This window comes from Pseudomonas sp. 91RF (assembly GCF_003576265.1).
Taxonomy (GTDB): Bacteria; Pseudomonadota; Gammaproteobacteria; order Pseudomonadales; family Pseudomonadaceae; genus Aquipseudomonas; species Aquipseudomonas kribbensis.
The window spans coordinates 1-43,262 of sequence record NZ_QWFC01000006.1 but is presented as its reverse complement, the minus strand read 5'-3'; the positions used below and the strand labels follow the sequence as shown (position 1 = coordinate 43,262).

Sequence of the window (43,262 nt, the reverse complement as noted above, 5' to 3'; positions counted from 1 at the left end):
AAGGCGCCGGCAGTGATCAGGCCTTGTTTTTCGCCGGTAACCGACATGTACGCTGGTGTTGCCATGGGAGGTGCTCCTTGCGGATAAAGTTAGGGTGCCCGGGAGGCGAAATCGCCCGGTGGGTGCCTGACTGTTATCAAAGAGCGTGCCAGTTTTTCAGAAGCCTTGTAGATCAAGGGCCTGGTGCAGAGGGAGCTGTTTTCTGGGCGAAAAAACCTGCATTTCAGGCAAAAAGTGCGCAAGAAGTTGCGCAGTACTGCGCAACTTCTTGCGCACTTGGCTGCAGCCCTTGATGTGCAAGGGCTGCAGCGATTCTGATGGGGTTTTTATTATGGGGAACTGCGCAACTTCTTGCGCAGTATGGCCAAGCGCCGCTTCGTCGCGTTATCGGGCAAGCGCCTTCAAACATTCCTCGATCGAACGCCGTTGAGTCTCGGCATACAAGCCCAGTTCATCGATGGTCGAACGTCCCAGGGACAGTTCGAATGACTGCCGGTTGGAGTGCTCGCCATAGTGCGTCTGCGCGGCGTCCCCCAGGTTCGACTGAAAAATCCCCGCCGCACTCACCGGCAGGAAATCTTCGTACACCAGCGGTTCGGCTTTCACATAGCCGTCGCGCAACAAAGCTTGCAGCGAAACCTCAGCGGGACGACCCGCCGCAAGCCCTTTGTCTGTCAGGAAATAACGGAAGTAGGCCAATTCCTGCTCGCGCATGCCTTCGAGGCTGTCAGGAAATTCGCTGAAGTGCTGGGTCATCAGCGCGTTGTAGCGTGAGGCGTTGCCTTCGTTGGGGAAATCGCCCAATTCATCTCGCGCCGCATTCAGCAGACGGTCGTACAACGCCCGGCCCTTGGGTGTCAGCGCTGCACCTCGTTGTTCGATCTCGCCGAAGCGAGCGCTGTGGCTGCCGCGGGTTTGCGTCTGGTCGGTGAAGGCGATCGGCTCGTCCAGTGCCTTGAAACTGGTCTGGCGCAGGAGGATCGGATGCTGCCGGCGCGGCGGCCCTTCGATCACCGCTTTGGGCGTGATGCCATGCAGCGGCATCTGCGCCTGAACAATGTCGATGTCCAGCGTACGCGGTGTCAGGTGGTTGATGTGCGGGCCTTTGAACGCAACCACATCGGCAATCAGACGATGCTGGGCGCTAAGGGTCTGGTATTGCGCGGCGGTGACGGTGGCGCTGTGGTGCCAGCGAAAAGTCTCCAACGCTTGCAGGACAAATTCCCCGGCTTCGGACTCAGTCAGTCCACCAACGGCTTCAGCCTGTTCAATCAGGCGCAATGCCTCTGACGTAAAGATCGAACGCTGATCCAGCACTGATTGGGCGAAGGCCCGCAACTCGGGATCTTCAATCAATTCCAGTCGCAACAACGAAGTGAACACCCGGAACGGGCTGACCTGCAGCGCATCTTCATGCACTGCTCGAAACGCCGTGGAATGCACCGGCACCCCGGCGGGGGTCAGGTCGTAATAACCCACGGGCTGCATGCCCATCACCGCAAACAGGCGGGCGAGGGTGGCCAGTTCGGCGGCGGTGCCGACGCGGATTGCGCCGTGGCGCTCCATGTCCAGCCGTTCGATTTCGCCGGTGCTGTGCAGTTGGCGGGCGATCTGCGGCTCGCGGGCCAGCACTTCACGGTTGGTCTGCTCCACCAGTTCCATCAGTGCACCGTACAGCGGCACTTCTTCGCGGTACATGTCGGACATCGCTTTGGAGAAGCGTTGGCGGATCAGGTCGGGACTGACGAACGGCTGCACGGTCATGAAAAAAATTCCTGGCACGGTCACGTAAAGGATGGGGGAAAAGATCGCAGCCTTCGCCGACGCGGGCAAACGAAGAATCCTACGAACTTCATTCTGCCAACGACTGACCGGTTACCTCTCCACGCGTGAGTTTTCCCCCAGAAACTCCCGATACAAACGCGCCGTGTTCGACGGCTGCTCGACCATCGGCATGTGCCCGACGCCATCCCACACATCGACCCGCAGATTGGCGATGCCCTTGCTCCACACCGGCACACTGCTGACATCGATCAACCGGTCCTTGCGACCCCAGAGCAACAGCGCCGGACATTTGATGTCCGGCAACTTCGGTTCCATCGGCGGACTTGCGCGAAAATCCCGGAAGATCTCTTCCAGTTCGTCCCGTTGTTGCTCGTAGCGCTGGGCAATCGCGTCGAGCACCAGACCGGGCACCCACGGCGGCGAGGCCATGGTCATCGCATAGAAGTGTCGGAATTCTTCCCGGGAGTTGATCAGGAACGGATTGTGCCCACGAGCGAGGTGACGCTCCATGTCGCTGGCCTCGGGCGCGGTGACGCCGGCCGGGTCGATCAGCGCTACCGAAGCGATGCGATCCGGGTAGGTCGCCGCCAGCCACGCGGCGATGTAACCGCCCATGGAGTTGCCGATCACGTGGACTTTTTCGACGCCGCAGACGTCGAGCAGCTGGATCATGCGTTTGGCCTGAACCGGAATGTCGTAGCCTCCACCGGCCTTGAAGCCGGTTTCGCCGTGACCGGCCAGGTCCGGGATAATTACCCGGTACTGCCCGACAAAGTGCCGGGCGAAGCGCAGCCACAGGTTCTTTTCGGCGCTGTAGCCGTGCAGCATCAGAATGCTGCTCGACGCTTCATACGGCCCGCCTTGCCAGGTCGACACCGTCATTTCGGCGATCGGCACTTCAATCTTGTGCAGCCGATACAGCCTGGCCTCCAAAGCTGCGCTCAGGTCGTAGAGCCAGTGACCGACCGCCGGGTAGCTCAACCAGCTCCAGGCCACGAAAACTGCGAGGGCGACAAACAGCAAAAGCATCGTGGGTCTTCCTTGTTCAAGACAGAATGTGGTCGGTCGGTTTCAGCACCCGGGTCAAGCGGTGGTAGCTGAAACTGAAGCCGGGGAACATCGCGATCACATGACCGCTCCTGCTTTGGTACCAACTGTGGCAGCCGCCGGTTTTCCAGACCGTGCGTTCCATTTCCCGATGAATCATCTGAGTGTAGGTACGTTCTGCTTCGGGGCGAACTTCGATGCTGCGCAGACCTTTGGCCTGTACGGTGCGGATGCAGTCGAGGATGTAGTTCATCTGCGATTCGATGATGAACAGCGCCGAGGTATGCCCGATGCCGGTGTTCGGCCCGGTGACGATAAACAAGTTGGGAAAGTCCGGCAGACTGGTACCGAGGTAGGCTCGTGGGTATTGCGCCCAGACATCGCGCAGTTTTACGCCGTTTTTCCCGCTGACCGGGTAGGAAATCACGCCATCGGTGGCGTCGTAACCGGTCGACCAGACAATCAGATCGACGTCGATGTGCTGGCCATCCGTGGTGAGGATGCCGGTTTCATCGAGGCCGGCGATACCTTGTTCGCGGCTGTGCAGCGAAACGTTGGGCCGGGTCAGCGCCGGGTAATAAGTGTTGGAGAGCAATACCCGTTTGCAGCCGATGGTGAAGTCCGGCGTCAGTTTTCGCTGCAGTTCAGGATCGGTCACCTGGCGTTTGAGAAACTTCAGCGCCTGGTTCTGCACCATGTGAATCGCCGGTTTCGAATATTTGAAGGCGATGATCCGGGTTTCGAACTGCCAGTAGATCAGCCAGCGCAACAGCTTCCAGGCCGGTTTCAGCCCCAGCAGCCAGCGCTGGAAGCGTCCGAACTTTCGGTCGGGGCGCGGCAGCACCCAATGGGGGGTGCGCTGAAAGACGTGCAAGTGCGCGACATCCGGTGCAATTGTCGGGATCACCTGCACCGCACTGGCACCGCTGCCGACGATCGCCACGCGTTTACCGCGATAGTCGTAGCTGTGATCCCAATTGTTTGTATGAAAGGTCTTGCCTTGAAAGCGATCCCGACCGGGGAAGGGCGGCACGACCGGTTGACTCAGCGGTCCGGTGGCATTGATCACGAACTGCGCGTAATAGGTGCCCTTGGCGCCGGTGTGTACGGCCCAGCGTTTTTCGTTTTCATCCCATTCGATGCGCTCGACATTGGCTTGCAGCTCCACCCGCTCGCGCAGGCCGAAACGCTCGATGACGTGTTCGGTGTAGCGATGCAATTCGGCTTGCCCGGCGAACATCTGCGTCCACGGGTAGGACGCGAACGACAATGAATACAGGGGTGACGGCACGTCCACCGCCGCGCCGGGGTAGGTGTTCTGGCACCAGGTGCCGCCGAAAAAGTCCCGCCGCTCCAGCAAACGAAAATCGTCGATGCCGGCCTTGAGCAAATTGACCGCCGCGCACTGGCCGCCAAACCCGCTGCCGATGATCAACACTTGATAGGTCTGCATGGGCCTCCTTCTTAGAGTCTTTTTTCCATTTTCCACCTTTCATGTATAGCCAATCATTTGCCTGCCGTGTGCCGGAAATGGCGGGCCGCGGGGGGGAGACTGCCGGCCGCTGGCCGGTGATGGCTATTTAACGTTGCCCTGTTAGACTCCGAGCACATCCTTTTGCGGTGTACTCGAGGCCCTTATGGGAAGAACGGGAGGAAAAGGACTTTCACTGGCCAGGAGGCTTTACACATCGCGAACCCTGGGGCTGGTCCTGGGGCTTTTGTGCGTGAGCGTCGCGATGTATCCGCTCGATCCCCCGGCCTGGGTCTGGGCGCTGATGGTGTTCAACGGCCTGGTCTGGCCACATCTGGCGTATCAGTGGGCGCGACGTTCGAGAGTCCCTTATCACGCCGAACACCGCAATTTGCTGATCGATGCCTTCCTTGGCGGCCTCTGGGTCGCGGCCATGCAATTCAATCCGCTCCCCAGTGCCACGACCATTTCGATGATGGCGATGAATAACGTTGCCATCGGCGGTCTGCGCTTTCTGTTGGCAGGGTCGGCGGCGCAGTTGCTTGGCGTCTGTGTCGGGCTGGTGGTGTTCGCCCCTGCCTTCATCCCTTCGACCACACCGGCGCAGATGTATGCCTGCTTGCCGTTATTGATGCTGTACCCGTTGGCGCTGGGCTGGATCTGCTTTCGTCAGGCCTACACCCTGGGGGTGCAGAAACGTGAATTGCTGGCCCTGAGCCGTACCGACAGCCTCACCGGTCTGCTCAATCACGGCGCCTGGAAGGATCAACTGGAAATCGAATTCCTGCGCTGCAAAGGCCAGCAAAAAGGCGCGGCGATTGCGCTGATCGACATCGACCACTTCAAGGCGATCAACGACACCTACGGCCATGTGGCCGGCGATATCGTCCTGCGTCAGCTGAGCAAGATGCTCAAGCAGAACCTGCGCATGGCGGACGTGGCCGGGCGCTACGGCGGCGACGAGTTCTGCGTGATCCTGCCGGACTTGCCGCTGTTCAATGCGGCGCAGGCGATGGAAGCCTTGCGTGAGCGTTTTTCCTTTCTGGTGTACGAGCAGAACCCGGCGCTGAAAGTCAGCCTGAGCATCGGCCTGGCCGCACTCGATCCGGCTCACGGCGATGCGACGCGCTGGCTCAATGACGCCGACCAGGCGCTGTACGAAGCCAAGGCGACCGGGCGCAACCGAGTGATCTGTTGCAATGACGATCCGCCACGGCGCGAGGTGTTGGGTTCGGTTTGAACGGATGGGGTGTCGCATCCGGGATAGAGCCTTGGGGCGATGTCAGGTACGGTTCAGTACCCGACACGAAACAAGGATTGATTCATGACGTTCAAATTCCCTCGTTCCCTGCTGGCCGCCGGTCTCGGCCTGACCCTCTCTTTCGCAGCCGCTGACGCCTTCGCCGAACCGCACAAACAAGTGCTGGCCGACGCCGAGCAATACAAACCCGAAGCCCTGAAATTGCTGGAGCGCCTGGTCAATATCGACTCCGGTTCCGGCGATGAAAAAGGCCTCAAACAAGTCAGCGAAATCGCTATTGATGAGCTGAAAAAGCTTGGCGCGACTATTGAACTGGTGCCCAACACCCCGGAAAAAACCAATCACGTGCTCGCCACGCTCAAAGGCACCGGCAAGGCGAAAATCCTCCTGATGGCGCACATGGACACGGTGTTCAAGGAAGGTTCCGCCGCCGAGCGTCCGTTCCACATCAAGGACGGCCGCGCCTATGGGCCGGGGGTGATGGACGACAAGGGCGGGATCGTCGCCGGCATCTACGCGCTGAAAATTCTGAAGAACCTCGACTTCAAGGACTACGCACAAATCACTTTCCTGCTCGATGCCAGCGAAGAAACCGGCTCGGACGTCGCCATCGACCTGATCAAGAAAACTGCCAAACTTCACGACGTGACGCTCAACCTCGAACCGGGCCGTCCGGCGGATGGTCTGGTGGTGTGGCGCAAGGGCAGTGCCACCGCGCTGGTCGAGGTCAAGGGCAAGGCCGCTCACGCCGGCGTCGCGCCGGAACTGGGGCGCAACGCGGCGATGGAAGCGGCACACCAGATCCTGCAACTGGGCAAGCTCGGCGACGAAGCCAAGAAAACCACCATCAACTTCACCGTGCTCAAGGCGGGCGACCGCACCAACGTGATCCCGGATCAGGCCACGGCCAAGGCTGACGTGCGGGCGGCGGTGCCGGAAGAGTTCGACCGGATCGAGAAGGATCTGGCGCGGGTGTCGCAGGACAAATTGATCCCCGATACTGAAGTGAAGACCTCACTGCAACGCGGTTTGCCGCCGATGCCGCAGACGGCGGAGTCGGATCGTTTGATGGCGATGGCCAAGGGGATTTACGGTGAGATTGGCCGCAAGCTGACTGAAGAAGGTAGTGGCGGGGCGGCGGATGCCAGTTTGTCGGCCGGGGTAGGGACGCCGACGCTGGATGGGTTCGGGATTGTTGGCGGCAATATTCATACGCCGGAGGAATATGCCGAGGTGGAGAGTGTGGCGCCGCGGATTTATCTGTTGTCACGGATGATTATGGAGTTGGCGAAGCAGTAACGGCAGCTAGCGGTTTCGCGGCGGGCGCCATGCGAGTGGACTCGTAATGGCGTCGGGCCGCGCTGCCTCTTTGTCGCGTGGTGCAGGGTTACTCTTTGACGCTCATGTATTCCTTGGCCCAGAGGATGTATTCCTCAGGCTGGGTGTAGGTGTGGGTCAGTTCGGTGGCGCTCAGGTCCGAGGCCTGGGTGAAGATCTGGCGCTGTTCGCGCAGGCTGTCGTAAGTCGCCTTGATCGCCGCGAAATAAGCACCGTGGCCGTCGATGGTCACGCGCACACCCAGTTCGGCCAGGCGTTTGTCGTCGCGCAGTGCCGGGTTGCCGTAGGTCACCAGCATCAGCGGGACGGTCAGGTGTTCGGCGATCTGCTCGAGCTGATCGAAGTCCTGGATGCCGACCATGCAGATACCGTCAGCGCCTGCAGCCTGGTAATGCTTGGTGCGGCTGATGATTTCCTGGTTCGGCAGGATGCCGGCGTTGGTCCTGGCGATGATCGCCATTTCCGAGTCGACCCGGGCTTCCAGTGCCGCGCGGATCTTGCCGACGCCTTCGGCGACAGTGATCAGGTCGGTGGATTTGCGGCCGAACTGGGCCGGCAGCAGGGTGTCCTCGATGGTCAGCGCGGCGACGCCGGCGCGTTCCAGTTCGACGATGGTGCGCATCACGTTGAGCGCGTTGCCGTAGCCGTGGTCGGCGTCGGCGATCACCGGCAACTGGGCGACGCGGCCGATACGGGTGGCCTGCTCGGCGAATTCACTGAGGGTGATCAGGGCAAAGTCCGGCGCACCCAGCACCTGCAACGAGGCGACCGAACCGCCGAGAATCCCTACTTCAAAACCCAGGTCAGCGGCGATGCGGGCGGACATCGGATCGAACACCGAGGCGGTGTGATAGCAGGTGTCGGAAGCCAGCAGCTGACGGAAGTTACGGCGCAAATCTTGATGAGAAAGCCTGGTCATACGAGTTCCACCAATACAAAGGAATGGAAAGGCTTGAGCAAAGGTGTCAACGCCGAAGGTGAAAAGGCTATCACGCCAATGGGTCAAGGATCATGACGAATTAACGAGGAAGTTAACCAGGAAAAACCTGTTCAGGCTTTCTTGCTGCAGGCAGAGGCGCTCAGGCCGCCACTGCCTGCTGCTGTTGATTGGGCAGCGGCACAGCCCGTACCGAGTTGCCCGGCTGCAATTGCAGGCGTTTGGCGGTGAGACGGTCGATCACCAGACTGCTGCCGACCCGACGGCCCGCAGCGACGGTGATGCGGCAGTTTTCCAGACGGCGGTTGTGGATCAGCCACAACGGCGCCTGTTCGTCCGGCGTGCCGATGCTCAGGGTCAGTTCCAGGCTGTCGCGCACGGTACGGATACTGCGGATCGGCGCCTCGATCACCGGGCCACCGTCAAAGATGTCGATATAGCCTTTGTGGGCGAAACCCTCGGACTGAAGGATCTTCAGCGCCGGTTCGGTGTTGGGATGAGCCTGGCCGATCACGGCCTGGGCCTGTTCGGTGAGCAGGCAGGTGTACAGCGGCTGGCGTGGCATCAGTTCGGCGATGAACGCCTTGTTGCCCAGCCCGGACAGGTGGTCGGCGTGACTGAAGTCCATCTGGAAGAAGTGCCGGCCCAGACTGTCCCAGAACGGCGAGCAGCCTTGTTCATCTGCACTGCCACGCAGTTCGGCGATCATTTTCTCGCCGAACAGGTGCGGGAATTCGGCGACAAACAGCAAACGCCCCAATGACAGCAGACGTCCATTGCTGCCGTGGCGTTGGTCGTGGCGCAGGAACAGCGAGCACAGTTCCGATTGGCCGGTCAGTTCATTATTGAGGAACAGGGTCGGAATCTGCCGCTGGATGCCCAGATCCGGTGCCGAACTGACGGTCAGCCCGACCCGGTAGTTGTACCAGGGCTCGCGCAGGCCGACGGCGCCGGCAAGGGCGCTGACGCCGACCACTCGTTGTTCGTCGTCTTCAAGCACGAACAGATAATCGGCATCGGCCCGCTCGACCTGCTCGGCGAACGCCCGTTGCGCCCAACGTACCCGGTGGGCCAGGCGATCTTCGTTGGCGGGCAGGGTGGTGAACCCCGGCCCGGCCTGTTGCACTAGCGTCATCAATGCTGGCAGGTCACTGACTTGGACCGGACGGACAATCATGCTGCAACTCCTTTTGCGCGCCTGCTCGGGCACCGTCGTTGGGTGAGGGCGCGATTCACAGGGCAACCACCCGGATCGTGTCGCCAGCGCCGACATTCAGCGCTGCGCATATCGCCGGCGTAAGTGCCAGGGGCTGACCGGGCTGGTAATCCAGCTCGGCGACCACCGCCCGAAAGCCATGCAGTGCATCGTTGCTCACCAGATAGCGACCGCGGGCGTCGATCAGAGGTTCCTCTTGAACCGTTGCGATCTGGCTCTGCACGATCGAGCGGATGTTGGCGGTGCGCGCATACAAGGTCGGGCCGGCATCGAACAGGTCGATGTAGCTGTTGGTTTCAAAGCCTTCGCGCTCGAGGATGTCGAACGCTTCCTGACCGTCCGGGTGGATGCGGCCGATGCACTCCTGCGCCGCCAGCGGCAGCATTGGCACGTAGATCGGGTATTGCGGCATCAGTTCGGCGAGAAACGTACGGCTCTGCAAGCCGCACAGGCGCTCGGCCTCGACGTAGGGCAGGTCGAAGAAATGTTTGCCCAGTGCATCCCAGAAAGGTGAGTGCCCCTGTTCATCGCTGTAGCCGACGATTTCGGTGATGACCGCTTCGGCAAATCGTTGCGCGTGAGCTGCGATGAACAGCAGGCGCGCCCGTGACAGCAACTCGGAAAACGGCGTGCGCACCAGCGCTGCGTCGATGTGAAATCCGCGCAGCAGCGTGTGGCCGCTAAGGTCGTGACACAGCGACAGTGCCGGAACGCCGTGTTCGATGTTCAGTTCCCGCGAAGCACTGGTGAAATGGCGATTGCGCAGGCTGTAGAACGGTTCGTTGAATCCGGCAGTGGCGAGAATTTCCGAGCAGCCGACGAGGCGACGGCTTTCCAGGTCTTCCAGCACGAAAAAGTAATTCTCCGGGCCCTGGGCCGCAGCATCCGTGTCGAACGAGGCGCAGGACGCGGCGATTTTTTCGCCCAGGTGCTGGCTGTCATCCGGCAGGGACGTGACGCCCACCAGGCTGTCGCGAGCCAGTCGTTGCAATTGAGGCAGGTCGTTTGGCTCGACTGGACGTAAGACCAGCATGGATGCACTCCTGTATCAAAAGGTTCGGCCCATTCGCCGAACCTGACTATCACTGTCGGTTTCCACGCGTTAAAGCGGCGGTCGCCTGATTTGTTGTCAGACGCCGCTCTTTTTCTTGTCAGCCATTGCTCGGGTCAGGCAGCGCGGTACTGGCGCCGAGCTTGTTCAGGAAGAACAGGTACACCAGACCCAGGGCGATCCAGATCAGGCCGAGTTTCTGGGCATCGACGCCCATGTTGTACATGATGGCCGCGACGATGCCGAAGCCGATCACCGGGCAGATCAGGTGACGGATCACCTGGCTGGACTTCTGCCGGCGCCAGTAGTAATTGATCACGGTCAGGTGCAGCAGCATGAAGCCGCTCAGGGCGCCGAAGTTGACCAGCGAGGTCAGGGTGTCGACCGAGTTGATGAACAGGTAGCAGATCACCAGCGACAGCACGGCCACCAGATAAATGCTCAGGTACGGCGTGTTGTGTTTCGGATGGACCTTGGCCAGCACTTTCGGCAGCTTGCCATCGCGGGCCATGCCGAACAGCAGGCGCGAGACCGCCGCTTGCGAAGTGATCGCCACCGCCACGCCCCAGGCCAGAGCCGTGGCCACGCCGGTCAGGGTCGCGAGCCAGCTGCCGGCGGCGATTTCGGCGATTTCATAGAACGCAGTGTCGGCGGACTTGAAGCCCATGCCGGCGGCCAGATCGGTGGCGATCCAGGTCTGTACGACGAAGATCGCGCCCATCACCACCAGGGTGATCAGCGCCGCTTTGCCGACGCTGCGGCCCGGATCGCCCTTGATCTCTTCGGCAAGCGTGGAGATCGCATCGAAGCCGAGGAACGACAGCACCGCAATCGACACGGCTTGCATCAGCAGGGCGAAATTGAAGGTTTCCGGGTGATACAGCGGCGCCAGGGTCAACTGGCCGTTGCCGCCACCGTTGTGCAGGGCGTTCCAGGCGTAGAACAGGAAAATCCCCAGTACAACGAGCTGCGCCAGCAGGAACAGGATGTTCATGCGGGCGGTGAAAGTAATACCGCGCAGGTTGACGAAGGTCGCGCTGACGAGGAATGCCAGGATGAAGCCGACTTTCGGGATGTCCGGGTACAAATGGTTGAGCGCCATCGCCGCATAGACGTAAAGCAGCGGCGGAATCAGCAGGTAGTCGAGCAGCATCAGCCAGCCGGCGAGGAAGCCGACGTGTTGATTCAGGCCCCGTTGAGCGTAGGAATAAACCGAGCCGGCAATCGGAAAGGCCCGGGCCATGCTGCCGTAGCTCAGCGCGGTGAAAACCATTGCCACCATGCCGATGATGTACGCCAAGGGCACCATCCCCGGTGCCTCGGCGTTGACGTAGCCATACACGCCGAAGGGGGCGATGGGGATCATGAAGATCATCCCGTACACCACCAGGTCGGTCAGTGTCAGGCTACGTTTCAACTCCTGTTTGTAGCCGAACTCTTCTATTTCCATGAAGCGCAACTCCTTGTCAGCCAATCGTTCGTTTTAGTTGTTATGTCGGTCCGTCGTTTACAGCGTCAGCAGCGTTTACAGCAATGTTCAAAGCAGTGGAGCCAGATAGTTTGCCCAGCGGGTCACCGCTTCCGGGCTGCGCAGCAGGTCGTTGCGCACCTCGATCAATACCGATTCGAGGCCTCGGGCATCGCCGTGCACCGGCACGGTCATGTCGCCCAGTGGGTCGATTTTGTACGGCTGGTTGCCGACGACTTTCAGCGGATGCTGACCGAGACCGTCGAGCAGACGCTGGGCGTATGCCTTGGCCTGACCGAACAGCACGCCGGCTTCCAGCTCACGCGGCTGGCCGTAATAGATCGGGGTGAAACTGTGAATCCCCACCACCCGCACCGGCCGGCCTTCGGCCAGACGCTCGTCGATCAGTTGTTGCAGCCGTGTGTGAAACGGCTTGAACAGGCACTGGCGACGGTATTCGCGGGTGGCCTCATCGAGCTCGCGATTGCCCGGCACCTGATAGATCTCGCTCTGCGCCGGAATGCTGTCCGGGGCGTGGCGGGGCCGGTTGAGGTCGATCAACAGTCGCGAATAATTGGCGCTCAGCAGTGTGGCGCCGATCTTTTCCGAGAGTTGCTCGGCCAATTCCAGCGCACCGATGTCCCAGGCGATGTGTTCACGCGCAGCCGTGTCATCCAGGCCCAGATTGTTGAGGGCATCGGGGATGTAGCGGCTGGCGTGTTCGCACACCAGAATCAGCGGGTGCGTCGAATCTTCACGGATCAGGTTGTAGACCGGTCGGGTGTACAACCCAAGCTCGGCGGATTCAGTACAGGCGTGCATAGTGCTCACACAGGTCAGCGGGCGAGAGCTGTTCCGTCAGCGCCAGTTCCTCGGTTTTAAGGGCGAAATACGTGTCGAGCAACGGTGCCGGCAGCGCTGCCATCAGCGCTTCGCTGCGACGCAGGCAATCCAGTGCCTGAGCCAGTGAGGCAGGCAGGGCAACGATGCCCCGCGCCTCGCGTTGTTCGTCGTTGAGTGCATCGGGGATTTCATCGGTGATCGCGTTCAGCGCCAGACGCTGTTCGATGCCCAGGCGTCCGGCGATCAGCAGCGCGGCCATCGCCAGGTGCGGTGAGGCGGTGGCGTCCATGGCGCGGAATTCCAGGTTGTACTGCTTCGCCACGGGTTTGTTGCCCAGGCTTACGGTCGGGCAGATGCGCAGCGCCGCTTCGCGGTTCTGCTGGCCCAGGCAAGCGTAGGACGCGCTCCAGTGGTGCGGCTGCAAACGCTCGTACGACACCGGCGTCGGTGCAGTGAACGCACACAGCGCGGGCAGGTAATGCAGCACGCCCGCCGCCCAGTGCTGGCCGAGGGTCGACAAGCCATTGCTGGTGCCGGCGTCGTAGAGCATCGGTTGGCCGACCAGATCCAGCAGACTGACGTGCAGATGCACGCCGTTACACACCGCATCGGCGGCGGTCTTCGGCGCAAAGCTCAGATCCAGGCCCATCTGCCGGGCGATTTCGCGGGTGATCTCGCGCACGTTTACGGCGCGATCTGCCGCCGCCACGCCGAGGGTCGGTCGGCAGGTGATTTCGTATTGATGCTTGCCGTATTCGGGCAGGAACATTTCCGGCTCGACACCTCCGGCGCGCAAGGCGCTGAGCAGCCAGCCACCGAATTCCGCGCCCTGGCGCTGGGATTCGAGAGAGAACGCCAGGTGTTCGGCAAATCCGGCGTGCAGGTTGAATTCGTGTTCGAACGCGGCGTTGACCTGCAACCCGAGCTGATCGCGATAACGCTCGATTTCATCGCTCAGCAGTGTGCGCGGGCAGGCGCCCCAGGGGCGGCCGTCGGTCTCGCGGATGTCGCCGTGGATGAAGTCCAGCGCCGGGGCAGCGGCGTCCGGGCCGTTGCCCACCATGACGCGGCTGGCCAGATCGGGAATCAGCCGCAGATCGCCATAAGCGCCCCACGGGTTGGTCGAGGCGATGATGTCCTGTGGCGTCAACGCACTGTTGGCCGGCACCCAGCCGCAACCGGCGGCTTGATAGTGTTCCAGTTCATCGCTGGGAAACGAGCGGCCACGGGTGATACCGATCAGGTCGGTGGTGACGATGGTGGTCATCGGCAACGGCGACAGGCGTTCGCTCATGGCTGCATCTCCCGCAGACGACCGAGGACGGTGTCGGTGTCGGTGATCCAGCAATAGCCCTTGATCGCGTTCAGGCAGGCGTCGTGGCGTGCCTCGGTGTAGGTCGCGCAGGCGTCCGCCACCAGAGTCACCAGATAGCCACGGTCGGCGGCGTCGCGCACGGCCATGTCCACGCACTGGTCGGTGACGATGCCGGCGATGATCAGATGACGGGTTTCAAGGTTGCGCAGCACGTAGTCGATATTGGTCGAGTTGAAGACCCCGGAGGAGGTTTTGGGTAGCACGATTTCGTTTTCTGCCGGGGTCAGTTCGGCGATGACCTGTGCCTGCGGGCTGCCCTTGGGCAGGTGCATGTCCGACAGTTTGTGATCCAGCGAACGGTCGCGGCCGTCGGCGGTCAGGCTTTCGATCAGGGTGTGCAGCACGTTCTGCCGTGCCTCGCGGAAGGCGTTGAGCAGACGGACCTGATTGGGCACCACTTGCGAGCGTGTGCGATTGAGGAAGTACGCAGCGTCCGGGCCTTCGAGGTGCGGGTCGAACTGCGGTTCGAGCCAGGCACGCTGCATGTCCACCAGCAACAGCGCGGTGTGGTCGGTGACAAACGGCAGGTCCCGCGGCGAGCGGTGGGGAAGGCTGAACATCCTTATTTATCCTCCAGCAAGTGGGTGTCGAAGTCGTTGCGCAGGGCATCGATGCCTTCCAGGCGATCGGCCAGATCCGGGCTGCGCAGGGTCAGGCAAGCGATCAGCGCTTCGACCTGGGCCAGCGCCGGGACCATGGTGTCGAACGGCGAAGCCGATTCCACCGGGGCGCTGATGATCATGTCCGCCAGTTCGCGCAGCGGCGAGGCGTAGATGTCGGTGAACAGCACGACGCGAGCATTGTTGTTCTTCGCTGCAGTGGCCACGCGCAGGGCCTGGGTCTGGTAGCGGCGATAGTCGAACACCAGCACCACGTCCTGGCGTTGCAGGTCGAACAGGCGATCCGGCAGTTGCGCGTTGTCCTCCAGTGCGAAACAACCGGGGCGCAGCAGACGCAAATGATTGAGCAGGTAAGTCGCCATCAGACTGCTGAAACGCCCGCCGAAGCAGTAGACCTGATGGCGCGTATCAAGCAGCCATTGCGCGAGAATCCGCACGTCTTCGGGTTGGGTCAGGGCCTGGGTTTCCGCCAGCAGATTGTGGCTGTGGGCCAGATAGTGGCTCCAGGCATCGTCCTGATTCAGGTTCGAACGGGGTTGCAACAGCGTGCGCGGCGAGCTCAGGCGATGGTCCATGTCGCTGAGCAGGGCGTCCTGGAATTCGGCGTAACCGCCAAAACCGAGTTTTTTTACCAGACGCACGATGGTCGGATCGCTGACGCCGGCGTGTTCGGCCAGCCGCGCCATGGGCCCGAGGCCGTTGCGCGGGTACTGATCGAGCAAGGCCCGGACGACTTTGCGCTCTGACGGCGTAAGGTCCAGGCCGGGATCAGTAATCAGGTCTCTGAGAGGGGGCATCCGGGCTCCTGCTGGATGGGTGTGTTGAATTCGCTTCACAATCCGTTAAAACAGTATTTATGTAACTGACGTTACATGTCTAGTGAATTTTCCGCGGCGTCCGTGAAGCCCCAAAATGGGGCGAGATGCCCGTGTAGCAAGGGCTACACGTCTGTCGATCGTTCGTGTAGTCCATCGCCCATACCCGTGTCAGACATTGCCGCTATTTTGAGGGTGGTCAATTGAATGGTGTTGCCCTGAGCCCTCCGGTTTACGGCACAATTGCCGTCCTGTCGGCACTTCGCCGGGTGTTTTTTACCTTCTGACCGAGTGACTCATTGTGCAAGCCACCCGTTTGACCTTGATTTGCCACGCCAGAACCTTCTCACAAAAATTGGCGCGTTTTCCTACGAACGAAGCTGTTGAAGAAAGCGCTGTAGTGTCTGACTCGTTGGCCGCTCGGTTCGAGATGTCACGCCGTTTGATTTGTGGCCCGGAATTGCGCACGCGTCAGACGGCTCAATGGTTCGGTGATGACGCTCAGGTTGATGAGGCCTTGCGCGATTGCGACTGGGGGCGTTGGCACGGGCAGTCGATCAAGGACCTGCAGCGCAATGAGCCCGAAGCGCTGCAAGCCTGGCTGGAAGATCCCGGCGCCGTGCCCCACGGCGGGGAATCGGTGGCGCAACTCGGTGAGCGAGTGGCCGCATGGCTGGCAACCCTGCAAACCACGCCGGGTCATGTCGTGGCCGTCACGCACCCGTTCATCATTCGTGCAGCGTTGATGCAGGTTCTGCAGGGCCAGGCCTTCCACAGCATCGATGTCGAGCCGTTGGCGGTGGTCGAGTTGAGTTTTTTCGGGCGCTGGCGGCTACGCTTGCCCGGAATCGATTTTGAAGGAAACCGCACATGAAGCGATTGCTGGTCATCGGCATTGGCGCTGGCAACCCCGACTACATCACGATGCAGGCGGTGAAGGGGCTCAATCAGGTGGACGTGTTTTTCCTGATGGACAAAGGCCAGAGCAAAGACAAGTTGATCGACCTGCGGCGAGAAATCTGCGAGCGCTACATCACTGATCGTACCTACCGTTTCGCCGAAGCCCAGAGCCCGGAGCGCGAGCGCGGCGATGTGGACTACAGCACCAGTGTCGATGATCTGAACCGCGCCAGGCAGCAAACCTTCGAACGCCTGATCAATGACGAATTGGCTGACGGGCAGTGCGGCGGTTTTCTGGTGTGGGGCGATCCGGCGCTGTACGACAGCACTATTCGCATCCTCCAGGCGATTCTGGCTTCGGGGCGATGTGCGTTTGAATTCGAAGTCATTCCGGGGATTACCAGCGTTCAAGCTTTGGCGGCGCAGCACAAAGTGCCGTTGAACACCATCGGCCGCTCGATTGAAATCACCACCGGCCGGCGCCTGGCGGCGGGGCAGGTGAGTGATACCGACAGCCTGGTGGTGATGCTCGACGCGGAAGATTCCTACCATCGGGTGGCAGATCAGGAGACAGTGATTTACTGGGGTGCCTACCTCGGCACGCCGGATGAGATCTTGATCAGCGGCAAGCTCAGTGATGTCGCCGATGAAATCGAGCGGGTGCGCAAGGCTGCCCGCGCAAGGCATGGCTGGATCATGGACACTTATCTGTTGCGCAAGCCCTGAGTCACATGTTGCCTGAAGTGACCCTATCGCGAGCAGGCTCGCTCCCACGGGGAAGGTGATTCACTGTGGGAGCGAGCCTGCTCGCGATGGCGTCTGCCAGCTCGCCTCAAGATTCGATCTTGACCTCACGACCAAAGCGCTCGCGATACACCGATGGTGGCACCCCGACCACGCTGCGAAACGCCACGCGAAAGCTTTCCACCGAGCGATAACCGCAGCGCTGGGCGATCTGCTCGGTGTTCTGCGGTGTGCTTTCCAGCAACTCCCGGGCCCGGGCCAGGCGTTCGTGTTGCAGCCAGGCCTTGGGTGACTGGCCGCTGGCTTCGGTAAATTTGCGCAGGAAGGTGCGTTCGCTCATCGCCGCTTCGCTGGCCAGGTCGCGCACTTCCAGTGGTTCGTGCAGGCGCTCGCGGGCCCACTGCATGACGCGCGACAAGTCGCTGCGCGGGGTCGGGCTGACCGGTGTCGGAATGAATTGCGCCTGACCACCGGTGCGCTGCGGCGACATCACCAGCCGTCGTGCCACCGAGTTGGCCACCTGAGTGCCGAAGTCCCGCGCCACCAGATGCAGGCAGGCGTCTATCCCCGCCGCGCTGCCAGCCGAAGTGATCAACTGACCGGAATCGACGTAAAGCACGTCCGGGTCGACATCGATGGCCGGGAAGCGCTCGGCCAGCTCCGAGGTGTAGCGCCAGTGCGTGGTGGCGCCATGCCCGTCGAGCAGCCCGCTGGCGGCCAAAACAAAGACCCCCGAGCAGATCGACAGCAACCGGGCGCCGCGCGAGTGTGCATCACGCAATGCCGTGAGCAATGCCTCGGGCACCGGCGCATTTCGGTCGCGCCAACCGGGAATGATGATGGTGCGCGCCTGCGCCAGCAGCTCCAGACCGCCGTCGGCCAGCACCTGAATCCCGCCCATGGCGCGCATCGGACCTTGATCGACGGCGGCGATACAGTGTTCGTACCACGGGAATTCGAACTCCGGCCGGGCGAGGCCGAAGATCTCCACGGCGATGCCGAACTCGAAGGTACAGAGGCCGTCGTAGGCCAGAATCGCGACCAGTCCAGGTGAATCAGGCATTTGGCGGAAAGTTCCCGGTGAGTGTCTTGTGCGCCACTGTAGCGGCAAGCGGCGGCTCGATAAAGTCTATTCATCCCTTCACAGACGTAGGAGCAACACAACATGCCCAGCCTGGTTCGCGAAATTCCTGCCGCCCCTTCGGCCATTGCCCTGATGCACTTCAGCAACCGTCTGACCTTTGAAACCGATTGTTCCGACGTCTTCAATAGCCAGGAGGCCGGCGAGGTCGATTTCGTGCTGGTGGACGTGCGCGGACCGCTGGCCTTCGAGCGCGGCCATGTGCCAGGGGCAATAAACATTCCCGGGCGTTTGCTGACGGCGGACGGGCTGGTGGACTACTCGAAAAACACCCTTTTCGTGGTGTATTGCGCGGGGCCTCACTGCAACGGCGCCAACAAGGCTGCGGTGAAGCTGGCGGCGCTGGGTTATCCGGTCAAGGAAATGATCGGCGGTGTGACCGGCTGGCTCGATGAAGGCTTCGAATTGAGTGTTGCGGCACCGCAAGCCGCGCCCCACCCGATTGCCTGCGATTGCTGATAATCAGAGAGTTGCCGCCCTCGGCGGCATCTTTCAATGGCTTTGTCCTACAAGGTTTGCACCGCTCTGGCGCACACTTTTCCTACATGATGGCACTCGCCGATTTTCTGTAAGTATTTGTCGCTTAAACACAATTTGCCCCGTGCGCGCCGCCATAGACTGCCGGCCACTTCGGTTTCTTTGCGCTCCATAGCCCAAGGCCGAACCTGACAATCGAAAGCTGCCAATAAAAGCCTCCGCACACGGGAGTAATAAATGAAAAAGCTGGTTATGTTCGGTGCCCTGGCACTGTCGATGTTGTCCCTGACCGCCGTGGCCGAAGACGCCAAGCCGATCCGTATCGGTATCGAAGCCGGTTACCCGCCATTCTCGATGAAAACCCCTGACGGCAAACTGGCCGGTTTCGATGTGGACATCGGCGATGCGCTGTGTGAGCAGATGAAAGTCAAATGCACCTGGGTCGAGCAGGAATTCGACGGTCTGATCCCGGCGCTGAAAGTGAAGAAGATCGACGCGATCCTGTCCTCGATGACCATCACTGACGACCGCAAGAAAAACGTCGATTTCACCATCAAGTACTACCACACCCCGGCGCGCTTCGTGATGAAGGCAGGCTCCGGCGTGAAAGACCCGCTGGTCGAACTCAAAGGCAAGAAAGTCGGCGTGCTGCGTGCCAGTACCCACGACCGTTACGCCACCGAAGTGCTGGTGCCGGCCGGGATCGAACTGGTGCGTTACGGCTCGCAGCAGGAAGCCAACCTGGACATGGTCTCCGGTCGTATCGACGCGATGCTGGCCGACTCGGTCAACCTGAGCGACGGCTTCCTGAAAACCGACGCCGGCAAAGGCTTCGAATTCGTTGGCCCGACCTACGAAGACGCCAAATACTTCGGCGGTGGCGCCGGTATTGCCGTGCGTAAAGGCGATACCGAGCTGGCAGAGAAATTCAACACTGCCATCAACGAAATCCGCGCCAACGGAAAGTACAAGCAAGTGCAGGACAAGTACTTCGACTTTGACGTGTACGGCCATTAATACGCCGTAGAAAAAGTGGCCCCGTTGACGCGGTGGCCACTTTTTTTTCGCCTGTGATTTATCCTGTCAGCACATTTTCAATGCAGTCGCTGTCTGGCAGCGACTACAGAATTTCCGGAGTTCCCCATGCAACGCATCGATCATGTTCTGCCCTGGAGCCACCTGGGCAGCGAACGCTCCCTCAGCGTCTTCCGTTACGGCGCCGGCCCGCGCAAGGTCTACATCCAGGCCAGCCTGCACGCCGATGAGCTGCCGGGGATGCGCACCGCGTGGGAACTGAAAAAACGCCTGGCCGAGCTGGAAAGCAACGGTCAGTTGCAAGGCGTGATCGAACTGGTGCCGGTGGCCAACCCGATCGGTCTCGATCAGCACGTGCAAGGCAGTCACATGGGCCGTTTCGAGCTGGCGAGCGGCAAGAACTTCAACCGCTCCTTCGTCGAACTCAGCGCCCCGGTGGCCGCGCGTGTCGGCGATCAGTTGGGCAGCGATGCCGAGGCCAACATCCGCCTGATCCGTCAGACCATGGGCCAGGTACTCGACGAACTGCCGGCCCCGGCTTCGCAACTGGAAGCGCTGCATCGCCTGTTGCTGCGCCACGCCTGCGAGGCAGACGTCACGCTGGATCTGCATTGCGATTTCGACGCGGCGATTCACATCTATGCGTTGCCGCAACACTGGCCGCGGTGGCAATCCCTGGCCGCGCGCCTGAAGGCCGGTGTGGCGCTGTTGTGTGAAGACTCCGGCGGCAGTTCGTTCGACGAGTCGTGCTCCACGCCGTGGCTGCGCTTGGCGCGGATGTTCCCTGAGGCGGCAATTCCACCGGCCAACCTCGCCACCACCCTGGAGCTGGGCAGCATGGGCGACACCCGGGTCGATCAGGCCCAGGCCAATTGCGAAGCGATTCTGGGTTTCCTCGCCGAGCAGGGCTTCATCAGCGGCGAATGGCCGAAGGCGCCGGGCGAATGCTGCGAAGGCATGCCGTTCGAAGGCACCGAATACCTGTTCGCCCCACACCATGGCGTGGTGAGTTTCCTGCGCGATGCCGGTGAATGGGTCGAGCGCGGTGATGCGCTGTTCGAAGTGGTCGATCCATTGAAGGACCGCGTGACCACCGTACGCGCCGGCACCAGCGGCGTGCTGTTTGCCATCGACCGTGGACGCTACACCCAGCCGGGCACCTGGCAGGCTAAAGTGGCGGGGCGTGTGCCGATTCGGGCGGGCAAACTGATCAACGACTGATGACCCCATCTTCCGGATCGCAGTGTTAGGCTCTGCCCCGACCCCTGCACTGTGTGAAGGAAGGCTTATGTTGAAGGTGTTTGCTCTATTGACCCTCCTGGCGTCCAGCGCCGTCCATGCTCAAACCTCGCTGCAAACCGATCTGCCGCTCAACTACCTGGCCCAGGTTCACCCGGACGCGGAACAGCGTCCGCTGGTGGTGTTTCTGCACGGCTACGGCAGTAACGAAGCCGATCTGATCGGCATGAAATTTCAGCTGCCCAAGCAGTACAACTACCTGTCGGTGCAGGCGCCGATGGCGTTGGGGGAAGGGCGTTTCCAGTGGTTTCGCAAGAAGGGCGACGGTGCCTACAACGGCGAGACCGATGATCTGAAGGTTGCCAGCCAGAAACTGCGGGCCTTTATCGCTGCGGCGGCGCAGAAATATCACGCGCAACCGGACAAGGTTTACCTGATCGGTTTCAGTCAAGGCGCGATGATGACGTATGAGGTGGGGCTGCGGCAGCCGGCGGCGGTCGGTGGCATCGCCGCGTTGAGCGGGCGGGTGTTGCCGGTGCTCAAGGGTGAGCTGAAGTCAGAGCAACAGCACCCGCCGCTGGCGATCTTTATCGGCCATGGCACGGCGGATGACCGCGTGCCTTACAGTGGTGGCACAGCGGCCAAAGAACTGCTGGAGACGCTGGATTACAAACCGCAATTTCATGCCTATCCCGGCGTCGGCCACAGCATCAGCGCGGCCGAGCTTCGGGATTTGAACGACTGGTTGCAGCGACTCAATCCCTGAGCATCATTTTTCCTTGAGGATGGTTTTCACCAACGCATCGTGACCGCTCTTGTCGCTGGCCCGGGAAATCACTTGGACCAGCGCCATGTGCGTGCCGGAGCCTGCGATCAGCGTGGTGTTGAGGGTCTTGCCGCCGCCCTGGGTCGCGGTGCTGTCCACCTGGCGCAGGCCGAGGCCGTTGCCTTTTTGGGTCAGGCTTTTCTCGCTGAGTTTGTTGAAGTCCGGCAGCCCCTTGCGCTGGGCGTCGATGAAGTCGGCCACGGTGCCGTCGAGAAACGCACTGTCGTTGTCCTTGACGTTGTTGCCTTCGGGAATCTGGTTTTCGGCGGTGATGACCACCGTCTTGGTGGCGTCATTGGTGAACATCGTGCCCTTGGCACCGGTCGGGCCGGTCGGCAGCGGGTCGCCGACAAAGCCTTTGGGCAGGACAAAACTGAACTTGCCGTCGAGCATCGAGACTTTCTCGGTGACAGCCTTCTCTTTGGCCTTGGCTGCCTGAGCATTGAGGGCGCCGAAACCGGCCACTGCCGCCAGCAACAGGACGACGGCTTTCTTGCTAAGCAATGACATTCGAATCTCCGAGGGATGGTCGCGCTTGGGCGGCGATCATCCCATGCGAAGTCAATGCACTCCAGTACGGACCATCTGATATCCGGACTTTTGGATGACAGCAATTCAACCGTCTGTCTGAACTGTCATTTCTGACAGGTGCTCGACATGGAGTGGTTATCGTAAAAGATCTTGCGGGACCCAAGTCGCGAGACATTCAGGAGCAATCGGAAATGGCCAGTGAAAAAATTACAAATGTGGAAGTAAAGTACAAACGAGGCAACGAGTATGAACCCGAGTTATTAAAAGTTACGGGACTCGGCCCCGAAGATGGTCGGGGAGATTTTGGGCCGGGGAAAGTTTATTACCAGGCTGGCACCAACTGGATTGCGTTTGCCAAGTGCTATGTTGGCGCTTATGACCATGGAGCTCCGGCCATGATCGAGAATGTCCAGAAAACCAGCGATATTCCTCAAGGGGTTCACAACGTTACGGTTGCGCTGGATAAAGACGGGCCGACCGGTATATCTGCTTCAGATCCGTTGCCAGTCGATTTTCAATAAGTTTGAGAACGCCTCAAACAAGGTACCTGGATCAATGGTTTCAGGTACCTTTTACTTCCGGGCGCATCGCGAGCTGTTTGGTAAAGACCAGCATGGCCAACGAGGTCGCTACTCCCATTGCAAACCCCGCCCAGCCAAACTTCGGCAGCGCAATCGCCAACACCAGACAAAACGCCGAAAACGAATACATCCCCGTCGCCGTCGCCCGCAACAACGCAGCGGTAAACGCCGGGCCACGGGTCTGCTGGGAAAACACCGCCATCACGCTGCCCAGCACCGGGAACACCGCGAGCAATCCGCTCCAGCGCTCGCCGACGGTGCTGGCCAGCATCGTCACCACCAGCGTCAACGCCGCGCCGGCAATCATCCGCCAGATCAGTTTGTCCGACTTCGGCGCCGGCCCACTGACCACAGGTTGCACCTTGGGGAACAGGTAGGGCGCGGCAAGGAGGGCGGTCGCGGCAGCGGCGATGGAGAAGGGCAGCGACGCCGGAATCAGCGACAGGATCAACGCCAATACTGCCCAGACCGATAAAGAAACAATCAACGCCAACGGCCAGTTCGCTCGCTGCGCCACCTGCGCGTACGTGACGCAAAACGCGATCATCGCAAACATGGCCGACAGCGCCGCGACCGCCGATTGCGCGGCAAACGCCGACCCTTGCTCGATGGCGAGGAAAAACAGAATCGGCCCGACCACCACCGGCAACCCCGACAGCCACCCGGCGACGCTGGGACCCCAACGCTTGCCGGCCAGAGAAATCAGCAGCAGGAAACCGGGAATCAGCAGCAGTTTGAGGATCAGCACGCAGGTGTCTCCATCGGGTCAATGTGGGCCACGTTAGCATTGTCGTTAATGGATTACTGCATATGTATGCAAAACATGTATACAAAATGCTGGGCGTGAGAGCCGACTATGCTCTGACTATCAGGGTTTACCGGAGTCGATGCCGCGATGAGCAGAACACCGAAGGTGTTGCGTGGATGCTGCGGAATCGGCTTGTGGGCGCTGTTGCTGACGCCGACCTGGGCCAGTTGGCAGGACGCGGTGCCCGGCGCGCAGATCATCGGCACCGGGGATTTCAGCGTGTTCGGTTTCGACATTTATAACGCCCGGTTGTGGAGTGCCGCGCGTCCATTGGCCGATGGTCAGCCTTTCGCCCTGGAGTTGATCTACCGGCGAAATGTGTCCCGCGATGATTTGGTGAAGGCCAGTGTCAATGAGATCAAACGCCTGGCCGGTTCTTCCATCAGCCCGGCGCAATTGGCGGTGTGGCAAGCGCAGATGCAGCAATCGTTTGTCGATGTGCAGGCCGGCACGCGGATTACCGGGGTGTATCTGCCGGGGCAGGGCGCGCGGTTCTTTGTCGGCCAACAGTTGCAGCACGAGATCGACGACCCGCTGTTCGCCCGGGCGTTTTTCGACATCTGGCTCGACCCGCGCACGCGCAGCCCAGAGTTGCGTCAGCAATTGCTCGGCACTGCCAAACCCTGAGCGCAGCACATCTGCTCTTGGGCGCGTCGACTGAAACGTCTAAGCTGCGCCTTTCGACTTGTTTCTGGATGTGTGCGTGAAATTCAGCTTGCCCAAAATCGCCACCGCGCCGTTCTGCCCGCCGGAAGTGGCCGGCAGCGTCCCGGTTGATCCGAATGCCTCGTTCTTCAAACGCGTGCTGCGTTTTGCCGGCCCGGGTTTGCTGGTGTCGATCGGCTACATGGACCCGGGCAACTGGGCCACCGCCATCGAGGCCGGTTCGCGTTTCGGTTACAGCCTGTTGTTCGTGGTGTTGCTGGCGAGTCTGGCGGGCATGGTTGTGCAATGCCTGTGTTCTCGGTTGGGCATCGCCACCGGGCGTGATCTGGCGCAGCTGTCCCGTGAACGCTACAGCACCCCGATGGCACGGCTGCAATGGGTGCTGGCGGAAATCTCGATCATCGCCACCGACCTTGCGGAAGTGCTCGGCTGCGCACTGGCGTTTCACTTGTTGCTGGGGTGTTCGTTGACCTTCGGCATCGCCCTCACGGCGTTCGATACATTGCTGGTGCTGGCTCTGCAAAACCGTGGTTTCCGCAGGCTGGAAGCGATCATGCTGGTACTGGTGGGCACCATCGGCGTGTGCTTCTTCGTCGAGCTGCTGCTGATCAAACCGTACTGGCCGGACGTTGCCCAAGGTTTCAAACCGTCACTGTCGGCGATCAGCGATGCGGCGCCGCTGTACCTGGCCATCGGCATCCTTGGCGCCACGGTGATGCCGCATAACCTGTACCTGCACACCTCAATCGTACAAACGCGGCTGATCGGCCAGAATCTGGCGAGCAAGCAGGATGCAGTGAACCTGGCGCGCATCGACACCATCGGCTCGCTGGCGCTGGCGTTGCTGGTCAACGCGGCGATTCTGATTCTCGCGGCGGCAGCCTTTCATCAATCCGGACACTCCGACGTGGTGGACATCCAGGACGCCTACCACTTGCTCGATCCGCTGGTGGGCGGCGCGCTGGCCAGTGTGCTGTTCGGCGTGGCGCTGCTGGCGTCGGGGCAGAGTTCGACGTTCACCGGCACCATTGCCGGACAAGTGATCATGGAAGGTTATCTGAACCTGCGAATTCCTTGCTGGCAGCGACGCCTGATCACCCGTGGGCTGGCGCTGATTCCGGCGTTCATCGGCGTGTGGCTGATGGGTGACGGCGCGGTGGGCAAGTTGCTGGTGCTGAGCCAGGTGGTGTTGAGCCTGCAGTTGCCGTTTGCGTTGTATCCGCTGATTCGCATGACCAACGACAAACAGCTGATGGGGCCGTTTGTGAACCGGATGCCGACCCGGATTCTGGCTTGGGGACTGTTTGTGGTGATCAGCGGCGCCAATGCCTGGCTGATTCTGCAGCTGGCCGCCTAACGGCCGAAGGCATCCACCACAAAATCAATGAACACCCGGGTCTTGGCCGGCATCAAGGTGCGACTCGGGTAGTACAGCGATATCGCCCCGGCATCGCAATGCCAGTCGGGCAACAGCCGCACCAGTTCACCACACTCGATCTGCACGCTGACATCGGGCAACACCAGCATCGTCACGCCGAGGCCCAGCAGCGCAGCCTTGCGCATGGCCATCGGATCGTTCAGCACAATATTCGGATTGAGCAGGGCGCTGGCCTGTTCGCCAGCGTCGTTGTGCATCTGCCATTGGCGGATGCGTCCTGTGCGCAGGCCGCGCATGACAATGCCCTGATGATCGGCGAGGTCTGTCGGATGCCGGGGCAGGGTGCGTCCGGCCAAATACGTCGGTGACGCCACTGCCAGTATTTCAGCCGATGCCAGTCGCCGGGAAACCACGCCGGGCGTCAGCTCGAACCCGCCGCCAATCGCCACGTCATAGCCCTCGGCGATCAAATCCACCTGACGATTTTCGAAGTGCCATTCCGGGCGGATCAACGGATAGCGCGCCAGAAATTCCGGCAGCAGCGGCAGCATGTGATCGATGCCGAACGTCGGCGGCAGGCTGATCTTGAGCACACCCGCCGGCTCGCCGCGCTCGGTTGTCACCGCTGCAATCGCAGCCTGTAAGGCGTCGAGATTGCCTCCGATGCTCGCCAGAAAACCTTCACCGGCCTCGGTCAGCGACAGCTTGCGGGTCGAGCGCTGAAACAGCCGCACGCCAAGGTTGCGCTCCAGGATCGCCACGTTGCGGCTGACCGCAGCCGGGGTCAGCGCCAGCAACCGGGCGGCAGCGGAGAAGCTGCCGGTTTCGGCGCTGCGGACGAAGGATTCGAGATTGGCGAGGGTTTCCATGATTTCGACCTGATAGCAATGCTTGAAGATCATTCAAGGCATTACCGGCTAATCAAGTTGGAATGGCAAGCGCAAGATTGGTTTCGAGTCTTACCCCACTTTGAGGAACACACCATGAGCACTATCGGAATCATCGGCGCTGGCGCCATCGGTTCAGCGTTTGCCAAAGCCTTGTCGCGTCAGGGCATCCCGTTGGTCATCGCCAACAGTCGCGGGCCGGAGACCTTGGCTGATCTGGTCGCAGAACTCGGCCCGACCGCCCGCGCCGTCACCCGTGAAGAAGCCGCCGCCCAGGACATCGTGCTGGTCGCGGTGAACTGGTCGAAACTGCCGACCGCACTGGCCGGGCTGCCGGATTTCGGCGGGCGGATCGTCATCGACGCCAACAACTCGATTGAAGCGCCTTCGTTCAAACCGGTGAATTTGCAGGGGCGGCCGTCCAGCGAAGTGTTCGCTGAATGGGTGCCGGGTGCGCGGGTGGTCAAGGCGTTCAACCATCTGCTGGCGCGTTTGCTGGAAGCGGATCCGGCGTCGGAGGGCGGCAAGCGTGTGCTGTTCCTGTCCGGAGATGATGCGCAGGCCAAGGCTGAAGTAGGTGCGTTGATCGATCAGCTCGGCTTTTTCGGGATCGACCTGGGCGAGTTGAGCGTGGGTGCGCGACTGGTGCAGTTCCCGGGCGGGCCGTTGCCGGTGCTGAATCTGGTCAAGTTCGCCTGATTCAATTGCTGCACCCAAAACCAAAGTGGGAGCGAGCCTGCTCGCGATGACGCCGGTTCAGTCAACATTATTGTTGAAGGTAAGGCCGCTATCGCGAGCAGGCTCGCTCCCACAGGTTTTGTGGCAGACAGCGAGCGGATGTCGTGGATCCACCCGCTGTCTGTTATTGCTCTTTGCGTTTAAGCGCGTTCCAGCGCCAGGGCCACGCCTTGACCGCCGCCGATGCACAGGGTCGCCAGACCCTTTTTCGCATCACGCTTGATCATTTCGTGCAGCAGGGTCACCAGCACGCGGCAACCCGATGCACCGATCGGGTGACCGAGGGCGATGGCGCCGCCGTTGACGTTGACCTTGTCCAGATCCCATTGCAGATCCTTGGCCACCGCCAGGGATTGCGCGGCGAAGGCTTCGTTGGCTTCGATCAGGTCGAGTTGGCCGATGCTCCAGCCCGCCTTGTCCAGGCAGCGGCGGGTGGCCGACACCGGGCCGATGCCCATGATCGCCGGGTCGACGCCGGCGTTGGCGTAGGCGGCGATTTTCGCCAGTACCGGCAGGCCCAGGGCCTTGGCTTTTTCGGCGCTCATCAGAATGACCGCGGCGGCGCCGTCGTTCAGCGAAGAAGCGTTGCCGGCGGTGACGCTGCCGTCCTTCTTGAAGGCCGGACGCAGTTTGGCCAGGGATTCGGCGGTGGTGTCGCCCCGTGGCTGCTCGTCGACCTTGAACGCTACCGGATCGCCTTTGCGCTGCGGGATCAGGATCGGGGTGATCTCATCGACAAAACGCCCGGCCTCGATGGCAGCGGCGGCTTTCTGTTGCGACGCGGCAGCGAAGGCGTCCTGCTGCTCGCGGCTGATCTCGTACTTCTCGACCAGATTCTCGGCGGTGATGCCCATGTGGTAGTCGTTGAACGCATCCCACAGGCCATCGCTGATCATGGTGTCGACGATTTGTGCGTGCCCCATGCGCAGACCGGTGCGTGCGCCCGGCATCACATAGTTGGCCAGGCTCATGTTTTCCTGGCCGCCGGCGATGATCACGTCCGCGTCGCCGCAACGGATCGCCTGGGCGCCGAGGTGCAGGGCCTTGAGGCCCGAGCCGCAGACCTTGTTCAGGGTCATGGCCGGCACGGCGTGGGGCAGGCCGGCCTTGATCGCCGACTGGCGCGCCGGGTTCTGGCCGGCGCCGGCGGTCAGCACCTGGCCCATGATCACTTCATCGACCTGAGCACCGTCCAGACCGGTCTGATCAAGCAACTGGCGGATGACCGCTGCGCCCAGATCCACGGCGGAGACGGTGGCCAGTGAACCCTGGAAACTGCCGATCGCGGTACGCGTGGCGGCAACAATGACGACGTCTTGCATTTTCGAATTCCTCACTCGGCAGCGAACTGCATTTCCGGCACGTGATCCGGGATGATCAGTTTACCAGCGGTTTTGGCGACGATTTCCTCGACGCTGACGCCAGGTGCGCGTTCCTTGAGGACAAAAGCGCCATTTTCGATTTCCAGGTAGGCGAGGTCGGTCAGGACGCGCTTGATGCAACCGGCGCCGGTCAGCGGCAGGCTGCACTGGCTCAGCAACTTGGACTCACCGTCCTTGGACGCGTGGGTCATGATGACGATGATGTTGTCGGCACCGGCCACCAGGTCCATCGCACCGCCCATGCCCTTGACCAGTTTGCCGGGGATCATCCACGAGGCGATGTTGCCTTGCACGTCGACTTCGAAGGCGCCGAGCACGGTCAGGTCGACGTGACCGCCACGGATCATCGCGAAGGACTCTGCGGAGTTGAAAATCGAAGCGCCGATGCGCGCGGTCACGGTCTGTTTGCCGGCGTTGATCATGTCGGCGTCGATGGTGTCTTCCGTCGGGAAAGGGCCCATGCCGAGCAGGCCGTTTTCCGATTGCAGCATGACTTCCATGCCTTCGGGGATGTAGTTGGCGACCAGGGTCGGGATGCCGATGCCGAGGTTCACGTAGAAGCCGTCCTGCATTTCGCGGGCGACGCGTTGAGCCATTTGTTCGCGGGAAAGTGCCATGTTCTTGTTCTCCGTCAGCCTGGATTATTTGCGGATGGTGCGTTGTTCGATGCGTTTTTCGAACGTGCCGCAAATGACCCGGTCGACGTAGATGCCGGGGGTGTGGATCTGCGACGGATCCAGCTCGCCGGGTTCGACGATTTCTTCGACTTCGACCACGGTGATCTTGCCGGCGGTGGCGGCCAGCGGGTTGAAGTTCTGGGCGGTGTGGCGGTAGATGACGTTGCCGAAATGGTCGGCCTTCCAGCCTTTGACGATGGCGAAGTCGCCGGTGATGGATTCTTCCATCAGGTACTTGCGACCGTGGAATTCACGCACTTCCTTGCCTTCGGCAACCGGGGTGCCGACGCCGGTAGCGGTGAAGAAGGCCGGAATGCCGGCTCCGCCTGCGCGCATTTTTTCGGCGAGGGTGCCTTGGGGGGTCAGGACGACTTCGATGTCGCCCTTGAGCAGTTGCTCTTCGAACAGTTTGTTTTCGCCAACGTAGGAGGCGACCACCTTGCGGATCTGGCGGTCGGTCAGCAGCACGCCGAGGCCGAAGCCATCCACGCCGCAGTTGTTGGAGACGACGGTGAGGTCGCGGGTGCCCTTGCGCTTGATCTCGGCGATCAGGTTTTCCGGAATGCCGCACAGACCGAAGCCGCCGGCGATCACGGTCATGCCGTTTTCAAGGCCCGCCATGGCTTCCTCGTAGGAATACACGCGCTTGTCGAAACCTGCCATATGCACCTCTTTTATTGTTTGTCGGGCGGCTGGCTAGCCGAATGACTGGAGTGTCTCGCTGGTGGATATATTTGTTAAGTTGATTTTTAAGGTTGATTGATTGATAAAGCTCAACAGTTGGCTTGGTTCTCTGTTCCCACGCGGGAGCGTGGGCAGGATCAAGAAGTGCTCGCCGTCGTCGGCGGGTGGATGTCAGCTTAGCCGTTGGAGCGACACGATCATGACCATCAAGCAGATCCGCGCCTTTCTCGCCGTGGCCCAGAGCCTGAGTTTCGCCGTGGCCTGCGAGCGCCTGCACCTGTCGCAGTCTGCGCTGAGCCTGACCATCAAGGCGCTGGAGGAGGGACTGGGCGGGCGCCTGTTCAGCCGTAACACGCGCAACGTGGCGCTGACCCCGGAAGGGGAATCGCTGCTGCCGCTGGCCCGGCGTCTGATCGCTGACTGGGACAACGCCGAAGACGAAATGCGCCAGCGCTTCAGTCTGCAACGCGGCCGAGTGACATTGGCGGCGATGCCTTCGTTTGCCGGCAACCTGCTGCCGCCGATCCTCAAGACCTTCCGCGCGCGTTATCCGAACGTCAACGTCACGGTCAACGACGTGATCAACGAGCAAGTACTGGAGATGGTCCGCGATCGTCAGGTCGAACTCGGCGTGGCGTTCGAGCCGTTGCAGAACACGTCGCTGACCTTCACACCTCTTTATAAGGACCGCTTCGTCGCGGTAGTGCCACAGGATTCACCGCTGGCCCGGCGCACCGACATCGACTGGCAGACCTTGCTGCAGGAACCGTTCATCACCCTGCAACGCCCCTCGACGGTGCGGGTGATGCTTGAGGAACACCTGCAGGCCCGGGGCATGAAATTGCCCGTGGAATTCGAAAGCCATCAACTGGCGACGGTCGGGCGGATGGTCGCCAGCGGGCTGGGCGTCAGCGCGGTGCCGGCGTTGTGCGCCGAGCAGATGCGCGAACTGGGGGCGCGCTGTCTGACGTTACGTGAGCCGGTAGTGGAGCGGGCGATTGGCGTGTTGACTGATTCCGGGAATGAATTGTCGGCGGCGGCGCAGGCGTTGTTCGACATCCTCAAGGCTGAGCATTGAGGCGTTGTGTCAGTAACGGCAATAGCTGTTCGCAAGACGCCTCGATCTTCACATCCAGCAACTCATCCGCCCGGGTCTTCCCCAGATTGATCGCAATCAGCGGCTTGCCCCGATCCGCCATCACCCGGCACAGGCGAAACGCCGAATACGCCATCAACGACGACCCGACCACCAGCATCCCGGCGGCATTCTCTGCTGCCGCCATGGCTCGCGCCGCCGTCGGTTGCGCCACGTTCTCGCCGAAAAACACCACATCCGGCTTCATCCGTTCGCCTTCGCAATGCGGACAATGCGGCACTTGAAAACGCGCTTCAAAAGCCGGGTCGAGCAGGGTATCGCCGTCCGGCGCCTGCACCGCATCGACACCCGCCAGATACGGGTTCTGCGTCTCCATCAATTGCTGAATCGAATCCCGCTCGCTGCGCCGGCCACAATCCAGGCACAACACCCGATGCAGGCTGCCGTGCAGTTCGATGACATCGTGACTGCCAGCCTGATCGTGCAAGGTGTCGACATTCTGGGTGATCAACCCGCCTATCCGCCCGTGGCTTTGCAGGCTGGCCAGTGCCTCGTGAGCTGCATTCGGCTGCGCCTGGCGTACGCGTGGCCAGCCGAGCATCGCCCGGGCCCAGTAGCGACGGCGTGACTCGGGTGCCGACAGAAATTCCTGATACATCATCGGTTGCCGGCCCCGGCGCACGCCGTTGGTGTCGCGGTAATCGGGGATGCCGGACGGCGTACTGATGCCGGCGCCGGTCAGCACCACGAAATCGCCGTCGGCCATGGCCTGTTGCAGGTAATCGAGATGTTCGTGTAGGGGGCGGTCGAGCATGGTCAGCGCTCCGCAGGCTGTGAGTGCCTTGCAGGTTAGCACTGCCGGGCGCCTCTTATGGAGGCGCCCGGTACCGACTTTTATTTGCGTGCTTCCAGAATCAGGTTGAACGGCGTCTGCGTCGCCCGCCGGAACTGCTTGAACCCGGCTTCGCTGAACACTTTGCGCAAACGCATCTCGCCAGCTTGCGCACCGAGCCCCAGGCCCACTTCCTGGGACAGCGAGTTCGGCGTGCAGATGAACGTCGACGCTGCATAGAACAGCCGCCCGACCGGGTTGATGTTGTCGTCCAGCGTGTCGTTGGCGAAGGGTTCCACCAACAACACCGTGCCGTCGTCCATCAGGCAATCGTAGGCATGCCGCGCCGCACCGACCGGGTCGCCCATGTCGTGCAGGCAGTCGAAGTAGCAGATCAGGTCGTAATCATCGCCGGGAAAGCTTTTCGCCGTGCCCTGGAAAAACCGCGCCCGGCTGCTCACTCCGCCTTCTTCGGCCCGCTGGGTGGCGACACTCACTGATGGCGCGTGATAGTCGAATCCGACGAAACGCGAGTTGGGATAGGCCTGGGCCATGATCACCGTGGAGGCGCCATGACCGCAGCCGACATCGGCAACCTTGGCTCCTTCTTCGAGTTTGGCCACCACGCCGTCCAGCGCCGGCAGCCATTCGGCGATCAGATGCCCTTTGTAGCCAGGGCGGAAGAACCGCTCGGTGCCGGTGAACATGCACGGATGGTGATCGCCCCAAGGCAGGGCGCCGTTGCCGCGCATGGCTTTGACCAGTTTGTCCTTGTCGTGGAAAAACGACGCCACAACGCCGAGGCCGCCGGCCACATAGACCGGCGAATCTTCCTTGGCCAGGGCCATGGCTTGTTCTTCCGGCAGGCGGAATTTGCCATCCAGGTGTTCCATGTAGCCGGACGCCACGTGGGCGCTGAGCCACTCGCGAACCAGTCGGGTGTTGCAGGCGGTTTTTTCGGCGAGGGTTTCCGGGGAGATCGGCTGGCTGTCGGCCATGGCCTTATACAAGCCAAGTTCTTCGCCGACGATGACATTGGCCAGCATCGCCGCGCCGCCCATGTCGTTGACCAGTTTGCCCATGAATTCGTTGAGTCTGGCCTCGTCCATGTCATGTGCTCCTGTCAAGGATCACAGTCCGGTGGTGATGGGGGTCGAGGCATTCACCACCGGGCGGTGGTCGTGGAAACGGGCAGGGCGACACTGCTGTCCTGCGTCCCCCTCGACTGGGTACTGATTGAGTCTAGTCGGTGTTGGTGCCGGTGAAAGCGGGCTGTGTGGATTTCGAGCTTTGTATCGCTGTGTATTGCGACGATGCGCTCTCCCACTTTAGCGTGGGCTCCCGAATTTTCCGCCGATGGTTCCTGTCCGGTGCGGAACGGTGCAACTCAGGTCGATTTTGCTTTTTGAGCCAGGACAGAGCACCTGCCCATGCCCGCCAGGAGCAAACGACGAGCGAAAAAAAACCGCCTTGCGGGCGGTTTTTTAGCAAGCCTCAGATTGCGGCTGAGGCTTAGTGCGTCTCACCGGAAGCACTGGCGTGGGGGCATGTTATTGAGCTTTTCCTATCCTTGCAATGTAATTTTTACCCGCCATGAATAGGTGTATTAGAGATCCTCGGCAGTGATTTCAGTACCTGAAGTCTGAGAGCAATGCTGACAGAAATAACGGTTTACAAAAGATGCGCTTTTTTCATTTGAGAATCACTGGGCCGAGACTTGCGACCTGCGATTACAGGTTAACATGCTCGCGCTCACACCCTGGTGCAGCGGTAGGGGTTGGCTGGTGGCCTAACGGTTTCACGCCCTCTGACACGGTTTTGCATCCGTGCCGGAATGATGGTTCGGAGGGATTTCAACCGGCCGCCTCACCGGAAGTACTGGCGTGTTCTTCCAAAAGCACGCGTGGTCCGGTAAGTGCGCTGGAGGTTTGGCCCCCAACCTTGGAGGCCAAAACGTATGAAGCTTTTGTTGCGTACGTTGAGCCTCGTATGGAGATTGTTGAAAGCGTTTCGCTTTTACGAGTTCCTACGAGATCACTTTGACGACCTGAAGTAGCGGTCGTTGATGTGGGGAAAAACCCGTGGCAGTTTCGGCTGGTACGGGTTTTTTTTTGGTTTCTTTAATCTGTCAAAAATAATAATTCAATTAGCTGATTCTCTTGCGAAGGTAGGCCATTTCGTCGGCATCTGTAGGTGTCATCCGGAAGCTCTTCGGCCTGTCAGGTACCGGGGCGGGCTTCAAACGTCGCCTGTTTGGTAGAAGGCATGCCGTTTACAAAGAGGGTAGCGGCTCTGTATCCCATTGTGTACAGACCTGCCGCCGATACAAAACCCGCCATTTCCTGCGCATCGCCCACACAGCCGCGATACACCCTCCGGTTTAACTGGGCCTCTCGGTCGCCACTGTCGGCGGCTCTTTTGCAGAGGTCTTGCCCATGCAGATTCCCCACCCCACCTTGCAGGCCAGCGTCGGGCTCGGCCTGCGTCGCGGCTTGATGAAAGATCTTCAAGCCGCCCGCACCGGCGATTTCGACTTTCTCGAAGTCGCCCCGGAAAATTGGATCGGCGTCGGTGGTGCCCACGGTGCCGCGCTGCGTGAACTGGCCGAGCGTTATCCGTTGTCCTGTCACGGCTTGTCGTTGTCGCTCGGCGGGTCGGCGCCGCTGGACGCCGATTTCCTTCGGGAAGTCCGGGTGTTTCTCGATCATTACAACGTGCCGCTGTACAGCGAGCACCTGAGTTATTGCAGCGACGACGGTCACCTCTATGACCTGCTGCCGCTGCCGTTCACCGAAGAGGCGGTGCACCACGTTGCCGCGCGGATCCGTCAGGCCCAGGACATTCTCGGCCGGCGCCTGGCAGTGGAAAACGTTTCCTATTACGCCGCCCCCCGGCAGGACATGGACGAGGTGACCTTCACCAATGCCGTGCTGCGCGAGGCCGATTGCGACCTGCTGCTGGACGTCAACAACGTCTACGTCAACTCGATCAACCACAGCTTCGACCCGCAGACGTTTCTGGCCGGGATCGAGCCGGGCCGGGTGGTCGGGATGCATGTCGCCGGGCATTTCGACGAGTCCGACACGCTGAAGATCGACACCCACGGCGCCTCGGTGAAACCGGTGGTCTGGTCGCTGCTGGCTGATGCCTACGCACGCTTTGGCGCCCAGCCGACCTTGCTCGAACGCGACTTCAACTTCCCGGCCTTCGCTGAGCTGGTGGCCGAATTGCAGATCATTCGCCGCTTGCAGAATGAGGGAGGTCAGCGTGGATAAGCTTGAGCAGCAACAACAGGCCCTGACGCGCTATCTGCGCGACCCCGAGAACCAGACGCCCCCGGCCAACATGAATGCGGCAAGGGTCAATGTCTATCGCGACCTGGTGTTCAACAATGTCTCGCAACTGTTGGGCGGGACCTTTCCGGTGCTGATCCGGATCATCGGCCAGGCGCGCTGGCGCGCCCTGATTCGCGGCTTCCTGCGGGACTACCGCGCGCAGACGCCGAAATTCGGTGAGATCGCCGAGGAGTTTGTCGGTTACCTCGCCTCGGAGCCCGCCGTGTTGAACGCGGGTGAGTGGCCGGCGTTTCTGGTGGAGCTGGCGCATTACGAGTGGGTGGAGATGGTGTTGCAGCAGTCCGACGCCGAACCGCTGCCGGCCAGTGATCCTGCATTGTTGCTGGAACGGCCATTGCAGGTTTCGGCGCTGGCCTGGCCATTGGCGTATGCGTGGCCGGTGCAGATCCTCAGCCCTGAATATCAGCCGTCAACGCCACCCGCCCAAGCAACCCTGTTGCTGGTGCGGCGCGCGGCGGATTTCAGTGTGAAGTTTTCCGAGCTGAGTCCGTTGGCGTGGCGGTTGTTGCAGCGGATTGGGGAGTTTCCTGCGCTGAATGGGCGTGAGCATCTGGAAGGGCTGGCGATGGAGGCTGGATTGCCGGGAACCGCGTCGTTCATGGACAGTGGTTTGGCGCTGTTGCAACAGATGCATGAAGACGGTGTGATCGGAATCAACTGATCCCACCAACAAAAAAGACCCGGGGAGCACGATGGCTCCCCGGGTCTTTTAGTTTGTCTCAGGTCTGAAGCGGCAGCTTCAACTCCGCGCACAATCCGCCACCTTCACGGTTGCTCAGATTCAGCGAACCACCCAGCGCCATCGCCAGTTGCTGGGCAATCGCCAGACCCAGGCCGGTGCCGCCGGTGCTGCGGTTGCGTGAGTTTTCCACGCGATAGAACGGCTCCATTACCTGGGCCAGTTCTTCTTCGGCGATGCCCGGTCCGCGATCCATGACCTTGATCGACAGGCCGGTCTTGTCCCGTTGAATCAACAGCTCGGCAGCGCCGGCAAACTTCAGCGCGTTGTCGGTCAGGTTGACCAGCACCCGGCGCAGGGCGTGGGGACGGGTGTCGATCACCGCTTCGCTCTTGCCGCTCATCTGCACTTCTTTGCCCATGTCCTGGTAGTCAAAGACCAGGCTGTCGAGGAACGAATCGAGGTTGGTGCGCCGGCTTTCTTCGGTCGAACCGTGGATGCTGCGCGCATAGGCCACGCCTTCACGCACCAGATGTTCCATCTCGCCGAGGTCGTTCCACAGTTTGTCCTTTTCCGCCGAATCGTCCATGAACTCCGCCCGCAGTTTCATCCGGGTGATCGGGGTCTGCAGGTCGTGGGAAATCGCTGCCAGCAACTGCATGCGTTCTTTCAGGTACGCGGCGATCCGCGCCTGCATGGTGTTGAACGCACGGGCGGCGTAGGCCACTTCGTTCGGACCCTGTTCATCCAGATTGATCGGATGGGCGTTGGGATCAAGGGTTTCCACCGCATTGGCCAGACGGGTGAGCGGGCGGATGGCGATGCGTACCGCCAGCCAGGTGCAGGCAATCATCAACGCCAGTTGCCCCAGCAGCACCACCGGCAGCCATGGCGACAGCGGCACCATTGAAGGTCGCACGTCGATGGTCACCGGGCTGCCGTCGCTCAGGCGCAGGTGGCCCTGAAAGTGTTTTTTCGGCCCCGGAATGTCGGTGAAGGTCAGCGGGTAGGCTTCGCCGATGGCGTCGGTGATCGAGGTGACCGCGATCGGCACTTCGCCGGCACCGATCGGTGTACCCGGCTCGCCCTCGCTGAGCAGGTAACCGTAGTTGGGCCGGGCCAGACGTTCGAGCCACATCGGACGCTCGTCGGCCGGCAGGCGGTCGAGGATCGCAATCGAGGTCGAAACGTCGGTTTCCAGGTTGCCGAGCATGGTGTTCTTCGCGCTTTCGTAGCGCTCGTAATACTGCGCGCCGAACGACAGGGCTTGAGCCAGGATCAAGCCGATCAGAAAAATCAGCGACAACCGCGAGGCGAGGGTGCGCGGCCAGTGCAGAGCCACCTTCATGCCGGGGCTCCGAGGATTTCCACCGGCAGCGAGAACACGTAACCCTCGCTGCGCACGGTCTTGATGTAGGCCGGTTCCCTGGCGTCGTCGAGCAGACGCTGGCGCAGACGACTGACCAGCAGGTCGATGGAGCGGTCGAACAAATCGGCGTCACGGCCCTGGGTCAGGTTGAGCAACTGATCGCGGCTCAGTACCCGTTGCGGATGATCGAGGAACACTCGCAGCAAGCGATATTCCGCGCCGCTCAAGGCAACCATGGTGCCGTCGGTGTCCAGCAGATGCCGGGCCGAGGTATCGAGCTGCCAGCGACCGAAAGCCAGCAAGCGACCGCTCTCGGTGACCACCAGATTGGGCGGCAGCATGCGCGTACGGCGCAGCACCGCGTTGATCCGCGCCAGCAGTTCGCGGGCGGCGAAGGGTTTGGTCAGGTAATCGTCCGCGCCCATTTCCAGGCCGATGATGCGGTCGGTCTCATCGTTGCGCGCGGTGAGCATCAAGACCGGCGTGGCCTTGTGTTTGCCGGCGCGCAGTTCGCGGCACAGCAGCAGGCCGTCATCGCCGGGCATCATGATGTCGAGCACGATCAGGTCGACGGTGTTGGCTTCCAGAAAACTGCGCATCTGCCGGCCATCGGCGACCACGGTGGTACGCAGGCCGTTCTTTTTCAGGTAATTGCCAACCAGTTCGCGAATCTCGCGGTCGTCATCGACGATGAGAATGTGATCGACATGATCCATGGAGCCAAACCTCTATCAAGTGGGGGAATGTCTCGCAGTCTATAGAGCCCGCGCGGGCTCGCCTGCCTGCCTTTGTATTGCAGTGTATCTGCCGCAACGACGGATACATGTGGACGCAAAATCAGGATTTTTTCAGGGTTTTGTATCGCTGTGTATCCCCCGGCGGGCGAGATACGTAGCGATTTATACCGGCCGTTTTCCGACACAGACGGGATACCTCGCGAGCTTTAAATGAGCTCCATCGAGGCACACCACAGCGCCTCGGCTCAATCAACCGATCTACCCATTGAAGCCCTGAGGAAAACGCCATGACCAACAAATCCGTAATCGCCGCTTGCCTGTTCGCTGCCCTGAATATCTGCACCCTGTCGGCCCGCGCCGAAGCCGTTGCCCCGCAAACCTACACCTACGGCACACATCTGGATATCCAGAAAGTGATCTCGATGAAAGAAGACAAATCGATGACCTGCGGCATCGTCGACGCCCGCATGACCTACCTCGATTCGGCCGGTCAGACCCGCGTGCTCGACTACAGCAAATTCGCCGACGGCTGCGACAACCAGAACTGATCCGCCACCCACTGACTGAAAGGAAGATTGCCATGAACAACGTATCGCGTTTCTTGACCGCCATTGCCTTCTCTTTTGCCGGTGTCGCGGCTCACGCCAACAGCGCCGTCGAGCAGAGCAGCTGCGCCGGCAGCACCTGCTTTCAGCTGAGCCCGGTAGCGAAACAGGGCAGCGATGCCTTGATCGCCGCCGACGGCGCCAGCCACACGCCACAAGGGCAGATGGTCGCGGCAGACGGCTCCAGCCACACACCACAAGGCCAGATGGTTGCCGAAAACGGCGCCAGCCGGACCCCGCAAAGCCAGTGGCTGGACAGCCAGAACGCCTGAGCCTCCGTGTGTGTCTGCCGGTGAACGGCAGACACCTCTTTTATCGGCAGACCGCCCATCCTTCAAGAGGTGAACCTCATGTTCCTTATCGCTTTCCTGGGCGGTCTGTTGACTGTCCTCAGCCCCTGCATCCTGCCGGTGGTGCCGTTTCTGTTTGCCGGCGCCGACCGCACACGCTCTTCGATCCTGCTGACCCTCGGCGGCATGGCCCTGACTTTCGCCCTGATCTCCAGCCTTGCGGTGGTCAGCAGCGAGTGGGTGATCCAGGCCAACAACACCGGCCGACACATCGCGCTGATCGTGATGGTGCTGTTTGCGCTGTCGCTGATTTCCGCACGCATCGGTGACTGGCTGGCGCGGCCGTTCGTGTTGCTCGGCAATCGCCTGGATCCGGACACTCGCAAGAAGGCCGGCCCCATGGGGTCGGTGATGATCGGTGTGGCCACCGGTCTGTTGTGGGCGCCGTGCGCCGGCCCGATCCTCGGCGTGATCCTCACTGGTGCCATGCTGCAAGGCGCCAGTGCCCAGACCAGCCTGTTGCTGCTGGCCTACGGTGCGGGCAGTGCGCTGTCGCTGGGGACGCTGATTTTCGCCGGTCGTGGCCTGGTCAACCGATTGAAACCGTCGATCCCGTTCACTGGCTGGTTCCGTCGTGGCGCGGGTGTCGCCGTGCTGGCGGCGGCGGTGGTGATTTCCACCGGTGCCGATCGAACCCTGCTGGCCGGTACATCGTCCGAGGGCGTCGCCAGTGTCGAGAAAAACGTGTTGGAAAACGCGCCGAAAGTGATCGATTACTTCATCAGCAAAGTGCGCGCGGATTCGACTTCGGACGAGCAGAGTAAAGGCGCGATGCCGTCGCTGGCCGGTGCGGTGCAATGGCTGAACTCACCGGAGCTGAACGCCGAGTCCCTGCGCGGCAAAGTGGTGCTGGTGGACTTCTGGACCTACGACTGCATCAACTGCCAGCACACGCTGCCGTATGTGAAGGATTGGGAGAAAAAGTACGGCAAGGACGGCCTGGTGGTGATCGGCGTACACACCCCGGAATACGGTTACGAGCGGATCATCGACAACGTCAAGGATCAGGTGAAAAAACTCGGCATCACCTACCCGGTGGCCATCGACAACAACTACGCGATCTGGCGCAACTTCGACAACCAGTACTGGCCGGCGCACTACCTGATCGATGCCAAGGGGCAGGTGCGTTACACCCACTTTGGCGAAGGTCGTTATGAGGCGCAGGAGCAGATGATTCAGCAATTGCTGAAAGAGGCCAAGGCACCGGCAGCCTGAAGCCTGAACCGCGGACATCAATGGCTCACAGGTCGCGCACCATGAGCCATTGTTCGTTGTCCCAGGCTTGAAAACGCTCCAGCACGGTCCAGCCGCGTTTGGCGTAATAATCCTGCTTGTTCTGCGTGTGCAGGTAGAAGCGCGGCAGGCCTTGTTTCCTGGCTTCCCCGGCAATGCCTTCTGTCAGTTTTTCTGCCAGACCCTGCCCGCGAGATTCCGGACTGACCAGTACACACGCCAGCCAGGGCCCCAGATCCGGTCGTTGCGCAAGATCTGCACGCGCCAGTGCCGCGCCACCGAGCAGACGCTCGCCGTCCAGTGCGATCAGGCAGCGCCAGTCACCATTGGTTTGTCCTTCGGCAAACTCCCGTTGCCATTCGGTCAGCGGCTGATCGGCGTATTCGTAGTGAAACTGGCGGTGGATCCACTCGGCGTAGGTGTTGCTGTGTTGCATGTGTTCGGCGAGCCATACGAGGCGCAATGACATGTTCGGATTCCATTCACGGGGCAGGTCTGCATGAAAGCCGATCCGCCTGCGTATTGGCAATCCCGGGCAGTGTTTCGAGCGCTTTACAAAATCCCGCCACTCATCGGCGAAGTCCCGGTTTACGGGGCTCTCCAGACGATTGGCAAGGACGGCGCACAGTCTCGGGACGATAGTGAAAGAGCAGGGCTGTATCCGCTCTGTCACTGATAAAAAGAAAGCGAGGTTGCCATGCCGAAATTCGTGATTGAACGCGAGATTCCAGGGGCCGGAAACCTGTCGGAGCAAGAACTCAAGGCGGTATCGCAAACGTCCTGTCAGGTGTTGCGTGAACTCGGGCCGCAGGTGCAGTGGCTGCAGAGTTACGTCACCGCCGACAAGATCTACTGCGTGTACATCGCCCCTGATGAGGAGCTGGTGCGCGAGCATGCGCGGCTGGGTGGATTCCCGGCCAACAGTGTGTCCCGGGTAATGAGTGTCATCGACCCGACCACCGCCGAGTGACGCCCGGTCCAGCCTGTCTTGGAGCGCCTGTTGATGAGCACCCCCATCGATCTCAATGCCCTCAAGGAACGCCAGAAAGTCGCCTGGGCCAGCGGCGACTATGCCGTGATCGGCACCACCTTGCAGATCGTCGGGGAAAACCTCGCCGAAGCCTGTGATTTACGCTGCGATGAAGAAGTGCTGGACGTCGCCGCCGGCAATGGCAATGCCACGCTGGCGGCGGCGCGTCGGGGCTGTCGGGTGTTGTCCACCGATTATGTCGCGGCGTTGCTGGAGCGTGGCCAGGATCGGGCGCGAGCCGAACATCTGGATGTGACCTTCCAGGTGGCCGATGCCGAAGCGCTGCCGTTTGCCGACGCCAGTTTTGATGCCGTGCTGTCGACCTTCGGGGTGATGTTCGCCCCGGATCAGGCCAAGGCTGCGCAGGAACTGGCCCGGGTCTGTCGTCGTGGCGGGCGGATCGGTCTGGCCAACTGGACGCCGGAAGGCTTCGTCGGCCAGATGTTCAAGACCCTCGGTCGCCATCTGCCACCGCCGACCGGTGCGCAACCGCCGTCGAACTGGGGCGCGGAAGCCTGGCTGCATTCGCAGTTCGATGAGCGCCGGTTCCTGATGCAAGTGACTCGCCGCCACTTCAATTTCCGTTATCGCTCGGCGGCACACTTCATCGACATCTTCCGCCACTGGTACGGGCCGGTGCACAAGGCGTTCGCGGCGCTGCCTCCAGAGAGCGGGCAGGCGCTGGAAGGAGATCTGACGCAATTGATCGACGGGCTGAACCGGGCAGGGCCGGAGTCGATGGTGGTGCCGAGCGAGTATCTGGAGGTGGTCATAACCAAACGTTGAACACAAACCCATGTGGGAGCGAGCCTGCTCGCGAATGCAGACTGACATTCAACATGTTTGTGGACTGACATACAGCATTCGCGAGCAGGCTCGCTCCCACAGGTTCTTCTACTTCAGATGGGCACTGTCAAACCACTCCAGCGCCGTGCGCCAGATGCAGATGCCGAGGAAATAAGCCGATGCCAGCAGCCACAAACCCATCACCAGCGGGTTGATGACCGGGTGGTTGAGCACCAGCGACAGGCTGCACAACAGCCAGATCGCCGTCACCGCGATGTTGATGGGCATGAAGCGGCGCACACGGAACGGGTGCAGGAATTTCATCCGGGTGATGGTCAGCAGCGCCAGACCGATCACGGTCAGGAAGGTGATCCACGGCCCCGGCGCGATGATATACAGACACAGCGCAACCACGTTCCACGCGGCGGGGAAACCGACGAAGTAGTTGTCCTTGCTCTTCATGTTGACGTTGCAGAAGCAGAACAGCGACGACACCAGAATCAGCGACACCGTCAGCAGCAGGGTGTAGTCGGGCAGGGGAATGTAGCGGTAGATGAACAGTGCCGGAATGAACACGTAGGTCAGGTAATCGATCACCAGATCGAGGATCGATCCGTCGAAACTCGGCAGCACCGACTGCACGTTGACCTTGCGCGCCAGCGCTCCGTCGAGGCCGTCGACGATCAGCGCCACGCCCAGCCACATCAGGCAGTGGGTCGGCTGGTTTTCCAGCAGGGCGAGGGTGGCGAGGAAGGCGGTGACCACGCCGGTCGCGGTGAAACCATGGGCGCCCCAGGCCTTGAGCCTGGCGATGTGGACGGTCGATATCACAGGGGCGTTCTCCAGAAAGTGAAGCAAGCCGGGAATCACACTTGAGCAACAAGGGTGGCGGCCAACCGGGTCGGGTTTGCAGCTATCGACCGGTCGGGCCGGGATAAGGTTCATCCTTCATGAATCTTAGCTGGCCGGGAAAATTTTTCGACGCTGAAATCGCTTCCCCGCAGCAGCGTCAGCCCAACGGTGCTGGCGCAACTCGTGCGCAGGTCTATCGTTGCCTGACGCCGTTACGCTTTTGCCTGAGGATGACACGTCATGAACACCAGTGATTTGCTCGAACAACTGCTGCGAGGCCAGGCCTCGGCGGGACAACAAAGTGGCGCCTCGGCCGGCGATGGCCTGGCCTCGCAGCAGTTGTTCGAGCAAATCACTGGTGTTCATGACGTGTCATCCTCAGGCAAAAGCGTAACGGCGTCAGGCAACGATAGACC

At 61.1% G+C, this 43,262-nt stretch carries 44 protein-coding genes and 2 pseudogenes; 21 read left to right on the top strand and 25 right to left on the bottom strand.

Features of this window, described 5'->3' with window-relative positions:
- From DXT77_RS00275 to DXT77_RS00260, 4 genes and pseudogenes are all read right to left on the bottom strand, one after another.
- Window positions 1-65, bottom strand: a pseudogene (locus DXT77_RS00275) (type VI secretion system tube protein Hcp); the annotation flags it as partial.
- A 319-nt stretch (window positions 66-384) separates the two neighbouring features.
- Entirely contained in the window at window positions 385-1,764 is a 1,380-nt protein-coding gene (locus DXT77_RS00270) for a VOC family protein (protein WP_119426153.1), read from the bottom strand.
- A 111-nt stretch (window positions 1,765-1,875) separates the two neighbouring features.
- Window positions 1,876-2,814 (bottom strand): alpha/beta fold hydrolase, encoded by a 939-nt coding sequence (locus DXT77_RS00265; RefSeq protein ID WP_119426152.1) that lies wholly within the window; start codon window positions 2,812-2,814, stop codon window positions 1,876-1,878.
- Window positions 2,815-2,830: 16 nt separating this feature from the next.
- The gene (locus DXT77_RS00260; RefSeq protein WP_119426151.1) at window positions 2,831-4,285 is read right to left on the bottom strand and encodes an NAD(P)/FAD-dependent oxidoreductase; all 1,455 of its coding nucleotides are present in this window, start codon (window positions 4,283-4,285) and stop codon (window positions 2,831-2,833) included.
- Between the two features lie 184 nt (window positions 4,286-4,469).
- On the opposite strand from DXT77_RS00260, the gene DXT77_RS00255 reads away from it, so the two are divergent.
- The gene (locus tag DXT77_RS00255) at window positions 4,470-5,543 is read left to right on the top strand and encodes a diguanylate cyclase (protein ID WP_119426150.1); all 1,074 of its coding nucleotides are present in this window, start codon (window positions 4,470-4,472) and stop codon (window positions 5,541-5,543) included.
- Window positions 5,544-5,627: 84 nt separating this feature from the next.
- Window positions 5,628-6,863 carry a M20/M25/M40 family metallo-hydrolase gene (locus tag DXT77_RS00250; RefSeq protein ID WP_119426149.1) on the top strand — a complete coding sequence of 412 codons (1,236 nt, stop codon included), beginning with the start codon at window positions 5,628-5,630 and terminating at the stop codon, window positions 6,861-6,863.
- Between the two features lie 88 nt (window positions 6,864-6,951).
- Here DXT77_RS00250 and DXT77_RS00245 read toward each other — a convergent pair whose 3' ends face one another.
- The 8 genes from DXT77_RS00245 to DXT77_RS00210 form a co-directional block, all read right to left on the bottom strand.
- Entirely contained in the window at window positions 6,952-7,821 is an 870-nt protein-coding gene (locus tag DXT77_RS00245; protein WP_085708719.1) for an oxaloacetate decarboxylase, read from the bottom strand.
- A 160-nt stretch (window positions 7,822-7,981) separates the two neighbouring features.
- Window positions 7,982-9,016 carry an arginine N-succinyltransferase gene (gene astA / locus DXT77_RS00240; RefSeq protein ID WP_085708718.1) on the bottom strand — a complete coding sequence of 345 codons (1,035 nt, stop codon included), beginning with the start codon at window positions 9,014-9,016 and terminating at the stop codon, window positions 7,982-7,984.
- Between the two features lie 55 nt (window positions 9,017-9,071).
- Window positions 9,072-10,088, bottom strand: a complete 1,017-nt coding sequence (locus tag DXT77_RS00235; RefSeq protein ID WP_119426148.1) for an arginine N-succinyltransferase — start codon at window positions 10,086-10,088, stop codon at window positions 9,072-9,074.
- Window positions 10,089-10,206: 118 nt separating this feature from the next.
- On the bottom strand, window positions 10,207-11,556 hold the full coding sequence (locus DXT77_RS00230) for an APC family permease (protein ID WP_119426147.1): 1,350 nt from the start codon (window positions 11,554-11,556) through the stop codon (window positions 10,207-10,209).
- Window positions 11,557-11,643: 87 nt separating this feature from the next.
- Window positions 11,644-12,396 carry an N-formylglutamate amidohydrolase gene (locus tag DXT77_RS00225; RefSeq protein ID WP_119426146.1) on the bottom strand — a complete coding sequence of 251 codons (753 nt, stop codon included), beginning with the start codon at window positions 12,394-12,396 and terminating at the stop codon, window positions 11,644-11,646.
- Window positions 12,380-13,711, bottom strand: a complete 1,332-nt coding sequence (locus tag DXT77_RS00220; protein ID WP_119426145.1) for a glutamine synthetase — start codon at window positions 13,709-13,711, stop codon at window positions 12,380-12,382. Before DXT77_RS00220 ends, DXT77_RS00225 begins: the two co-directional genes overlap by 17 nt.
- A complete protein-coding gene (locus DXT77_RS00215; RefSeq protein WP_119426144.1) occupies window positions 13,708-14,352 on the bottom strand; it encodes an isochorismatase family cysteine hydrolase in 645 nt (214 codons plus the stop codon). Before DXT77_RS00215 ends, DXT77_RS00220 begins: the two co-directional genes overlap by 4 nt.
- 2 nt (window positions 14,353-14,354) lie before the next feature.
- Complete coding sequence (locus DXT77_RS00210) at window positions 14,355-15,209, bottom strand: MurR/RpiR family transcriptional regulator (protein ID WP_085708712.1); 855 nt, start codon at window positions 15,207-15,209, stop codon at window positions 14,355-14,357.
- Between the two features lie 319 nt (window positions 15,210-15,528).
- Here DXT77_RS00210 and DXT77_RS00205 point away from each other — a divergent pair, with 319 nt between their 5' ends.
- Window positions 15,529-16,101, top strand: a complete 573-nt coding sequence (locus tag DXT77_RS00205; RefSeq protein ID WP_119426143.1) for a histidine phosphatase family protein — start codon at window positions 15,529-15,531, stop codon at window positions 16,099-16,101.
- Window positions 16,098-16,853, top strand: a complete 756-nt coding sequence (gene cobF, locus DXT77_RS00200) for a precorrin-6A synthase (deacetylating) (protein ID WP_119426142.1) — start codon at window positions 16,098-16,100, stop codon at window positions 16,851-16,853. The genes DXT77_RS00205 and cobF overlap by 4 nt, the downstream gene beginning before the upstream one ends.
- 106 nt (window positions 16,854-16,959) lie before the next feature.
- Here cobF and ftrA read toward each other — a convergent pair whose 3' ends face one another.
- Complete coding sequence (ftrA, locus tag DXT77_RS00195) at window positions 16,960-17,934, bottom strand: transcriptional regulator FtrA (RefSeq protein ID WP_119426141.1); 975 nt, start codon at window positions 17,932-17,934, stop codon at window positions 16,960-16,962.
- A gap of 102 nt (window positions 17,935-18,036) precedes the next feature.
- On the opposite strand from ftrA, the gene DXT77_RS00190 reads away from it, so the two are divergent.
- From DXT77_RS00190 to DXT77_RS00175, 4 genes are all read left to right on the top strand, one after another.
- Window positions 18,037-18,471, top strand: coding sequence for a rhodanese-like domain-containing protein (locus DXT77_RS00190; RefSeq protein ID WP_119426140.1), 435 nt, complete (start codon window positions 18,037-18,039; stop codon window positions 18,469-18,471).
- 255 nt (window positions 18,472-18,726) lie between these two features.
- The gene (locus DXT77_RS00185) at window positions 18,727-19,506 is read left to right on the top strand and encodes an ABC transporter substrate-binding protein (protein ID WP_007956251.1); all 780 of its coding nucleotides are present in this window, start codon (window positions 18,727-18,729) and stop codon (window positions 19,504-19,506) included.
- Window positions 19,507-19,632: 126 nt separating this feature from the next.
- On the top strand, window positions 19,633-20,745 hold the full coding sequence (locus DXT77_RS00180) for a succinylglutamate desuccinylase/aspartoacylase family protein (RefSeq protein ID WP_119426139.1): 1,113 nt from the start codon (window positions 19,633-19,635) through the stop codon (window positions 20,743-20,745).
- A gap of 67 nt (window positions 20,746-20,812) precedes the next feature.
- Entirely contained in the window at window positions 20,813-21,529 is a 717-nt protein-coding gene (locus DXT77_RS00175; RefSeq protein ID WP_119426138.1) for an alpha/beta hydrolase, read from the top strand.
- Window positions 21,530-21,532: 3 nt separating this feature from the next.
- Here DXT77_RS00175 and DXT77_RS00170 read toward each other — a convergent pair whose 3' ends face one another.
- Window positions 21,533-22,099 (bottom strand): hypothetical protein, encoded by a 567-nt coding sequence (locus DXT77_RS00170; protein ID WP_119426137.1) that lies wholly within the window; start codon window positions 22,097-22,099, stop codon window positions 21,533-21,535.
- Between the two features lie 212 nt (window positions 22,100-22,311).
- Between DXT77_RS00170 and DXT77_RS00165 the strand changes: the two genes are divergently transcribed.
- The gene (locus DXT77_RS00165) at window positions 22,312-22,641 is read left to right on the top strand and encodes a hypothetical protein (RefSeq protein ID WP_119426136.1); all 330 of its coding nucleotides are present in this window, start codon (window positions 22,312-22,314) and stop codon (window positions 22,639-22,641) included.
- Between the two features lie 40 nt (window positions 22,642-22,681).
- On the opposite strand, the gene DXT77_RS00160 is transcribed toward DXT77_RS00165, so the two are convergent.
- Entirely contained in the window at window positions 22,682-23,449 is a 768-nt protein-coding gene (locus DXT77_RS00160; RefSeq protein WP_119426135.1) for a hypothetical protein, read from the bottom strand.
- Window positions 23,450-23,596: 147 nt separating this feature from the next.
- Between DXT77_RS00160 and DXT77_RS00155 the strand changes: the two genes are divergently transcribed.
- Together DXT77_RS00155 and DXT77_RS00150 are read left to right on the top strand one after the other, a co-directional pair.
- Entirely contained in the window at window positions 23,597-24,136 is a 540-nt protein-coding gene (locus DXT77_RS00155) for a chalcone isomerase family protein (protein WP_119426134.1), read from the top strand.
- Between the two features lie 76 nt (window positions 24,137-24,212).
- On the top strand, window positions 24,213-25,532 hold the full coding sequence (locus DXT77_RS00150; protein WP_119426133.1) for an Nramp family divalent metal transporter: 1,320 nt from the start codon (window positions 24,213-24,215) through the stop codon (window positions 25,530-25,532).
- Here DXT77_RS00150 and DXT77_RS00145 read toward each other — a convergent pair.
- Complete coding sequence (locus DXT77_RS00145; RefSeq protein WP_119426154.1) at window positions 25,529-26,422, bottom strand: LysR family transcriptional regulator; 894 nt, start codon at window positions 26,420-26,422, stop codon at window positions 25,529-25,531. The two genes, DXT77_RS00150 and DXT77_RS00145, sit on opposite strands and share 4 nt — an antisense overlap.
- A gap of 18 nt (window positions 26,423-26,440) precedes the next feature.
- Between DXT77_RS00145 and DXT77_RS00140 the strand changes: the two genes are divergently transcribed.
- Window positions 26,441-27,139 carry an NADPH-dependent F420 reductase gene (locus DXT77_RS00140; protein WP_119426132.1) on the top strand — a complete coding sequence of 233 codons (699 nt, stop codon included), beginning with the start codon at window positions 26,441-26,443 and terminating at the stop codon, window positions 27,137-27,139.
- Window positions 27,140-27,318: 179 nt separating this feature from the next.
- Here DXT77_RS00140 and DXT77_RS00135 read toward each other — a convergent pair whose 3' ends face one another.
- From DXT77_RS00135 to DXT77_RS00125, 3 genes are read right to left on the bottom strand one after another with little or no spacing between them, the layout of a single operon-like run.
- Entirely contained in the window at window positions 27,319-28,500 is a 1,182-nt protein-coding gene (locus tag DXT77_RS00135) for an acetyl-CoA C-acetyltransferase (RefSeq protein WP_119426131.1), read from the bottom strand.
- A gap of 11 nt (window positions 28,501-28,511) precedes the next feature.
- Window positions 28,512-29,177, bottom strand: a complete 666-nt coding sequence (locus DXT77_RS00130; RefSeq protein ID WP_119426130.1) for a CoA transferase subunit B — start codon at window positions 29,175-29,177, stop codon at window positions 28,512-28,514.
- A 24-nt stretch (window positions 29,178-29,201) separates the two neighbouring features.
- A complete protein-coding gene (locus DXT77_RS00125) occupies window positions 29,202-29,900 on the bottom strand; it encodes a CoA transferase subunit A (RefSeq protein ID WP_085708698.1) in 699 nt (232 codons plus the stop codon).
- A 220-nt stretch (window positions 29,901-30,120) separates the two neighbouring features.
- Here DXT77_RS00125 and DXT77_RS00120 point away from each other — a divergent pair, with 220 nt between their 5' ends.
- Entirely contained in the window at window positions 30,121-30,999 is an 879-nt protein-coding gene (locus DXT77_RS00120) for a LysR family transcriptional regulator (RefSeq protein ID WP_119426129.1), read from the top strand.
- Here DXT77_RS00120 and DXT77_RS00115 read toward each other — a convergent pair.
- Entirely contained in the window at window positions 30,983-31,831 is an 849-nt protein-coding gene (locus tag DXT77_RS00115; protein WP_119426128.1) for an NAD-dependent protein deacetylase, read from the bottom strand. The genes DXT77_RS00120 and DXT77_RS00115 overlap by 17 nt on opposite strands.
- Window positions 31,832-31,911: 80 nt before the next feature.
- Complete coding sequence (locus tag DXT77_RS00110) at window positions 31,912-32,958, bottom strand: class I SAM-dependent methyltransferase (protein ID WP_119426127.1); 1,047 nt, start codon at window positions 32,956-32,958, stop codon at window positions 31,912-31,914.
- A 1,326-nt stretch (window positions 32,959-34,284) separates the two neighbouring features.
- Here DXT77_RS00110 and DXT77_RS00105 point away from each other — a divergent pair.
- Together DXT77_RS00105 and DXT77_RS00100 are read left to right on the top strand one after the other, a co-directional pair.
- Window positions 34,285-35,124 carry a DUF692 domain-containing protein gene (locus tag DXT77_RS00105; protein ID WP_119426126.1) on the top strand — a complete coding sequence of 280 codons (840 nt, stop codon included), beginning with the start codon at window positions 34,285-34,287 and terminating at the stop codon, window positions 35,122-35,124.
- Window positions 35,117-35,866 (top strand): DUF2063 domain-containing protein, encoded by a 750-nt coding sequence (locus DXT77_RS00100; protein WP_119426125.1) that lies wholly within the window; start codon window positions 35,117-35,119, stop codon window positions 35,864-35,866. The genes DXT77_RS00105 and DXT77_RS00100 overlap by 8 nt, the downstream gene beginning before the upstream one ends.
- A gap of 58 nt (window positions 35,867-35,924) precedes the next feature.
- On the opposite strand, the gene DXT77_RS00095 is transcribed toward DXT77_RS00100, so the two are convergent.
- Both DXT77_RS00095 and DXT77_RS00090 read right to left on the bottom strand, forming a co-directional pair.
- Window positions 35,925-37,232, bottom strand: a complete 1,308-nt coding sequence (locus DXT77_RS00095; protein ID WP_119426124.1) for an ATP-binding protein — start codon at window positions 37,230-37,232, stop codon at window positions 35,925-35,927.
- Window positions 37,229-37,969 (bottom strand): response regulator, encoded by a 741-nt coding sequence (locus tag DXT77_RS00090; RefSeq protein ID WP_085708690.1) that lies wholly within the window; start codon window positions 37,967-37,969, stop codon window positions 37,229-37,231. The genes DXT77_RS00095 and DXT77_RS00090 overlap by 4 nt, the downstream gene beginning before the upstream one ends.
- 308 nt (window positions 37,970-38,277) lie before the next feature.
- Here DXT77_RS00090 and DXT77_RS00085 point away from each other — a divergent pair, with 308 nt between their 5' ends.
- The 3 genes from DXT77_RS00085 to DXT77_RS00075 all read left to right on the top strand — a co-directional run bounded on the left by DXT77_RS00085 (window position 38,278) and on the right by DXT77_RS00075 (window position 40,160).
- Window positions 38,278-38,538: a DUF2790 domain-containing protein gene (locus DXT77_RS00085; RefSeq protein WP_085708689.1), complete on the top strand. Its 261-nt coding sequence runs from the start codon at window positions 38,278-38,280 to the stop codon at window positions 38,536-38,538.
- A gap of 32 nt (window positions 38,539-38,570) precedes the next feature.
- The gene (locus tag DXT77_RS00080; RefSeq protein ID WP_085708688.1) at window positions 38,571-38,867 is read left to right on the top strand and encodes a hypothetical protein; all 297 of its coding nucleotides are present in this window, start codon (window positions 38,571-38,573) and stop codon (window positions 38,865-38,867) included.
- 78 nt (window positions 38,868-38,945) lie between these two features.
- Window positions 38,946-40,160, top strand: a complete 1,215-nt coding sequence (locus tag DXT77_RS00075; protein WP_119426123.1) for a cytochrome c biogenesis protein DipZ — start codon at window positions 38,946-38,948, stop codon at window positions 40,158-40,160.
- Between the two features lie 25 nt (window positions 40,161-40,185).
- On the opposite strand, the gene DXT77_RS00070 is transcribed toward DXT77_RS00075, so the two are convergent.
- Window positions 40,186-40,647, bottom strand: coding sequence for a GNAT family N-acetyltransferase (locus DXT77_RS00070; protein WP_119426122.1), 462 nt, complete (start codon window positions 40,645-40,647; stop codon window positions 40,186-40,188).
- Window positions 40,648-40,875: 228 nt separating this feature from the next.
- On the opposite strand from DXT77_RS00070, the gene DXT77_RS00065 reads away from it, so the two are divergent.
- Window positions 40,876-41,148 (top strand): DUF4242 domain-containing protein, encoded by a 273-nt coding sequence (locus DXT77_RS00065; protein ID WP_085708685.1) that lies wholly within the window; start codon window positions 40,876-40,878, stop codon window positions 41,146-41,148.
- A 33-nt stretch (window positions 41,149-41,181) separates the two neighbouring features.
- Window positions 41,182-41,994 (top strand): class I SAM-dependent methyltransferase, encoded by an 813-nt coding sequence (locus DXT77_RS00060; protein WP_119426121.1) that lies wholly within the window; start codon window positions 41,182-41,184, stop codon window positions 41,992-41,994.
- A gap of 108 nt (window positions 41,995-42,102) precedes the next feature.
- Here DXT77_RS00060 and pcsA read toward each other — a convergent pair whose 3' ends face one another.
- Window positions 42,103-42,825, bottom strand: a complete 723-nt coding sequence (pcsA, locus tag DXT77_RS00055) for a phosphatidylcholine synthase (protein ID WP_085708683.1) — start codon at window positions 42,823-42,825, stop codon at window positions 42,103-42,105.
- Between the two features lie 261 nt (window positions 42,826-43,086).
- Between pcsA and DXT77_RS30015 the strand changes: the two are divergent.
- Window positions 43,087-43,173: pseudogene (locus DXT77_RS30015) on the top strand (DUF533 domain-containing protein); the annotation flags it as partial.
- Between the last annotated feature and the right edge of the window lie 89 nt (window positions 43,174-43,262).

Coding starts and splice junctions, on each gene's coding strand:
- DXT77_RS00270 (WP_119426153.1), bottom strand. CDS start 1,764: ATGACCGTGCAGCCGTTCGTCAGTCCCGACCTGATCCGCCAACGCTTC.
- DXT77_RS00265 (WP_119426152.1), bottom strand. CDS start 2,814: ATGCTTTTGCTGTTTGTCGCCCTCGCAGTTTTCGTGGCCTGGAGCTGG.
- DXT77_RS00260 (WP_119426151.1), bottom strand. CDS start 4,285: ATGCAGACCTATCAAGTGTTGATCATCGGCAGCGGGTTTGGCGGCCAG.
- DXT77_RS00255 (WP_119426150.1), top strand. CDS start 4,470: ATGGGAAGAACGGGAGGAAAAGGACTTTCACTGGCCAGGAGGCTTTAC.
- DXT77_RS00250 (WP_119426149.1), top strand. CDS start 5,628: ATGACGTTCAAATTCCCTCGTTCCCTGCTGGCCGCCGGTCTCGGCCTG.
- DXT77_RS00245 (WP_085708719.1), bottom strand. CDS start 7,821: ATGACCAGGCTTTCTCATCAAGATTTGCGCCGTAACTTCCGTCAGCTG.
- astA (WP_085708718.1), bottom strand. CDS start 9,016: ATGATTGTCCGTCCGGTCCAAGTCAGTGACCTGCCAGCATTGATGACG.
- DXT77_RS00235 (WP_119426148.1), bottom strand. CDS start 10,088: ATGCTGGTCTTACGTCCAGTCGAGCCAAACGACCTGCCTCAATTGCAA.
- DXT77_RS00230 (WP_119426147.1), bottom strand. CDS start 11,556: ATGGAAATAGAAGAGTTCGGCTACAAACAGGAGTTGAAACGTAGCCTG.
- DXT77_RS00225 (WP_119426146.1), bottom strand. CDS start 12,396: ATGCACGCCTGTACTGAATCCGCCGAGCTTGGGTTGTACACCCGACCG.
- DXT77_RS00220 (WP_119426145.1), bottom strand. CDS start 13,711: ATGAGCGAACGCCTGTCGCCGTTGCCGATGACCACCATCGTCACCACC.
- DXT77_RS00215 (WP_119426144.1), bottom strand. CDS start 14,352: ATGTTCAGCCTTCCCCACCGCTCGCCGCGGGACCTGCCGTTTGTCACC.
- DXT77_RS00210 (WP_085708712.1), bottom strand. CDS start 15,209: ATGCCCCCTCTCAGAGACCTGATTACTGATCCCGGCCTGGACCTTACG.
- cobF (WP_119426142.1), top strand. CDS start 16,098: ATGAAGCGATTGCTGGTCATCGGCATTGGCGCTGGCAACCCCGACTAC.
- ftrA (WP_119426141.1), bottom strand. CDS start 17,934: ATGCCTGATTCACCTGGACTGGTCGCGATTCTGGCCTACGACGGCCTC.
- DXT77_RS00190 (WP_119426140.1), top strand. CDS start 18,037: ATGCCCAGCCTGGTTCGCGAAATTCCTGCCGCCCCTTCGGCCATTGCC.
- DXT77_RS00185 (WP_007956251.1), top strand. CDS start 18,727: ATGAAAAAGCTGGTTATGTTCGGTGCCCTGGCACTGTCGATGTTGTCC.
- DXT77_RS00180 (WP_119426139.1), top strand. CDS start 19,633: ATGCAACGCATCGATCATGTTCTGCCCTGGAGCCACCTGGGCAGCGAA.
- DXT77_RS00175 (WP_119426138.1), top strand. CDS start 20,813: ATGTTGAAGGTGTTTGCTCTATTGACCCTCCTGGCGTCCAGCGCCGTC.
- DXT77_RS00170 (WP_119426137.1), bottom strand. CDS start 22,099: ATGTCATTGCTTAGCAAGAAAGCCGTCGTCCTGTTGCTGGCGGCAGTG.
- DXT77_RS00165 (WP_119426136.1), top strand. CDS start 22,312: ATGGCCAGTGAAAAAATTACAAATGTGGAAGTAAAGTACAAACGAGGC.
- DXT77_RS00155 (WP_119426134.1), top strand. CDS start 23,597: ATGAGCAGAACACCGAAGGTGTTGCGTGGATGCTGCGGAATCGGCTTG.
- DXT77_RS00145 (WP_119426154.1), bottom strand. CDS start 26,422: ATGGAAACCCTCGCCAATCTCGAATCCTTCGTCCGCAGCGCCGAAACC.
- DXT77_RS00140 (WP_119426132.1), top strand. CDS start 26,441: ATGCTTGAAGATCATTCAAGGCATTACCGGCTAATCAAGTTGGAATGG.
- DXT77_RS00135 (WP_119426131.1), bottom strand. CDS start 28,500: ATGCAAGACGTCGTCATTGTTGCCGCCACGCGTACCGCGATCGGCAGT.
- DXT77_RS00130 (WP_119426130.1), bottom strand. CDS start 29,177: ATGGCACTTTCCCGCGAACAAATGGCTCAACGCGTCGCCCGCGAAATG.
- DXT77_RS00125 (WP_085708698.1), bottom strand. CDS start 29,900: ATGGCAGGTTTCGACAAGCGCGTGTATTCCTACGAGGAAGCCATGGCG.
- DXT77_RS00120 (WP_119426129.1), top strand. CDS start 30,121: ATGACCATCAAGCAGATCCGCGCCTTTCTCGCCGTGGCCCAGAGCCTG.
- DXT77_RS00115 (WP_119426128.1), bottom strand. CDS start 31,831: ATGCTCGACCGCCCCCTACACGAACATCTCGATTACCTGCAACAGGCC.
- DXT77_RS00110 (WP_119426127.1), bottom strand. CDS start 32,958: ATGGACGAGGCCAGACTCAACGAATTCATGGGCAAACTGGTCAACGAC.
- DXT77_RS00105 (WP_119426126.1), top strand. CDS start 34,285: ATGCAGATTCCCCACCCCACCTTGCAGGCCAGCGTCGGGCTCGGCCTG.
- DXT77_RS00095 (WP_119426124.1), bottom strand. CDS start 37,232: ATGAAGGTGGCTCTGCACTGGCCGCGCACCCTCGCCTCGCGGTTGTCG.
- DXT77_RS00090 (WP_085708690.1), bottom strand. CDS start 37,969: ATGGATCATGTCGATCACATTCTCATCGTCGATGACGACCGCGAGATT.
- DXT77_RS00085 (WP_085708689.1), top strand. CDS start 38,278: ATGACCAACAAATCCGTAATCGCCGCTTGCCTGTTCGCTGCCCTGAAT.
- DXT77_RS00080 (WP_085708688.1), top strand. CDS start 38,571: ATGAACAACGTATCGCGTTTCTTGACCGCCATTGCCTTCTCTTTTGCC.
- DXT77_RS00075 (WP_119426123.1), top strand. CDS start 38,946: ATGTTCCTTATCGCTTTCCTGGGCGGTCTGTTGACTGTCCTCAGCCCC.
- DXT77_RS00070 (WP_119426122.1), bottom strand. CDS start 40,647: ATGTCATTGCGCCTCGTATGGCTCGCCGAACACATGCAACACAGCAAC.
- DXT77_RS00065 (WP_085708685.1), top strand. CDS start 40,876: ATGCCGAAATTCGTGATTGAACGCGAGATTCCAGGGGCCGGAAACCTG.
- DXT77_RS00060 (WP_119426121.1), top strand. CDS start 41,182: ATGAGCACCCCCATCGATCTCAATGCCCTCAAGGAACGCCAGAAAGTC.